This is a genomic window from Micrococcus sp. R8502A1, from assembly GCF_006704135.1.
Taxonomy (GTDB): Bacteria; Actinomycetota; Actinomycetes; order Actinomycetales; family Micrococcaceae; genus Micrococcus; species Micrococcus luteus.
Window position 1 is genome coordinate 1 of sequence record NZ_VIGS01000018.1, and the last position, 41,206, is coordinate 41,206.

At 73.3% G+C, this 41,206-nt stretch carries 38 protein-coding genes and 1 tRNA gene; 22 read left to right on the forward strand and 17 right to left on the reverse strand.

From position 1 onward, the window contains the following. Nucleotides 1–56: 56 nt before the first annotated feature. The 7 genes from FLM69_RS11680 to ilvA all read left to right on the forward strand — a co-directional run bounded on the left by FLM69_RS11680 (nucleotide 57) and on the right by ilvA (nucleotide 8,020). Entirely contained in the window at nucleotides 57–1,685 is a 1,629-nt protein-coding gene (locus tag FLM69_RS11680; RefSeq protein ID WP_305072200.1) for a DUF501 domain-containing protein, read from the forward strand. 53 nt (nucleotides 1,686–1,738) lie between these two features. Beyond that, nucleotides 1,739–3,154 carry an NAD(P)/FAD-dependent oxidoreductase gene (locus FLM69_RS05215; RefSeq protein ID WP_060973857.1) on the forward strand — a complete coding sequence of 472 codons (1,416 nt, stop codon included), beginning with the start codon at nucleotides 1,739–1,741 and terminating at the stop codon, nucleotides 3,152–3,154. A 91-nt stretch (nucleotides 3,155–3,245) separates the two neighbouring features. After that, nucleotides 3,246–3,322 (forward strand) — tRNA-Leu (locus FLM69_RS05220). A 184-nt stretch (nucleotides 3,323–3,506) separates the two neighbouring features. Further along, nucleotides 3,507–4,382, forward strand: coding sequence for a Bax inhibitor-1/YccA family protein (locus tag FLM69_RS05225; protein ID WP_036384970.1), 876 nt, complete (start codon nucleotides 3,507–3,509; stop codon nucleotides 4,380–4,382). A gap of 121 nt (nucleotides 4,383–4,503) precedes the next feature. Continuing rightward, a complete protein-coding gene (locus tag FLM69_RS05230) occupies nucleotides 4,504–5,475 on the forward strand; it encodes an aldose 1-epimerase family protein (protein WP_141843351.1) in 972 nt (323 codons plus the stop codon). Next, nucleotides 5,472–6,689, forward strand: a complete 1,218-nt coding sequence (locus FLM69_RS05235) for an AI-2E family transporter (RefSeq protein ID WP_141843353.1) — start codon at nucleotides 5,472–5,474, stop codon at nucleotides 6,687–6,689. The genes FLM69_RS05230 and FLM69_RS05235 overlap by 4 nt, the downstream gene beginning before the upstream one ends. Continuing rightward, the gene (gene ilvA / locus FLM69_RS05240) at nucleotides 6,689–8,020 is read left to right on the forward strand and encodes a threonine ammonia-lyase (RefSeq protein ID WP_141843355.1); all 1,332 of its coding nucleotides are present in this window, start codon (nucleotides 6,689–6,691) and stop codon (nucleotides 8,018–8,020) included. Before FLM69_RS05235 ends, ilvA begins: the two co-directional genes overlap by 1 nt. 10 nt (nucleotides 8,021–8,030) lie before the next feature. Here ilvA and FLM69_RS05245 read toward each other — a convergent pair whose 3' ends face one another. The 3 genes from FLM69_RS05245 to FLM69_RS05255 form a co-directional block, all read right to left on the reverse strand. Further along, nucleotides 8,031–8,669 carry a GPP34 family phosphoprotein gene (locus tag FLM69_RS05245; protein WP_141843357.1) on the reverse strand — a complete coding sequence of 213 codons (639 nt, stop codon included), beginning with the start codon at nucleotides 8,667–8,669 and terminating at the stop codon, nucleotides 8,031–8,033. 96 nt (nucleotides 8,670–8,765) lie between these two features. Further along, nucleotides 8,766–9,260 (reverse strand): transcription elongation factor GreA, encoded by a 495-nt coding sequence (greA, locus tag FLM69_RS05250; RefSeq protein ID WP_060973861.1) that lies wholly within the window; start codon nucleotides 9,258–9,260, stop codon nucleotides 8,766–8,768. Nucleotides 9,261–9,517: 257 nt separating this feature from the next. Continuing rightward, a complete protein-coding gene (locus tag FLM69_RS05255; protein WP_002856530.1) occupies nucleotides 9,518–9,964 on the reverse strand; it encodes a DUF4307 domain-containing protein in 447 nt (148 codons plus the stop codon). Nucleotides 9,965–10,079: 115 nt separating this feature from the next. Here FLM69_RS05255 and mca point away from each other — a divergent pair, with 115 nt between their 5' ends. After that, nucleotides 10,080–11,072 (forward strand): mycothiol conjugate amidase Mca, encoded by a 993-nt coding sequence (mca, locus tag FLM69_RS05260; RefSeq protein ID WP_141843359.1) that lies wholly within the window; start codon nucleotides 10,080–10,082, stop codon nucleotides 11,070–11,072. A 48-nt stretch (nucleotides 11,073–11,120) separates the two neighbouring features. Continuing rightward, complete coding sequence (locus FLM69_RS05265; protein WP_036384966.1) at nucleotides 11,121–11,525, forward strand: hypothetical protein; 405 nt, start codon at nucleotides 11,121–11,123, stop codon at nucleotides 11,523–11,525. 156 nt (nucleotides 11,526–11,681) lie between these two features. On the opposite strand, the gene FLM69_RS05270 is transcribed toward FLM69_RS05265, so the two are convergent. Then, entirely contained in the window at nucleotides 11,682–12,401 is a 720-nt protein-coding gene (locus FLM69_RS05270) for a hemolysin III family protein (protein ID WP_134416316.1), read from the reverse strand. A gap of 105 nt (nucleotides 12,402–12,506) precedes the next feature. On the opposite strand from FLM69_RS05270, the gene FLM69_RS05275 reads away from it, so the two are divergent. Next, a complete protein-coding gene (locus FLM69_RS05275; RefSeq protein WP_036339992.1) occupies nucleotides 12,507–13,280 on the forward strand; it encodes an isoprenyl transferase in 774 nt (257 codons plus the stop codon). On the opposite strand, the gene FLM69_RS05280 is transcribed toward FLM69_RS05275, so the two are convergent. Next, nucleotides 13,259–13,774 carry a rhomboid family intramembrane serine protease gene (locus FLM69_RS05280; RefSeq protein ID WP_255502728.1) on the reverse strand — a complete coding sequence of 172 codons (516 nt, stop codon included), beginning with the start codon at nucleotides 13,772–13,774 and terminating at the stop codon, nucleotides 13,259–13,261. The two genes, FLM69_RS05275 and FLM69_RS05280, sit on opposite strands and share 22 nt — an antisense overlap. A 342-nt stretch (nucleotides 13,775–14,116) precedes the next feature. On the opposite strand from FLM69_RS05280, the gene FLM69_RS05285 reads away from it, so the two are divergent. Together FLM69_RS05285 and FLM69_RS05290 are read left to right on the forward strand one after the other, a co-directional pair. Continuing rightward, entirely contained in the window at nucleotides 14,117–15,571 is a 1,455-nt protein-coding gene (locus FLM69_RS05285; protein ID WP_141843361.1) for a PhoH family protein, read from the forward strand. A 332-nt stretch (nucleotides 15,572–15,903) separates the two neighbouring features. Next, nucleotides 15,904–16,407, forward strand: coding sequence for an A24 family peptidase (locus FLM69_RS05290; RefSeq protein ID WP_036384962.1), 504 nt, complete (start codon nucleotides 15,904–15,906; stop codon nucleotides 16,405–16,407). A 90-nt stretch (nucleotides 16,408–16,497) separates the two neighbouring features. Here the strand turns inward: FLM69_RS05290 and FLM69_RS05295 are convergent, their stop codons facing one another. From FLM69_RS05295 to FLM69_RS05305, 3 genes are read right to left on the reverse strand one after another with little or no spacing between them, the layout of a single operon-like run. After that, nucleotides 16,498–17,919, reverse strand: a complete 1,422-nt coding sequence (locus FLM69_RS05295; RefSeq protein WP_141843363.1) for a class II fumarate hydratase — start codon at nucleotides 17,917–17,919, stop codon at nucleotides 16,498–16,500. Between the two features lie 55 nt (nucleotides 17,920–17,974). Then, complete coding sequence (locus FLM69_RS05300) at nucleotides 17,975–18,646, reverse strand: carbonic anhydrase (protein WP_036384960.1); 672 nt, start codon at nucleotides 18,644–18,646, stop codon at nucleotides 17,975–17,977. Then, nucleotides 18,643–19,233, reverse strand: coding sequence for a DUF4245 domain-containing protein (locus FLM69_RS05305; RefSeq protein ID WP_036384959.1), 591 nt, complete (start codon nucleotides 19,231–19,233; stop codon nucleotides 18,643–18,645). The genes FLM69_RS05300 and FLM69_RS05305 overlap by 4 nt, the downstream gene beginning before the upstream one ends. 107 nt (nucleotides 19,234–19,340) lie before the next feature. Between FLM69_RS05305 and glpX the strand changes: the two genes are divergently transcribed. Next, nucleotides 19,341–20,363 carry a class II fructose-bisphosphatase gene (gene glpX, locus FLM69_RS05310; protein WP_010079310.1) on the forward strand — a complete coding sequence of 341 codons (1,023 nt, stop codon included), beginning with the start codon at nucleotides 19,341–19,343 and terminating at the stop codon, nucleotides 20,361–20,363. 23 nt (nucleotides 20,364–20,386) lie between these two features. Here glpX and manA read toward each other — a convergent pair whose 3' ends face one another. From manA to FLM69_RS05330, 4 genes are read right to left on the reverse strand one after another with little or no spacing between them, the layout of a single operon-like run. Next, nucleotides 20,387–21,631: a mannose-6-phosphate isomerase, class I gene (gene manA / locus FLM69_RS05315; RefSeq protein WP_036384958.1), complete on the reverse strand. Its 1,245-nt coding sequence runs from the start codon at nucleotides 21,629–21,631 to the stop codon at nucleotides 20,387–20,389. A gap of 41 nt (nucleotides 21,632–21,672) precedes the next feature. Next, the gene (locus tag FLM69_RS05320) at nucleotides 21,673–23,286 is read right to left on the reverse strand and encodes an LCP family protein (protein ID WP_036384957.1); all 1,614 of its coding nucleotides are present in this window, start codon (nucleotides 23,284–23,286) and stop codon (nucleotides 21,673–21,675) included. Then, nucleotides 23,286–23,843, reverse strand: coding sequence for a 5-(carboxyamino)imidazole ribonucleotide mutase (gene purE / locus FLM69_RS05325; protein ID WP_141843365.1), 558 nt, complete (start codon nucleotides 23,841–23,843; stop codon nucleotides 23,286–23,288). Before purE ends, FLM69_RS05320 begins: the two co-directional genes overlap by 1 nt. Continuing rightward, nucleotides 23,840–25,045 carry a 5-(carboxyamino)imidazole ribonucleotide synthase gene (locus tag FLM69_RS05330; protein WP_095695791.1) on the reverse strand — a complete coding sequence of 402 codons (1,206 nt, stop codon included), beginning with the start codon at nucleotides 25,043–25,045 and terminating at the stop codon, nucleotides 23,840–23,842. Before FLM69_RS05330 ends, purE begins: the two co-directional genes overlap by 4 nt. Nucleotides 25,046–25,207: 162 nt before the next feature. Between FLM69_RS05330 and FLM69_RS05335 the strand changes: the two genes are divergently transcribed. After that, nucleotides 25,208–25,768 carry a GtrA family protein gene (locus tag FLM69_RS05335; RefSeq protein WP_002854495.1) on the forward strand — a complete coding sequence of 187 codons (561 nt, stop codon included), beginning with the start codon at nucleotides 25,208–25,210 and terminating at the stop codon, nucleotides 25,766–25,768. Nucleotides 25,769–25,795: 27 nt separating this feature from the next. Here the strand turns inward: FLM69_RS05335 and FLM69_RS05340 are convergent, their stop codons facing one another. After that, on the reverse strand, nucleotides 25,796–26,419 hold the full coding sequence (locus FLM69_RS05340) for a hypothetical protein (protein ID WP_095695405.1): 624 nt from the start codon (nucleotides 26,417–26,419) through the stop codon (nucleotides 25,796–25,798). 170 nt (nucleotides 26,420–26,589) lie between these two features. On the opposite strand from FLM69_RS05340, the gene FLM69_RS05345 reads away from it, so the two are divergent. Then, nucleotides 26,590–27,111, forward strand: a complete 522-nt coding sequence (locus tag FLM69_RS05345; RefSeq protein WP_080696049.1) for a WhiB family transcriptional regulator — start codon at nucleotides 26,590–26,592, stop codon at nucleotides 27,109–27,111. A gap of 55 nt (nucleotides 27,112–27,166) precedes the next feature. Here the strand turns inward: FLM69_RS05345 and FLM69_RS05350 are convergent, their stop codons facing one another. After that, nucleotides 27,167–27,712 carry a hypothetical protein gene (locus tag FLM69_RS05350; protein ID WP_254184041.1) on the reverse strand — a complete coding sequence of 182 codons (546 nt, stop codon included), beginning with the start codon at nucleotides 27,710–27,712 and terminating at the stop codon, nucleotides 27,167–27,169. A gap of 62 nt (nucleotides 27,713–27,774) precedes the next feature. Between FLM69_RS05350 and FLM69_RS05355 the strand changes: the two genes are divergently transcribed. Genes FLM69_RS05355 through FLM69_RS05365 form a run of 3 tightly spaced genes read left to right on the forward strand, consistent with a single transcriptional unit; the run spans nucleotide 27,775 to nucleotide 30,950 of the window. Beyond that, entirely contained in the window at nucleotides 27,775–28,077 is a 303-nt protein-coding gene (locus tag FLM69_RS05355) for a DUF3499 family protein (protein ID WP_020628239.1), read from the forward strand. A 45-nt stretch (nucleotides 28,078–28,122) separates the two neighbouring features. After that, nucleotides 28,123–29,682, forward strand: a complete 1,560-nt coding sequence (gene ahcY, locus FLM69_RS05360) for an adenosylhomocysteinase (protein WP_220478842.1) — start codon at nucleotides 28,123–28,125, stop codon at nucleotides 29,680–29,682. A gap of 47 nt (nucleotides 29,683–29,729) precedes the next feature. After that, entirely contained in the window at nucleotides 29,730–30,950 is a 1,221-nt protein-coding gene (locus tag FLM69_RS05365; protein ID WP_141843367.1) for a TIGR01906 family membrane protein, read from the forward strand. Nucleotides 30,951–31,027: 77 nt separating this feature from the next. On the opposite strand, the gene FLM69_RS05370 is transcribed toward FLM69_RS05365, so the two are convergent. From FLM69_RS05370 to FLM69_RS05380, 3 genes are all read right to left on the reverse strand, one after another. Then, nucleotides 31,028–32,863 (reverse strand): long-chain fatty acid--CoA ligase, encoded by a 1,836-nt coding sequence (locus FLM69_RS05370; protein ID WP_141843369.1) that lies wholly within the window; start codon nucleotides 32,861–32,863, stop codon nucleotides 31,028–31,030. A gap of 68 nt (nucleotides 32,864–32,931) precedes the next feature. Beyond that, nucleotides 32,932–34,545, reverse strand: a complete 1,614-nt coding sequence (locus FLM69_RS05375; RefSeq protein ID WP_141843371.1) for a dolichyl-phosphate-mannose--protein mannosyltransferase — start codon at nucleotides 34,543–34,545, stop codon at nucleotides 32,932–32,934. 55 nt (nucleotides 34,546–34,600) lie between these two features. Next, nucleotides 34,601–35,473: a hypothetical protein gene (locus FLM69_RS05380; protein WP_181743487.1), complete on the reverse strand. Its 873-nt coding sequence runs from the start codon at nucleotides 35,471–35,473 to the stop codon at nucleotides 34,601–34,603. 67 nt (nucleotides 35,474–35,540) lie between these two features. Here FLM69_RS05380 and rsmI point away from each other — a divergent pair, with 67 nt between their 5' ends. The 4 genes from rsmI to FLM69_RS05400 all read left to right on the forward strand — a co-directional run bounded on the left by rsmI (nucleotide 35,541) and on the right by FLM69_RS05400 (nucleotide 41,014). Beyond that, a complete protein-coding gene (rsmI, locus tag FLM69_RS05385) occupies nucleotides 35,541–36,425 on the forward strand; it encodes a 16S rRNA (cytidine(1402)-2'-O)-methyltransferase (RefSeq protein ID WP_141843375.1) in 885 nt (294 codons plus the stop codon). A 183-nt stretch (nucleotides 36,426–36,608) separates the two neighbouring features. Beyond that, entirely contained in the window at nucleotides 36,609–38,096 is a 1,488-nt protein-coding gene (locus FLM69_RS05390; protein WP_036316357.1) for an NAD-dependent succinate-semialdehyde dehydrogenase, read from the forward strand. A 119-nt stretch (nucleotides 38,097–38,215) separates the two neighbouring features. Continuing rightward, nucleotides 38,216–39,169 (forward strand): TatD family hydrolase, encoded by a 954-nt coding sequence (locus tag FLM69_RS05395; protein ID WP_141843377.1) that lies wholly within the window; start codon nucleotides 38,216–38,218, stop codon nucleotides 39,167–39,169. 24 nt (nucleotides 39,170–39,193) lie between these two features. Then, nucleotides 39,194–41,014 (forward strand): ABC transporter ATP-binding protein, encoded by a 1,821-nt coding sequence (locus FLM69_RS05400; RefSeq protein ID WP_255502729.1) that lies wholly within the window; start codon nucleotides 39,194–39,196, stop codon nucleotides 41,012–41,014. Nucleotides 41,015–41,206 lie beyond the last annotated feature (192 nt).

Sequence of the window (41,206 nt, forward strand, 5' to 3'; positions counted from 1 at the left end):
TTGTTTCAGTTACGAGTGTGATATTAGTAGAATCTCGTTGTTAGTTTTTTTTTTAGATGTTTATAAGAGACACCCCCGAGGACACCATGACCGTCAGCCCCCGCCCCGCCCAGGACCGCACCGTCACCGAGCAGGACCTGGACACCCTGTCCCGCCAGCTCGGCCGCCCGGTCCGGGACGTCGTGGAGATCGGTGCCCGCTGCGTGTGCGGCAACCCCCTCGTGGCCACCACCGCGCCGCGGCTCTCCAACGGCATCCCGTTCCCCACGACCTTCTACCTGACGCACCCCGTGCTGACGGCGGCGGTCTCGCGCGTGGAGGCGGACGGGGAGATGGCGCGCATGAACGACCGCCTCGCCCAGGACCCCGCGCTCGCGGCCGCGCACCGCGCGGCGCACGAGGCCTACATCGCCGAGCGGGACCGGGTCGGGGCCGAGGCCGGCACGGGGCCCGTCCCGGAGATCGCCGGGGTCTCGGCCGGCGGCATGCCCGAGCGCGTGAAGTGCCTGCACGCCCTCGTGGGCCACGCGCTCGCGGCCGGGCCGGGGGTGAACCCGCTCGGTGACGAGGCGATCGCCCTGGTGGCCCCGTGGTGGACGCCCGAGGTCTGCGCGTGCGAGGGCGCGTGGGACGAGGCCGCGGCGGTGCCCACGAAGGACCTGTCCCGGCACGTGAGGCACCTCGAACGCGTCGCCGCGCTCAAGGAGGTCACGGTGGCCGGCGTGGACTGCGGCACGAACTCCATCCGCCTGCTGATCTCCCGGCCGGCCGGGACGGATGAGACCACCGGCGCCGTGGCCGACCCGACGGCGCCGCTGGCCGACGTCGTGCGCGAGATGCGCGTGGTGCGCCTGGGCGAGGGCGTGGACGCCACCGGCGCGTTCTCCGACGCCGCGCTGGAGCGCACCTTCGCGGCGGTGGACGAGTACGCCCGCCTGGTCCAGCGCCACCACGCCGGCCGGGTCCGGTTCGTGGCCACCTCCGCCAGCCGGGACGTCTCCAACCGGGCCGCGTTCGTCGACGGCGTCCGGGAGCGGCTCGGCGTCGAGCCGGAGGTCGTCTCGGGCGCCGAGGAGGCCGGCCTGTCCTTCGCGGGCGCCGTCTCCGCCGTCGAGACCGCGGACCTGGGCCCGGAGGACCTCGTGCTCGTCGTGGACCTCGGCGGCGGCTCCACCGAGCTGGTCGTCGGCACGCCCGCGGGCGAGGTCGTGGGCGCGGTCAGCCTGGACATGGGCTGCGTGCGGTTCACCGAGCGTCATCTGCGCTCCGACCCCCCGACGTCGGACGAGGTCGCCGCGGCCCGCGCGGACGCCCGCCGCCTCCTCGACGACGCCGCCGCCCGCCTGCCGCTGGAACGCGTGGCGCGCGTGGTCGGCGTGGCCGGCTCGGTGACCACCGTGACCGCCGAGGCCCTCGGGCTCAGCACGTACGAGCCCGAGGCCATCCACGGTGCGCGCCTGCCGATCGCCGAGTTCCGCGCGGCGGCGGAGGGCCTCGTGGCGGCGACCCGGGCCGAACGCGCCGAGCGGGGGTTCATGCACCCGGGACGGGTGGACGTGATCGGCGCGGGCGCGCTGCTGTGGAGCACCGTCCTGGAGCGGGTGGCCGAGGTCGCGGGCGTCACCGAGGCCTGGGCGAGCGAGCACGACATCCTGGACGGGATCGTGCTCTCGCTGCGGTCCTGACCACGACGGCGGAGAGTGGAGGGGCCGGGCCCGTGCGTGCGTAGACTGGCGGTATGTCTCTCACTCCTGAACTGTCTCCCAAGCCGCGCCTGCTGATCGTCGGCGGCGGCTACGCCGGGTTCCATGTCGCCCGCGAGCTGCAGAAGAAGGTCGCCGAGCGCGGCGGCGTCGTGACCGTCGTCGACCCCCGCCCGTACATGACGTACTACCCGTTCCTGCCCGAGGTCGTGGGCGGCCACATCGAGGGCCGCCACGTGAACGTGGACCTGCAGACGCACCTCAAGGACGCCGAGGTCGTCCGCGGCGCCGTCGTGTCCGTGGACCACGCCGGCCGCACCGCCGTGGTGCGCGGCGAGGGCGGCGACGAGTTCGAGATCCCGTACCAGGACATCGTGATGACCGCGGGCGCCGTGACCCGCGTGTTCCCCATCCCGGGTCTGGGCGAGCAGGGCATCGGTCTGCGCTCGGTCGAGGAGGCCGTCCAGCTGCGCAACCAGATCCTGGAGCGCCTGGACGCCGGTTCCCTGATGACGGACGCCGAGGAGCGCAAGCGTGCCCTGACCTTCGTGGTGGTGGGCGGCGGCTTCGCCGGGATCGAGGCCATCGCGGAGATGGAGAACCTCATCCGCAACGCCGTGGAGCGCAACGAGCGCCTCTCCCAGTCGGAGATCCGGATCGTCCTCGTCGAGGCCATGGGCCGCATCATGCCCGAGGTCTCCGAGGAGCAGGCCCAGGGCGTGGTGGAGCACCTGAAGGACCGCGGCATCGAGGTCCTGCTCAACACCTCGCTGGGCGACGCCACGGACGGCGTCATGAAGCTCGTGGCCATGCCCTCCAAGGAGGAGGCGGAGACCTTCGCGGCGGACACCCTCGTGTGGTGCGCCGGCGTGGTGGCCAACTCCGTGGTCAGGAGCACCGACTTCCCGGTGGACGACCGCGGCCGCGTGGAGGCCACCCCCACCCTGCAGATCAAGGACGGCGAGGCCGGCGCGCTCGAGGGTGCGTGGGCCTGCGGCGACGTCTCCGCCGTGCCGGACCTGACCGGGGCCGGCCCGGGCGGCTTCTGCGTCCCGAACGCCCAGCACGCCATCCGTCAGGCCAAGCGTCTGGCCGCCAACTACATGGCCGTGCGCCACGGCGAGGGCGAGGTGCAGGAGTACGTGCACAAGTCCCTGGGCACCGTGGCGGGGCTGGGCTTCGGCCGCGGCGTGGGCAACCCGCTGGGCACCAAGATCGCCGGCATCCCGGCGTTCCTGGCCCACCGCGGCTACCACGGCTACGCGATGCCCACCCTGGAGCGGAAGTTCCGCATCCTGTCCGGCTGGGTCGCCGAGACCCTGTTCGGCCGTGACTCCACCTCGGTGGCGGGCCTGGACACCCCGTTCAACCCGTTCCGCCGCGCCGCGGGCGTCGAGCTCGAGCCCGGCCGCTTCGAGCGGCAGCGGGCCCTCGAGTCCTCGAAGGGCTGATCCCGCAGCCAGCGGGCCGCCGGCCCCGTCCGAGCGCATCGGGCGGGGCCGGCGTCGTCCGCACCCGGGCCCGCGTCCACGGGCCCGCCACGCCCCCGTGGCCCAACTGGCAGAGGCGGCCGACTTAAAATCGGCGTGTTGCGGGTTCGAGTCCCGCCGGGGGCACCACGCGTCTCCCCGCGCGCCTCGCTTCTGCGCCCACCGTGAACAGCCGGTGAACCGGCGCGGATCCACGCTCCGACCCCGCGCGCGGACACAGACCTCCCGATAGGATCGTGCTGAACCCCGGGGCACGAACGCGGCTCACTGCGGCGGCGTGCGACCGGGCCGACTCGACCCGAAGGAGTGAGCCGTGGCGAATCCGGTCATGAACTCTCAGAACTTCCAGCAGCAGATGCAGGGCGGCGGACAGGCGCAGCCCGGTTGGTACCAGGGCGGGCAGCAGTCCGCGCAGTCCCCGTACGGCCAGCAGCAGAGCCCGTACGGCCAGGCCCAGGCGTTCGGCGCCGGCCAGGCGGCCCAGCAGTACGCGCACCAGCAGTCCATGGAGGACGCCTTCCGCGCGCCCTCCGCCGGCCCGGAGCAGACCGGCCGGATGACCTTCAACGACGTCGTCGGCAAGACCGGCCTGATGCTCGTGCTCGTCGTGGTGGCGGGCGCCGTGGGCTGGTTCTCGCCGGGCCTGATGATCATCGGCGCGATCGCCGGCCTCGTGCTGGGCCTGGTCAACGCGTTCAAGCGCGAGCCCTCGCCCGTGCTGATCATGGCCTACGCCGTGGCGCAGGGCCTGTTCCTGGGCGGCATCTCGGCGTTCTTCGAGGGCGCCTACCCGGGCATCGTGGTGCAGGCCGTGCTCGGCACCTTCTCCGTGTTCGCGGTGATGCTGGCGCTCTACACCTCGGGCAAGTTCCGCCCGACCCCGCGCATGACGAAGATCGTCATGGGCGCCATGATCGGCTACCTCGTCTTCATGCTCGTCAACCTGGTCCTCACCTGGACCGGCATCGGCAACATGCGTGAGGGCGGCCTGGGCCTGATCATCGGCGCGATCGCCGTGCTGCTCGCCGCGTACTCGCTGACCATGGACTTCGAGATGGCCGCCGTGGGCGTGAAGAACGGCGCCCCGCAGAAGTACTCCTGGTCCGTGGCCTTCGGCCTGACCGTGACCCTGATCTGGCTGTACATCGAGATCCTGCGCATCGTCGCCATCCTGCGCGGCAACGACTGACCGGCGCCCCGTCCCCGCACGGAGACCCGCACCGCCGCCCCGGTCCTGCACAGGGCCGGGGCGGTCTGCGTCCGCGAGGGCGTAGATTGAGGGGGTCCCTCGCCGCCACCCAGGAGGTCCCGTGACCGAGACCAGCGACCTGCCCGCCTTCGGGGCCCCGGACGCCACCGGCACCCAGCACCGCCTGCACCGCGGGTCCGCGGAGGCCGTCGTCGTCGGCCTGGCCGGTGCCCTGCGCAGGTACCGCGTGTCCGGCGTGGACCTGACCGAGCCGTACGGCCCGGACGTGGTCCCGCCCGCCGCCAACGGCATCCAGATGAGCCCGTGGCCGAACCGCGTCGCCGGCGCCCGCTGGATCCTGGACGGCGTCGAGCAGCGCCTGGACGTCACCGAGCCCGCGCGCGGCCACGCCAGCCACGGCCTGCTGCGCAACACCCACTTCGTCACCGAGACGTTCTCCGCCCACGCGGTGACCCTGCGCGGTGAGATCCACCCCCAGCACGGCTGGCCCTTCCGGCTCACCCACCGCGTCACCTACGAGCTCGAGGCGGACGGCGGCCTCACCGTCACCGCCGAGGTGCAGAACCACACGGACGCCACCGTGCCCGTGGCGGTCGGCGCCCACCCGTTCCTGCGGATCGGGGACGTCCCGACGGCGGAGCTGAGCCTGCGCGTGCCCGCGGACGCCTGGATCCGCACGGGGGAGGACCTCATCCCCGTGGAGACCCTGCCGGTGGACGGCACGGACCTGGACTTCCGCCGCGGCCGGGCCGTGGGCGAGGCCGCCCTGGATGTGTGCCTCACCGGCCTGACCCCGGACGCCGACGGCCGGCACCGCCAGACCCTGCTCGCCGCGGACGGCCGCGCCGTGACCCTGTGGTCCGACCACGCGTTCGCCTACACCCACGTCTTCGTCACGGACCGGCTGCCCGGCCGTGACACGGCGCTCGCGGTGGAGCCGCTCACCGCTCCCGCGGACGCCCTGAATTCGGAGGAGGGCCTGCACCGGCTCGCCCCGCACGCCCGCTGGAGCGCCCAGTGGGGCCTGACCCCCCATGTCCCCGACCACCCACACGAGGAGGATCGCGCGTGAGCTCGACCCTGGCGGCCCAGACCAAGATCGACAAGGACGTGCCCTACGGGCTGACGGTGGCCGCGGCCTGGTCCTGGCGGCTGGTGGCCGTCGTCATCGGCATCGGCGTCGTGGTGTACCTGCTGGGCTTCGTGAGCCTCGTGGTGATCCCGATCCTCGTGGCCGCGCTGCTGGCCACCCTGCTGGCCCCGGTGTTCCAGGCGATGCGGCGCATCGGGGTGCCGGGCGTCGCGGCCGCCCTGCTGTGCGTGCTGCTGCTGGTCGTCGTCGTGGTGGGCCTCATGGGGCTCGCCGGTCAGCAGATCGTGCAGGGCTTCGCCGAACTGGGCGACCAGCTGGGCCAGGCCGTCGACGACGCGATCGCCTGGCTGGCCGGCGTGGGCGTGGAGATCCCCCGTTCCGGTGCCGGGCTGGAGGGCCTGTGGCAGACGCTGCGGGACAACTCCGCCACGGTCATGAACAGCGCCGTCTCGTTCGGCTCCACGGCCGTCAACATCGGTGCGGGCCTGTTCATCGCCCTGTTCTCCCTGATCTTCTTCCTCTACGACGGCGACCGCATCTGGCGCTTCCTGCTGATCTTCGTGCCGAAGGCGCACCGGGCCACCGTGGGCCGCGCGGGCCGCTCGGGCTGGCAGTCGCTCGGCTCCTACGTGCGGGTCCAGATCTTCGTGGCGTTCATCGACGCCGTCGGCATCGGCATCGGCGCCCTGATCCTGGGCGTGCCGCTGGCCATCCCGTTGGCCGTGCTCGTGTTCCTGGCCTCGTTCATCCCGATGATCGGCGCCACCCTGACCGGCGCGATGGCGGTGCTCCTGGCGCTGATGTCCAACGGCCTGGTCAACGCGCTGCTCATGCTGGGCGTGGTGCTGCTCGTGCAGCAGATCGAGTCGAACGTCCTGCAGCCGCTCGTGATGGGCAAGGCCGTCGCGCTGCATCCGCTGGCCGTGTTCCTGGCCGTCGCCGCCGGCTCCACCGTCCTCGGTCTGGCGGGCGCCGTGTTCGCCGTCCCGGTGCTGGCCTTCGTGAACAGCTTCGTCCGCGCCCTCACCGCCGACACCCCCGAGGAGCTCACGGAGCGGACGGACCACGCCCTCGAACCGGGCGGCGCGGAGGACGAGGCGGCCGGCTCCCACCGGTACCGCCCCTCGGCGCACGACGACGCCGCTCTCGCCTCCGAGGCCGACGCGGGCACCCGGCACGGGGACGACGCCTGATGGGCGCGACGCAGGCCACGGACACCCCGGACCGGGCCGTCCCGACGCCGTCGCCCCGGTGGGTGCGGCCTGCCAGCGGCCCGCCGGCCCCGGCGGCGCTGCCCGTCACGCTCGAGGAGATCGAGCGGGCGCGCGAGACGCTGCGCGGGATCGCCGAGCTCTCCCCGCTGCAGCACTCCCGGGCGCTCTCCCGGGCCGTGGGCACGGACGTGCACCTGAAGTGCGAGAACCTGCAGCGGGCCGGCTCGTTCAAGGTCCGCGGCGCCTACGTGCGGATGGCGCAGCTGAGCGAGGAGGAGCGCGGCCGCGGCGTCGTGGCCGCCTCGGCTGGCAACCACGCCCAGGGCGTCGCCCTCGCGGCCGCCAAGCTCGGCATCCGCGCCCGCATCTTCATGCCGCACGGCGTGGCCCTGCCCAAGCTGCAGGCCACCCGGGACCACGGCGCCGAGGTCGTCCTGCACGGCTCCACCGTGGACGAGTCCCTCGCCGAGGCGCAGCGGTGGGCCACGGAGACCGATGCCGTATTCATCCCGCCGTTCGACGACCCGGCCGTCATCGCGGGCCAGGGCACCGTCGGCCTCGAGATCCTCGACGTGCTGCCGGACGTGGACACCGTGATCATGGGCATCGGCGGCGGGGGGCTCATCGCCGGCACGGCCGTGGCCCTCAAGGAGGCCGCCCGGCGTCGTGGGCGCACGGTGCGCGTCATCGGCGTGCAGGCGGCCACCGCCGCCGCGTTCCCCGGCTCCCTCGAGGAGGGCCGCGTCCAGGTGCTGGAGAGCGTGTCCACCATCGCGGACGGCATCGCCGTCGGCAAGCCCGGGGCCCTGCCGCTGCGGATCGCCGCCGAGCTGGTGGACGCCGTCGTGACCGTCACGGACGACGAGATCGCCGCGGCCCTCGTCCACCTCCTCGAGCGCTCCAAGCTCGTGGTGGAGCCGGCGGGCGCCGTCGGGGTGGCCGCCCTGCTGGCGGGCCGCACGGCGGACCTGGGCTTCGAGCTCGGCACCACCGCCGTGATCCTCTCCGGCGGGAACATCGATCCGATGCTCATGCTGAAGTCCATCCAGGCCGGACTGTCGGCGGCGGGGCGCTACATGACCGTGCGCATCCCGCTGCGGGACCGCCCGGGCGAGCTGGCCACGATCTCACGGATCATCGCGGACACGGACGCCAACGTGGTGCGCGTGGACCACACCCGCGTCGGCCCGGAGCTGTCCATGGGCGGCGTGCACATCACGATCGACATGGAGACCCGCGGCGCCGAGCACTCCGCCCAGGTCCTGGAGGCGCTGCGCGCGGCCGGCTACAGCCCGGCCCCGCTGCCCTGACCGGGCCGGCTCAGGCCGCGGAGCCGGCGGCGGCCGCGGTGACGGTGCCGCAGGTCCCGCCCACCGCGCGGCGCACGGCCTGGACCAGGAGGTCCTCGCGCGTCAGCGCCTCGATGCGGCGGACCATCTCGCGGCGGTCGTAGCGCTCGTGGGCGCCCGGCAGCAGGCGTCGGGCCAGGTTGAGGTGCTGCAGCACGCCGAGCAGGAGCACGTCCTCGTCGGAGGGCTCGGCCTCGTCCAGGACCACGGCGGTCAGGTGCGCGAGCAGCTCGGCGCGTTCGGTGCCCCGGGGGACGTGCCGGGTGGCCAGGAAGGCCTTGCGCTCGGTGAGGCGGCCGGTCTCGGTCAGATGGGCGACGACGGCCTTGCGCAGATCCGGCTTGCCGGCCGCCACGGTGGACACGAGCGGTCGGCCGGCCAGGGCGTCGACCTGTGCGAGGGAGGAGTCCAGGACGGGGTCGCCGGTGGTGCCGGCCGCGGTCACGAGCACGCGGGCCCGGTCCACGGGGACGTCCTCGAGGGTCACGATCCCGGCGGAGCGGTGGTCGGCCAGCGCGGCGGCCGCAAGGGCCACGCGGTGGTGGGATTGGCTCTCGGAGAGCCCGTCCTCGCGGGTGAGCAGCAGGTGCGCCTTCTCGACGGTCAGCATGGGGCCAGAGTAGCAACGGGGGCGCGGTGGGACCCGGGACGGACGACGGCCGCGGCCCCTGGAGGGGACCGCGGCCGTCGTCGGAGCCGGGGTCGGTCAGCCGGAGTAGGGCTGGACGTCCTTGACCTCGACCTTGATGTCCTTGCCGTTCGGGGCGGTGTAGGAGACCTTGTCGCCCTTCTTGGCACCGTTGATGGCCTCGCCGAGCGGGGAGCGCTCGGAGTAGACCTCGAGCGACTCGTCGTCCGCGGCGATCTCGCGGTTGCCGAAGAGGAACGTCATCTCGTCGCCGGCGACGACGGCGGTCACCACGGTGCCCGGGTGCACGGCGCCGTCGTTCTCGGCGGCCTCGCCGACGCGGGCGGTCTCGAGCAGGTGCTTCAGCTCCGCGATGCGGCCCTCGTTCTTGGACTGCTCCTCGCGGGCGGCGTGGTAGCCGCCGTTCTCCTTGAGGTCGCCCTCATCGCGCGCGGCCTCGATGCGCTCGATGATCTCCTGGCGGCCGGGGCCGGAGATGTACTCGAGCTCCTTGGAGAGGCGGTCGTACGCCTCCTGGGTCAGCCACGGGGCGTCGGACTGGCTGGTGGTCATGCTCTGTTCCGCCTTTCTGTCTCGGGTGATGCGGAGTCCGGGGCGCGGCGCACCGCATCCGGTGCGCGATCCGCGTCCGGCGGACGCGCCCGCATGCGAAAGACCCCGCCGATCAGGAGGACGCGCGTGACCCGAGGGCTCCGTGCGACGCCTGCCTGACTCACCGGCGGGGCGGGAATGCTCCGACGAGTCTATCCGGGCGGCGTGCGTCACACCAAAGGCGGCCGCTACGCCGAGGGCGGAGCGGCCGGGAGGGCTCAGACCTTGCGGCAGGTCTCGACAACGCCGGAGTCGCCCCGCACCACGGTGCGCACGTCCACGGTGTAGCGCTGCTGCGCGTCCGAGGGGGAGTCCCGTCGGTCGGCCGGCAGGGTCTCCAGGCGGACGGTGCGGAAGCCGACGGGGGCGGCGTGGGAGTCGGTGACGAGCACATCGCACTCGGCCTGCACGCCCTCCGGGACCGAGGCCTGGAAGGTGACGGTCGCGTGGCCGTCGTCCTCGATGGTGAAGCCGACGTCCTTGTACTCGATGGCGCCCACGGACATGTTCAGGCCGATCCACACGGACAGCAGCACGGCCACGACCAGCCCGAGACCGCCGAGGCCCGCCCACAGCCGACGACGGCCCGGACGCGTGTGGTCCGTGCCGTACCGGTTGGCTAATGTGGGGTCCTGCGCGCGGACCGCGGGGGCGTGGTGAGACATCCCCTCCACCCTAGCCGCTGCCCGCCGCCGGAGGCCGATGACGACGTCGGCCTGGACCCCTCACGCCGCCGCCCCCGCGGCGGCCCTGCCATCCGGACAGGAGTGTGCGATCCCCGTGACCGATCAGACCCCCCAGGCCCAGCCCGCCGCAGGCACCGCCCTGCCGCCCTCCACCGGGCTGCGTCTCATGGCGGTGCACGCCCACCCGGACGACGAGTCCTCGAAGGGGGCCGGCACGATGGCCGCCTACGCGGCGGCCGGGGCCGAGGTCATGGTCGTCACGTGCACCGGCGGCGAGGCCGGCACCCTGCTCAACCCGTCGTTCGGGGACACCACCCGGGCGGACCGGGACATCGCGGCCGTGCGCCGCGAGGAGATGGCCGAGGCCGCGCGCATCCTCGGCGTCCGGCACGCCTGGCTCGGCTTCCTCGACTCGGGCCTGCCCGAGGGGGATCCGCTGCCCGCCCTCCCGGCGAACTGCTTCGCCGAGGTCCCGCTCCAGGATGCGGCGACCCCGCTGATCTCGCTCGTGCGCCGGTTCCGCCCGCACGTGCTCATCTCCTACGACGAGGTCGGCGGCTACCCGCACCCGGACCACCTGCAGGCCCACGCCGTGACGATGGAGGCCTACCGGGCCGCCGGCCTCGCGGACGAGTACCCCGAGGCCGGGCCCGCGTGGGAGGTCTCGAAGGTCTACTACGACTGCGGGTTCAACCCGCGGAAGTTCCGCACGATGGCCGCGGTGGCCGAGGCCGACGGCGAGGACGTGCCGTTCGCCCGACGCCTGATGATGTTCGACGCGATGGACGCGATGCGCGAGGTGCTGCGCCGCCGTGAAGCCGGGGAGGACGTGCCCGACCCGGAGGTCATCCCGCCGTGGGTCACCGCGGACCACGACGTCACCACCCAGGTGGACGTCACCGGCTTCCTCGACGAGCGCGACGCCGCCCTGCGGGCGCACCGCACGCAGATCGACCCCGACGGCATGTTCTTCGACGCCCCCCACGACCTGCAGCGGCGCGCCTGGCCGTGGGAGGATTTCGCGCTGATCGACTCGCGCGTGCCCTCCGAGCTGCCGGAGCACGACCTCTTCGCCGGCCTGCGCTGAGCCGCCCCGGCTCGGGCCGTGCAGCCGGGGCCGGTAGAGTGGGGCGGCGTGACACCCCTGTCTGGCCTTCCCCTCGTCCTCACCGCGCTCGCGGCCGCGAGCCCCGCGCCGGTGCCCGCCGTCCCGGAGCCGACGCTGCGCCCCGGGCTCGAGGAGGCGGAGGTCACCCCCGGCATCGAGGGGTTCCTGTTCACCGCGCTCATGGTGGTCATGGCGATCATCGTCCTCCGCGTCATGGTCCGCTCGGTGCGCCGCGTCCAGCAGCGGTCCCCGGAGGCCGAGGCCATGCTCGTGGAGCGCCATCAGCAGCACCTGCCGGACGAGGTCCGCGCGGGCGGCGAGCACCTGGACGCGGACTCCGAGGACCGGCTGCGCCGCCTGCAGGAGAAGTACCCCGGCTACCTCCAGGAGCCGGCCCCGGAGCCCCAGGCCCCGGACACCGGACGCGACTGACCGTCGTCGGGCCCGTGCACGCCCGAGATTCGGCGCCGGAGACTCCACGCCCGAACCCTTGAGGCCCGCAGACGCGCCGCTACGGCATGGACGTAGCGGCGCGTCTGCGGGCCTCGGCGCTGCCCGGCGGGGCGCAGACCCCCGTCCCTGCCGCGCTCAGGCGACGAGGAGCACCGCCCGGTAGATGGCGACGGCGTGGCACACGAAGCCGGCCACCGTGAAGGCGTGGAACAGCTCGTGGAAGCCGAACCACTCGCGGTGGATCGTGGGGGCCTGCAGCGCGTAGCAGACCGCGCCCGTGATGTACGCGATGCCGCCGGCCACGATCAGCCACCCCGCCGCCGCATCCGCGGCGAAGAAGTCGCCCAGGTACAGCAGCGCCGCCAGCCCGAGCACCACGTACACCGGCGTGTAGAGCCAGCGCGGCGCGTCCGTCCACAGCACCCGGAACGCGACGCCGGCCACGGCCCCCACCCACACCAGGGTGAGCAGCACACGCGCCCGGTCCGGAGGCAGCAGGGCCAGGGAGAGCGGCGTGTAGGTGCCGGCGATGACCAGCATGATGTTCGTGTGGTCCAGCCGCTTGAGGACACGGGAGACCACCTCGTTCCACTGCACCAGGTGGTACGTCGCCGAGACCGCGAACAGCAGCAGGCCCGTCACGGCGTAGACCGCGCTGGCCCACCGCAGCGTCGCGGTCGGCGCGAGCACGATGAGCACGATGCCGGCCGCGAGCGTCAGGGGCGCCATGGCCGCGTGGATCCAGCCGCGCAGTCGGGGCTTGTACAGCGGATGGTCGGGGTCGCGGATGCGCTCGATGCGCCAGCGCAGGCGACGGGCGGCGTCGGTCTCGCGGAGGGGTGTCACAGGGTCCATGCCTCCATTGTCGTCGGTCGACCCGGGGCCGGGGCACGGGATGGTCGCTGTGTGCCGCGCGCGTATCCTGGAGGCTCGCAGGACCGTCCGAGAGGGGAGCGCGCCGTGGGTCGACCCGAGGCCTTCTACCGCCTGTACGAGCGGCGGCTGACGCGCGGCCTGGACCCGGAGCGGCTGCCCCGGCACATCGGCGTGCTGGTGGACGGCAACCGTCGCTGGGCCCGCGCGTTCGGAGCGTCCACGCAGCAGGGCCACCAGGCCGGAGCCGAGCGCATCCTCGACTTCATCGGCTGGTGCGACGAGGCCGGCATCCCCGTGGTCACGCTCTACATGCTCTCCACCGAGAACCTGCGGCGTCCGGCGGAGGAGCTCGCCCCGCTCCTGGAGATCATCCAGACGACGGCGGAGCGCCTCGCCCAGCCGGCCGAGGGCCGCGCCCCCGTCTGCGTGCAGCCGGTCGGCGCGGTGGACCTGCTCCCCGAGCCCATGGCGCGACGGCTCGCCGAGGTGGCCGAACAGACCAAGGACCACGACGGCGTGCACGTGAACGTGGCCGTGGGCTACGGGGGCCGCCAGGAGATCCTCGACGCCGTGCGCGAGCTGCTGCGGGACGAGCACGCCCTGGGCCACAGCGCGGCGGAGGTGGCCGAGTCCGTCACCGTCGAGCAGATCGCGGACCGGCTCTACACGCGCGGCCAGCCGGACCCGGACCTGGTCATCCGCACGTCCGGGGAGCAGCGGCTCTCCGGGTTCCTGCTCTGGCAGTCCGCGTACTCGGAGTTCTACTTCTGCGAGGCCATGTGGCCCGCGTTCCGCAAGGTCGACTTCCTGCGTGCCCTGCGCGACTACGGCAGCCGTCAGCGCCGGTTCGGCACCTGACGGTCGGCGCGGCCCCACCACAGGCCCAGCAGCACCCCGACGACGGCCCCGGCCAGGTGGCCGGTCCACGAGATGCCGGGTGCCGGCAGCAGGCCGATCAGGCTCGAGCCCAGGTGCGTGAGCGCGACGAGCACGGAGACGACGACCGCCCCGATCCGTCGCACCGCGATCCCGTAGACGATCAGGAACGCGATCAGCGCGTACACGATCCCGGAGGCGCCGATGTGCACGCCCGGGGTGCCGATCACCCAGGTCAGCAGGCCCGAGCCCAGCCAGGCGCAGACGAGCAGGGCCACCGGTCGGCGCGAGACCAGGGCGGCCAGCGGACCGAGGACGAGCAGCGCCGTCGTGTTGCCGATCAGGTGGGCCCAGCCGGCGTGCAGCACGGGGGAGAACAGGACCCCGTCGAGACCGTCGAGGCGTCGGGGGATCAGGCCCACGCCGGGGATGATCACCCGGCCGAGGAAGATCAGCACGACCTGCGCGACCCACATGGCCGCGATCAGCACGGCGGTGGGCGCGACGGCGCCCAGCAGGCGGCCGCCGGCGCGCTCGGCCAGGGTCGGGGCGGCCCGGCCGATCGGGCAGGCCGGGGGACGGGCGGTGCATGCTCATGGGCCCTCCTGGGGACGGGGAGCGGGCGGCCGTCGGGACGTCGGCGGCGCGTCTCCAGTGTAGGGAGCGCGGGACGTCGGGGCCGTGGCGGGGCTCGGACGGACCGTCACCGCGACTTCATCCCGGGTTCACCGTGCCGGGACCCGGCGGACGACGCCGCTTCCTAGCGTGGCCCGTGGGCGGACCCCCGCACGCACGGTTCACCGGCACAGGAGGCAGACATGGTGGCAGAGCTCGTGGAGCACGCGCAGACCCGGCAGGAGCCGCCGAGGCCGAACCGGCCGGGCCAGGCGCGTGCCGAGGCGGGGCCGGCGGAGGCGACCGGCCTGCGGACCTACGTGGTGGACACGTCCGTGCTGCTCTCGGACCCGCGCGCCATGCTGCACTTCGCCGAGCACGAGGTGGTCCTGCCGCTCGTGGTGGTCTCGGAGCTCGAGGCCAAGCGCGCCGACCCCGACCTCGGCTACTACGCGCGCACGGCCCTGCGCCTGCTCGACGACCTGCGCGGCCGCCACGGCGCGCTGGACCAGCCCGTGCCGATCACCCCCGAGGGCGGCACGCTGCGGATCGAACTGAACCACGTGTCCGTGGACGTGCTGCCCCTGGGCATCCGCGGCACGGACAACGACTCCCGCATCCTCGCCGTCGCGAAGGCGCTCGCGGACGAGGGCGCCACGGTCACGGTCGTGTCCAAGGACCTGCCGATGCGCGTGAAGGCGGCGGCCATGGGCCTCGCCGCGGACGAGTACCGCCACGAGCTCGTGCGTGACTCGGGCTGGCGCGGCACCGTCTCCCTCAGCGTGGCGCAGGAGCGGCTGGACGCCCTCTACGACGACGGCGAGGTCGACCTGGCCGGCGTCCCGCTGGGGACCCTGACCGGCACGGGCGTCGAGACCGGGCCGGAGGAGGCCCCGGCCGAGGCGGACCGCCTGCCGATCAACACGGGGCTGGTGCTCACCGCGCCCCGGGGCTCCGCTCTGGCCCGGGTCGGCGAGGGCGGCCGAGCCTGCCTGGTGCGCGGGGACCGCGACGTGTTCGGCCTGCACGGCCGCTCCGCCGAGCAGCGGCTGGCCATCGAGCTGCTGACGGATCCGAGCGTGGGCATCGTCTCCCTCGGCGGCCGCGCGGGCACCGGCAAGTCCGCGCTGGCGCTGTGCGCGGGCCTCGACGCCGTGATGGAGCGCCGCGAGCACCGCAGGGTGGTCGTGTTCCGCCCGCTGTACGCCGTCGGCGGCCAGGACCTGGGCTACCTGCCCGGCTCCGAGGGCGACAAGATGGGCCCGTGGGCGCAGGCCGTGTTCGACACCCTGGGCGCGCTCGTCTCCCCGTCCGTGGTGGACGAGGTGGTGGACCGCGGGATGCTGGAGATCCTGCCGCTGACGCACATCCGCGGCCGCTCGCTGCACGATGCGTGGGTGATCGTGGACGAGGCGCAGTCGCTCGAGCGGAACGTGCTGCTCACGGTGCTGAGCCGGATGGGCCGCAACTCGAAGGTGGTGCTGACCCACGACGTCGCCCAGCGGGACAACCTGCGCGTGGGCCGGCACGACGGCATCGCGGCCGTGGTGGAGCGCCTCAAGGGCCACCCGCTGTTCGGGCACGTGACGCTGACCCGTTCCGAGCGCTCGCCGATCGCCGCGCTGGTCACGGACCTGCTGGAGGAGGGCCGAGCCTGAGCCGGGCATGAAAAAGGGGCCGCTGCCGAAGCAGCGGCCCCCGGCGGGGGTGCTCGGCCCCGCGGAGGGGGGATGGGGGACCGAGGAAGCCCGCCACCATGGCCCCTTTGAAACGGGATTGAGGCCATGGGGTCTGTGTGAGCCCCGTACGTCCATCAGACGGCCGGAAGCTCGTGACTTCAGAGTAGACCCGTGCGGGGGGGTCGTCGCAATGGGCGGCTCCGGTTGCGCTGTGGGCAGAACACCGGGTGGCCGGACCGTGAACGCGAGGTGGCCGGATCGCCCTGTGGACGGCGACCCGGCGTGTGCGCCGTCCGGCCTAGGCTGGGCGCATGAGCGGGGTGGGATGGGCGTGGGCGCACGGTGCGCCGGCGACGGCGGTGCTGTGGTCCCTGGGACTGGTGTGGTTCGCGGTGTGCACGGGCGTGCTCGTGCGCACGGACCTGCGCGAGCACCGGCTGCCGAACCGATGGACGCTGCGGCTGGCGCTGGGCGGGTTGACGATGATGACCGGGGGAGCGCTGCTGGCGGGCCGGGGTGACCTGGCCCTCTGCAGCCTGCTGGGCGGTCTCGGCTACACCGTGGCCATGCTCGCGCTGCACGTGCTCAGCCGCGGCGGCCTCGGGATGGGCGACGTGAAGCTGGCCGGCGGGCTGGGCGTGTACACGGGGGCGCTCGGCCCGACGGCGGTGCTCGCCGCCGGGGTGGGCGCGATCCTGCTCGGCGGAGTGGTGGCGGGGCTGCTGGTGCTCGCGGGTCGGGCGACGGGGCAGACGGCGCTGCCGTTCGGACCGGCGATGGTGGCGGCGGCCACCGGAGTGCTGGTGCTGGCGTGAACGTCGGACGGCCGCCCTCCGCACGGGAGGACGGCCGCTCGTCGTCGTGGTCCGGGAGGCGGCGTCGCGCCGCTCACCGAATCCGCAGGATCACTCCGGGTGGGTCATGGACATGGTGTCCAGGGCCTTGTCCAGCTGCTCCTCGGTGACCTCGCCGCGCTCGACGTAGCCGAGGTCCACGACGGCCTCGCGCACGGTCATCTTGTTCGCGACGGCGTGCTTGGCGATCTTGGCGGCGGCCTCGTAGCCGATCACCTTGTTCAGCGGGGTCACGATGGACGGCGAGGCACCGGCGAGGAAGGCGCAGCGCTCCTCGTTGGCCTCGATGCCGTCGATCATCTTGTCCGCCATGACGCGCGTCGTGTTGGCCAGCAGGCGGATCGACTCGAGCAGGTTGGCGGCCATCACCGGGATGCCCACGTTGAGCTCGAACGCGCCGTTGGTGGAGGACAGGGCGACGGTGGTGTCGTTGCCGATCACCTGGGCGCACACCATGATCGCGGCCTCGCAGATCACGGGGTTGACCTTGCCCGGCATGATCGAGGAGCCCGGCTGCAGGTCCGGGAGGGCGATCTCGCCGAGGCCGGTGTTCGGGCCGGAGCCCATCCACCGCAGGTCGTTGTTGATCTTCATGATCGAGTACGCGATGTTCCGCAGCTGACCGGAGGCCTCCACGAGGCCGTCACGGTTGGCCTGGGCCTCGAAGTGGTTGCGGGCCTCGGTCAGCGGCAGGCGGGTCTCCTCGGCGAGCAGCTCGATCACGCGGGCGGAGAAGCCCTGGGGCGTGTTGATGCCGGTGCCCACGGCGGTGCCGCCGAGCGGGACCTCGGCCACGCGGGGCAGCGCGCACTGGATGCGCTCGATGCCGTAGCGGACCTGCGCGGCGTAGCCGCCGAACTCCTGGCCCAGGGTCACCGGGGTGGCGTCCATGAGGTGGGTGCGGCCGGACTTCACGATGCCGGCGAAGTCCTCCGCCTTCTTCTCGAGGGAGACGGCCAGATGGTCCAGCGCCGGGACGAGGTCGTTCACGAGGGCGGCGGTGACGGCCACGTGCACGGAGGTCGGGAACACGTCGTTCGAGGACTGGGAGGCGTTGACGTGGTCGTTGGGGTGCACCTCGTCCTCGGAGCCGGCCTCCTTCAGGGCGCGGGTGGCGAGGGTGGCGAGCACCTCGTTGGTGTTCATGTTCGAGGAGGTGCCGGAGCCGGTCTGGAACACGTCGATCGGGAACTGGTCGTCGTGGTCGCCGGCGATGACCTGGTCCGCGGCGGCGACGATGGCGTCCGCGCGCTCCTGCGAGATGATGCCCAGCTCGGCGTTCGCCTTGGCCGCGGCCTTCTTGACCTGCGCGAGGGCGTGGATGTGGGCGGGCTCGAGGCCCTTGCCGGAGATCGGGAAGTTCTCCACGGCGCGCTGGGTCTGCGCACGGTAGAGGGCGTCCACCGGCACCTTCACCTCGCCCATGGTGTCGTGCTCGATGCGGAACTGCTGATCGGTGTTCTCTGCGGTCATGGTCACATCCTAGGACGGCGCGGGCGCCCGGTGCCGCACCGGACGCCCGACGTCGTCAGACCGCCAGGTCGCCGTGCACGCGGCCCGGTCGCGCGGTGCCCTCGGACAGCGAGTAGGTGAGCCCGACGACGGCGGTGCGCCCCGACTCGACGGCCGCGCGGACGGACTGCGAGGTCTCCAAGAGGTGGTCGCAGGTCTGGTCCACGTGCTCGGCCACGAACTCGTCGACCTCCTCCAGACCGCGGCGGCGCCCCGCCAGCACGGACGGGATGATGCGCTCCACGAGGGGGCGCACGAAGCCGCGCGGCATGGTGCCGGAGATGTAGGACTCGACCGTCGCCGTGACGGCGCCGCACGAATTGTGGCCCAGGACGATGACGAGCGGGATCTCCAGCACGTCCACGCCGTACTCGATGGAGCCCAGCACGGCGTCGTCGATCACGTGGCCGGCCGTGCGCACCACGAACACGTCGCCGAGGCCCAGGTCGAAGATGATCTCGGCCGCCAGGCGCGAGTCGGCGCAGCCGAAGATCACGGCGACCGGGGCCTGACCGGCGGTCAGGTCGCTGCGCCGCTCCGCGTTCTGGTTCGGGTGGCTCGGCTCGCCCGCCACGAAGCGGCGGTTGCCCTCGGCGAGGACCTCCCACGCCTCAGCAGGAGTGAGGCCGGAGGTGGGGACGACGACGTCGGGGGTCGGCGTCGTCTCGGGGCGGGTGTGGGGGGTCATCGGGTCTCCTTCGCGACGCCGTGGGCCAGGTCTTCGAGGACGGCGTGGTCGCCGGTGGTGGTCAGCACCACGGTGCTGCCGTCCACCTCCGCCACGAGCCGTCGCTCCGGCTTCGTCGGATCGGCGTGGAGGTCCCACGCGATCCCGTCGATCTCGATCGTCTCCGACGTCGGGACCTGGTCCACCCGCAGGCTCACCCAGGTGGGGTCGACGTCCTCGGCCTGCTGCAGGCCCGCGAACACCGTGTCCGTGACCACCCAGCCGACGTCCCACGTGGAGACGCCGTCCAGCTTCTGCAGGCGGGCGTAGTTGGCATACCAGGACTCCGGCACCTCGGGCGCCAGGGCCGGCAGGTCGCCGTCGTCGTGGGGGACCGTGGCGGCCTCGGCGGCGACGTCGACGCGGTCCTCACGGGGCCGCTGCGGCGGCTCCGGGTTGAGCAGGAGGACCACGGCCACGATCGCCAGCAGAGCCGCCAGGGAGAGCACCATGGCCATCCACGGCTGCCGGGCCCGCTGCGCCTGCGTGGCGGTCAGGACGGGACGGGGGGCGGGGGCGTGGGGGTCGGCGGAGCTCACGGTCAGCATTGTGCCACCCACGGGAGGCCGCCCCCGTAGGATGAGGACCGGGGCAGAGCCGCCCTCACGCCCCGTCTCGTGCGGACGGAGCGCCGCGAGCAAGGATCGGAGCAGCGATGACCAGCGCGTCCTCGGAGAAGACCGGCTACGAGAATCACGTCCCGGACCGCAACCTGGCCATGGAGTTGGTGCGGGTGACCGAGGCGGCGGCCATCGCCGCGAGCCCCTGGGTGGGCTACGGGGACAAGAACAAGGCGGACGGCGCCGCGGTGGACGCGATGCGCGCGTTCATGGACACCGTGGCCATGGACGGCACCGTGGTGATCGGCGAGGGCGAGAAGGACGAGGCCCCCATGCTGTTCAACGGCGAGCAGGTCGGCGACGGCTCCGGCGCCGCCGTGGACGTGGCCGTGGACCCGATCGACGGCACCCGCCTGACCGCCATGGGCTACAACAACGCGCTCTCCGTCTTCGCGGTGGCCGAGCGCGGCACCATGTTCGACCCGTCGGCCGTGTTCTACATGGACAAGCTCGTGGTGGGCCCCGAGGCCGCCGACTTCGTGGACATGCGCCTGCCGGTGAAGCAGAACGTGAACCTCGTGGCCAAGGCCCTGGACAAGCCCGTTTCCCAGGTGACCGTGTGCGTGCTGGACCGCCCCCGCCACGAGGGCCTGGTCAAGGAGATCCGCCAGGCCGGCGCCCGCGTGAAGTTCATCCTGGACGGCGACGTCGCCGGCGCCATCGCCGCCGCCCGCCCGGGCACCGGCGTGGACATGATGATGGGCATCGGCGGCACCCCGGAGGGCATCGTCACCGCGTGCGCGATCAAGGCCACCGGCGGCATCATCCAGGGCCGCCTGGCCCCCACCGACGACGCCGAGAAGCAGAAGGCCCTCGACGCCGGCCTCGACCTCGACGCGGTGCTGACCACGAACGAGCTGGTCACCTCCGACCACTGCTACTTCGCGGCCACCGGCATCACCGACGGCGACCTGCTGCGCGGTGTGCGCTTCGCCGACGGCCGCGTGCACACGCAGTCCATCGTGATGCGCTCGTCGTCCGGCACGGTCCGCACCGTGGACGCCGAGCACGACGTGAAGAAGTGGTCCAAGTGGCTGGGGGACCGCGACGCCCGCTGAGCCCGCGGGCCGGTCTGCCGGGCTCAGCCCCGCGGCAGGCCGGCCACGTGCACCGTCGCCGGGGCGCCGGCCGCGGCGCGGACGGCCAGCGGGCCGGACGCCGTCTCCGCGGCGGGCAGGAACACGGCCTCGCCCGGGCCCAGCTCGATCTCCTGGCCTGCCAGGGCCAGGCTCGCCGTGCCGCGGGTGACCACCGCGATCCCGGGCCCGTGCACGTCGAGTCCGTGGACGGCGTCGTCCTCGAGCGTGGCCTGGAGCAGCTCGAACTCCTCGAACGGCGGGCGGAAGGCCACCACGGAGTCGGCCACGCGCTCGGGCTCGGTGGAGGGCACCGGCAGCGCCTCGAAGGTGACCACGCGGCGCAGCTCGGGCACGTCCACGTGCTTCGTGGTGAGTCCGCCGCGCAGCACGTTGTCCGAGGCCGCCATGACCTCCACGCCCAGCCCGTGCAGGTACGCGTGCACGTTGCCGGCGGGCAGATGGATGGCCTGACCCGGGGCCAGGTCCACGCGGTTGAGCAGGATGGCCACCACCACGCCGGGGTCGTCCGGGTGGTGCTGGGCGACCTCGAGGGCCGTGGCCAGCGAGGGGTCGCGCTCGGCCAGGTCCGGCGCAGCCCGCAGCACGTCCACGACCTGCGCGACGGCGCCGGGGGCGCCCCACACGGAGTCGGGGTCGAGGATCGAGGTGAACGCGTCCTCGAGGTCCCCGGCGGCGAGGGCCTGGCTGATCCGGGCGGCGGCGACGGCGACGGCGGACGTGTCCCCGTCCGCCCGCTCCGTGAGGGCGCGGGCCAGGGCCTCGAAGCTGTCCGAGGAGACCTCGGGGGAGCGGAAGCCGCACATCGCCGCGAAGGGGGTCAGCGCGAGCAGCATCTCCGGCTTGTGGTTCGCGTCCATGTAGTTGCGCTCCGGGGCGTCGACCGGCACGCCGGCGGCCTCCTCCGCGGCGAAGCCCGCGCGGGCCTGCTCCAGGGTGGGGTGCGCCTGGATGGACAGCGGGGCGCCCGCGGCGAGCAGCTTCATCAGGAAGGGCAGTCGGCCCTCCGGCGCGGCGGGCCCGAGACAGCGCTCCGGGTCCGCGGCCACCACCTCGTCCAGGCCGACGTGGGCGCCGTCCGCCACGACGGCGACGCACGGGGCGCCCGGATGGTCGCCCAGCCACAGCTCGGCCTCGGGGCGGCCGGTGGGCTCGCGTCCCTGCAGGTCGGCGAGGAGCGTGGGGGAGCCCCAGGCGTAGTCACGGATCACGGGCTTCAGGACGTGCATGCGCCCAGCCTAGATCAGCCCGTCGGCCCGCGCGTCGCGCCTCACGGGGCGGGGACGCACAGCCCGTTCGTCGAGGACGCGTGGTTCAGCACGTCCTCCTGGCCCAGGTCCTCGGCCATCATCAGGTCCTCGGCGGTGAAGGGCTTGCCGTCGGAGCGGGTCGGCGGGGCCGGCCACGTGGCCGGGTCATCCTCGTCGACGTCGGGGGTCTGCGTCTCCTGCGCGACGACGGCCAGCGCGGTGAGCAGCGGCGTCGCCGTGACGCCGGTCGGGTCCGACCCGGCGGTTGCGGACTCGTCGGCCAGCATCTCGTCCACGCGGCGGTGGACGAGGTCGTAGTCGGGATAGGTGGTGAAGTGGGTGCCCGTGTCGCCGAAGTCGGGCGGGCCGACGGTCAGCCGCCGCATCTTGTGGCCGCGCGAGCGCTCGGCGAGGTCCACGAACGTGCCCAGCTGGGACTGCGGCAGGTCGGTGGTCACGATCTGCTGGCCCGCCGCGAGGATCCCCTCGAAGCGGGTGAGCACGGTGGCGGGGCTGAACTGCTCCAGCATGGCCGCCTGCATGCACTGCTGCCGGCGGATGCGGGCGTAGTCGGTGGACCATTGCCGGGAGCGGGCGAAGGCGAGCGCGTCGTCGCCGTTGAAGTGGTGGGTGCCCGGCTCCCACCAGATGTTGCCCCAGGCGCCGTCGGGCCGGACGCCGCGGTGGACCACGTAGCCGCCGCTGACGACGTCCACCCCGCCCATGGCGTCGATCAGCTGGGCGAAGCCGCCCATGTCCATGAGGGCGTAGCCGGAGATGTCCAACCCGAGGATGCCGCCGGCGGCGTCCTTCATGGCCTCGGCACCGGGGTGTTCGGCGTCCGGGTAGAGGTCTGCGTGGTGCTCCTCCACGTCCGTGTAGAGGGCGTTGAGGATGCACTCGTCGCCGCAGTCGAAGCCGTTCGGGTACACGTCCCACAGCGGGGAGCCCTCGACGAACGGCGCGTTCTGCAGGTTGCGGGGCAGGGAGAACATCACGATGGCGCCGGTGCGGGCGTCCACGGAGACCACGTGCATGGAGTCCGGGCGCAGCCCCTGGCGGCCCTCGCCGGCGTCCGCGCCCAGGACCAGGATGTTGTAGCGGCCCTCGGCCTCCGGGACGGCCGGCCCCTCCCGGAAGACCTCGCCGAGCGCGCCGCGGCTCGTGTTCGCGGCCCAGCCGCCGTAGAGCAGGGCGCCGCTGGTGAGCACGAGCGCGAGCGCGGTGACCGCCGCCGTGATCTTCCGCGCGCCGGGGGCGAGCAGGTGCAGCCGGATCAGCCGGAACGTGTCCACCCAGAGCACCGCCCAGCCCACCGCCAACGCCGCCAGGACCACCGCGAGCCCCAGCAGCACGCCGTCCCGGGCCATCAGCGAGATCAGGCTCGCGCGGGAGACCAGCCACCACAGCAGCCCGAGGATCAGCACGGCCCACACGGTGACGGTGACCCGCAGCGCCACGCGGCCGAGCCGGCGGCTGCCGGCGACGAGCTGGGCGCCGCCGGGGACCAGCAGGGTCAGGGCGGTGAGGATCAGCGCCCGGCGGGTGCGCTCGGTGGGGGAGGCGACGCGTGGATCTCGGAGCGGGTCGGGCTGCGCGTGACCGGCGGGGACGGATCCGGTGGCGGGCGACATCAGCGGTCGGCGGCCATCTGCTCGCGCAGGCGGGCCCCCTTGGCCCGGGCCTGGGCGTTGAGCTCGTCGGCGTGCTCGGCGAGGGCGGCGCGCAGGCGGTCGCCCTCCGCGGTGTCGGCCGAGGCGAGGATGCGGGTGGCCAGCAGGCCGGCGTTGCGGGCGCCGTCGATGGAGACGGTGGCCACCGGCACGCCGGCGGGCATCTGGACGATCGAGAGCAGGGAGTCCATCCCGTCCAGGCTCTTGAGCTTCACGGGCACGCCGATCACGGGCAGGGGGGTGACGGCGGCGAGCATCCCGGGCAGGTGCGCCGCGCCGCCCGCGCCGGCCACGATCACGCGGATGCCGCGCTCGTGCGCGCGGGCGCCGAACTCCACCATCTCGTGGGGCATGCGGTGCGCGGAGACCACGCCGACCTCGACGGGCACGTCGAGCTCGCGCAGGGCCTCGGCGGCCGCGCTCATCACGGGCCAGTCAGAGTCGGAGCCCATCACGACGGAGACGACCGGGGCGTCGTCCTGCAGGGGCTGGGCGGGGGTCTGGGGCGTGGCGGTCATGGGCGGGCCTCCGTCTCGGTGCCGGTGGTGGGGGCGTCGTCGCGCAGGAGTGCGGCGGCGGACTCGGCGGTCCGCACGGCCTCCTCGAGGCTGAGGCCGTGGTCCGCGACGACGTTGACGTGACCGACCTTGCGGCCCGGGCGCACGTCCTTGCCGTAGAGGTGGACCTTGGCCTGCGGGTGGGCGGCGAGGGCCACGACGCTGCCGGCGTGCAGGTCCTCGCGGGCGCCGCCGAGGACGTTCTTCATCACGACGCCGGCCCCGCGGGGGGCCGTCTCACCCAGCGGCAGGTCGAGCACGGCGCGGACGTGCTGCTCGAACTGGCCGGTGACGGCGCCGTCCATGGACCAGTGGCCGGAGTTGTGGGGGCGCATGGCCAGCTCGTTCACCTGGAAGCCCGGGCCGACCCCCGGCGTCTCGAACAGCTCGACCGCGAGCATGCCGGTGACGTCCAGCTCCTCGGCGAGGCGGACGGCCGCGGCGGTCGCGGCCGCGGCGACGGCCGGGTCGAGGTCCTGGGCCGGGGCGACCACGAGGTCGCACACGCCGGCCACCTGGACCGAGTCGACGATGGGGTAGACGGCCACCTCACCGGAGGGGGTGCGCGCCACCTGCGCGGAGAGCTCACGGGAGAAGGGGACGAGGGCCTCGGCCAGCAGCGGGGCGATGCCGGCGCCGAGCCACGCGGCCAGGGTGCCGTCCGCGGCGGAGGCGCGGGCGTCGTCGGGGTCGTCGAGCTTGAGCACGCCCTTGCCGTCGTAGCCGCCGCGGGCGGTCTTGAGGATCATCGGCCAACCGTGCTCGTCGCCGAAGGCGAGGACGGCCTCGAGGTCGTCGACCGGCGCCCACGCCGGGTTCGGCAGGCCCAGCCGCTCGACGGCGGCGCGCATGACCAGCTTGTCCTGCGCGTGCTGCAGCGCCTCGGGGCCGGGGCGCACGGCGACGCCGGCCTCCTGCAGGGCCCGCAGGTGCTCGGTGGGCACGTGCTCGTGGTCGAAGGTCACCACGTCCACCGTGGCCGCGAACGCCCTCAGGTCCGCGAGGTCCGCGTGGTCGCCGACCACGTGGGGGGCGACCTGGGCCGCTGACGCGTCCGGGGCCTCCGCGAGCACGCGGAAGGGCACGCCGAGCTCCGCGGCCGCGCCCGCCATCATGCGGGCCAGCTGCCCGCCACCGATCACACCGAGTCGAGGGGAAGTCACCCGCACAGGGTAGTCGGACCGGCTGAGAACTCCGTCACGGAGGGGCGGCCGACGCCGGATCCGAGGAGGTCGCGCGCCGGGGGCGCGGCTACAGTGTTCCCCAGCCCTGCGCGGGTCCGGCCCGCGTGCACACCCCCGTCTTGAACCGAGGAGTCCACGCCCATGCTGTCCGATCTCTGGGGCCGCCTGACCGGGATGGCCTCCCTGCTGTGGCGGGAGGTGGCCAAGTTCGGCACCGTCGGTGCGGCCGCGTTCGTGGTGGACTCGCTCGTCTTCTGGTGGATGATGACCGGCCCGCTCGAGGGGTCCAACGTCAAGGCCAAGATCGTGGGCGGCGTCGTCGCCACCCTGTTCAGCTGGGTCGCCAACCGCTACTGGACGTTCCGGGACAAGCGCTCCTCGAACAAGACGCGCGAGCTCGTGATGTTCCTGATCATGAACGCGATCGGGCTGGGCATCCAGGCCGGCTGCGTGGCGATCGCGCAGTACCTGCTGGGCGTGACCGACCCGACCGGCCTGTTCATCGCCGGCAACGTGATCGGCCTGTTCTTCGGCACCGTGTTCCGCTACTTCGCCTACCGGTTCTGGGTGTTCAAGGAGAAGCTGGACGTGGAGCCCGGCTTCGCCAACGACCTCGCGATCATCACCGGCCAGATGCCCGTGCTGCGCGAGGACCAGCTGCGTCCGCGCGGCCGGCACCGTACCCCCGACGCCGGGGTCTGAGCGCCCCGGCCTGACCCCGCCGCCCCGTCAGGGGCGCACGGTCACCGCCCGACCCGCGTCCCACGCCTCCAGCGCGGCCCGCACTCCCGCCCACGTCAGGCGGGGGCGCGGGCCGTCGTCGTCCGGGGCGACGTCGGCCCCGGCCGGGATCGACGCGGGCCGCACGTGATCCACGGGGCCGGGCAGGGCATCCGGCTGGGCGCGGATCTCGGCGGCCACGTCCACGACGGCCGGGTCGGCGGCCGGGCCGTCGAACTCGGGCTCGAGGCCGCGCGGCAGGGCCACGGCGAAGACGGCCACGGACGGGTCCGGCCACGCCTCGGGCCGGTCCGTGAGGACGGCGGCGGGGGAGTCGCCGTCGAGGGCGGGCTCGGCCTCGGCGCAGAGCACGCCGAGGGCGAGGGCGTGGGAGAGCCAGTGGACGGGCAGGTCCAGGGCGACGGCGTCGCCCGCGCCGATGCCCTCGGCGCCGAGCAGGCCCGCGAACTTGGCGGCCCAGTTCACGGTCACACGGCCCGAGAGCTCGATGCGCTGGTCCACCGCGCCGGGCTCGTCCGGGGCCCCCGGCTCCTGGACGAGCGCGGGCCGCGGGGAGGAGGCGAGGCGGAGCACGAGGGGGCCGGTGGACCGGGGCACGGAGAGGGAGACCATGGGCCCAGTGTGGCACCCGCTCGGTTTGACTCGGCATGAATCACACCGATGTAATGAACCCGGGCCAACGGTCCCGCCAGGAGGGGCCCGCCGGATTGCCCGGCACCCGCGCGGACCGCATGGTCACCCGGCCCACACCGCCACGTCGATCCCGGGAAGAGGCGTCACACATGGAGCAAACCCAGCGAGTCGAGGACGCGCACCGCGCCGATCCCGCGCCGGCGCCTCGTCCGCGGAGCGTCCCCAGCGACTGGTTCCTCGACCCCGCCGACCCGCAGGCCAGCGTCTCCAGCGCGAGCCTCGAGGATCAGGCGACCGCCTTCCTCACCGCCCACGACCTCGACGGCGAGACCGGCACCCCGGCCGCCACCGTCACCGCCCTCTTCCCCGGTGACGCGCGTCCGGTCGAGGCCGTGCCCGTCTCCGCCGACTGGGCCGCCATCCCGGGCGTGACCACCGAGCCCGTCGAGGGCGAGCTGGCCTGGCAGGCGGACGCCCTGTGCGCGCAGACGGACCCCGAGGCGTTCTTCCCGGAGAAGGGCGGCTCCACGCGGGACGCCAAGCGCGTGTGCGAGGCCTGCACCGTCAAGGACGCGTGCCTGGAGTACGCCATGGCGAACGACGAGCGCTTCGGCATCTGGGGCGGGCTCTCCGAGCGCGAGCGTCGCCGCCTGCGCCGCGCCCGCGCCTGACGCACCGCGCTCATCCGCCGGGCGCGGTGCCCGGCGCGGACCACCCGGTCCGGGCTCAGCCGCGGCCCCAGCTGGGGTCGAGCACCTGCGGGTCCACGCCCAGCGCGTCGGCGCAACGGCTCAGCGCCACCCCGTAGACGGCCCCCTCGAGGTCGGCCGGGTCGGCCGCGTCCCGCAGCGGCCGCTCAAACAGGGTGATCAGCACCCCGTCCCGGCCCTGCCGCTCGGCCCGCGCGAACAGCGCCTCCTCATCCCGTTCCCGGCCGGCGTGCAGCTCGCGCAGCCGCTCGTCGAGCCGGTCCGGGATGCGCTCCACCCGCGCGGTCACGTGCCGCAGCCCGGGCGCGTCCAGGGAGCCCAGCCGGTCCACCGCCTTCTCGACGGCGGTCAGCAGCGCCTCGCCCCGGCCCCGCTCCGAGCGCGCACCGAACGGGCGCGGATGCCGCAGCCCTCGGCCACGGCGGTCCCGGACGCCGCGCCCCGTGGGGGAGGAGACGCCGGCCTCGGCCGGGCCGCCCTCGACGCCCGGCTCGGCCCCCGCGGCGTCGCCCGCCCGGAACGGCAGGGGGTCGAGGGGATCGGAGGAGGCGGACGCGGTCATGCGCGCCATGGTAGGCCACCGCTCCGGGCCGTCCGCCGAGTAGGGTGGCGGGCGTGGGACCCATGCGACGCTGCAGCAAGACCGGATGCCAGAGCCCTGCCCTGGCCACGCTGACGTACAACTACGCGGACTCGCAGGTGGTCATCGGGCCCCTGTCGCGCCGGGCGGAGCCGCACACGTACGACCTCTGCGGCGAGCACGCTCGGCGCACCACGGCCCCGCGCGGCTGGGAGGTGCTGCGGCTGGAGCTGCCCGAGCACTACGAGGCCGTCGACGCGGACGGCGGCGTGCGCACGGTCCCCACCCGGCCCATGGCCGTCCCGCCGGCCCGCCCCGGGCTGCGCGTGGTGCGTGACGGGGACTGACGCGGCACGTGTCGTGCCGTCCTGGGCCTCGCTAGGCTGGAGGGCATGACTGAGACCTCCGCAGAGTTCCGCACCCCCGACGTCGACCCGGCCTTCGCCAACCGCACCACCGTGCCCGGTGCCTCGTTCGACTTCACGGTCCGGGACCTGTCCCTGGCCGAGGCGGGCCGCCACCAGATCCGCCTGGCCGAGCACGAGATGCCGGGGCTGATGTCCCTGCGCGAGGAGTACGGGGAGGCCCAGCCGCTCAAGGGCGCCCGCATCGCCGGCTCCCTGCACATGACCGTGCAGACCGCCGTGCTCATCGAGACCCTCATCGCCCTCGGCGCCGAGGTCCGGTGGGCCTCCTGCAACATCTTCTCCACGCAGGACGAGGCCGCGGCCGCCGTCGTCGTGGGCTCGGGAACCCCCGAGGACCCGCAGGGCGTGCCGGTGTTCGCCTGGAAGAACGAGTCCCTCGAGGACTACTGGTGGACCGCCTCGCAGATCCTCACCTGGCCGGGCGCGGACGAGGATCCGGAGCGCGGCCCCAACATGATCCTGGACGACGGCGGCGACGCCACCCTGCTGGTGCACAAGGGCGTCGAGTTCGAGGCCGCGGGCGCCGTGCCCAGCGCCACCGAGGACGATCCCGAGGAGTACCGGATCATCCTCGAGACGCTGCGCCGCTCGCTGGCCCGCGACCCGCAGCACTGGACCCGCACCGCCGGCACCCTGCGCGGCGTCTCCGAGGAGACCACCACGGGCGTGCTGCGCCTCTACCAGCTGGCGCAGGAGGGCCGCCTGCTCTTCCCGGCGATCAACGTGAACGACGCCGTGACCAAGTCCAAGTTCGACAACAAGTACGGCATCCGCCACTCCCTGCCGGACGGCATCATGCGCGCCACGGACGTGCTGATCGGTGGCAAGGTCGCCGTGGTCTGCGGCTACGGCGACGTCGGCAAGGGTGCCGCCGAGGCCCTGCGCGGCCAGGGTGCCCGCGTGATCGTCACGGAGATCGACCCGATCTGCGCGCTGCAGGCCGCGATGGACGGCTACCAGGTGGCCCGCCTCGAGGACGTGGTGGGCGAGGGCGACATCTTCGTCACCACCACCGGCGGCAAGGACATCATCATGGCCGAGCACATGGCCGCCATGAAGGACAAGGCCATCGTGGGCAACGTGGGCCACTTCGACAACGAGATCGACATGGCCGGCCTGGCCCGCATCCCCGGCGTCGTGAAGACGGAGATCAAGCCGCAGGTCCACGAGTGGACCCTGGACGGCGGCACGGAGGCCGAGCGCAGCATCATCGTGCTCTCCGAGGGTCGCCTGCTGAACCTCGGCAACGCCACCGGCCACCCCTCGTTCGTGATGAGCGCGTCCTTCACCAACCAGGTGATGGCGCAGATCGAGCTCTTCGGCGGCTCCACGGGCACCGGCGCCCTGACCGGTGAGCACTACGAGAAGCGCGTCTACACGCTGCCCAAGGTGCTGGACGAGAAGGTCGCCCGCCTGCACCTGGACGCCCTCGGCGTCGGGCTGACCGAGCTGACCAAGGTCCAGGCCGAGTACCTCGGCGTGGACGTGGCCGGCCCCTACAAGGCCGACCACTACCGCTACTGATCCCCGGCGCCCGCGGGCGGACGGACCCACTCGAGAGAGGCACGAGCATGGCTTCCCATCAGGCCGGCCGCGGGCGCGACGAGCGCGCCGGGGCGGAGGACTTCGAATCCGGGCTGGACTACGGCGCGTTCGTCGAGGACGACGCCGCCGACGATCCGAACCGCACCCAGGCGCTGCCCGCCATGGGCCGGGACGACGACGGCGGCGCCCAGCACACCTCGGCGCTCAGCCCCGAGGACCTCGCCGCGCTGCGCGGCGGGGACGCGGCGGCCGCGGACCGACGTGACGCCGACCGCCCGGCCGCGGACGCCGACCGCGACATCGTCGCCTCCCGGGCCGTGCCCGAGGGCGACCGGCGTCCGCTGCCCGGCGCCGACGAGCTCGGCCCGCTGAGCGCCGCCGTCGGGGCCCGCGCGGCGGGTTCGAGCGCAGCCGCCCCGGTCGACCGCTACCCCGAGGACGGCACCGCCGCCCCCGTGGCGCAGGCTGCGGCCCTGCAGGGCCCCACGCCGGAGGAGCGCGCGCGCCTGCCCAAGGCGGGTCCGCGCCTGGCGCAGGTGCTGCTGGCGATCCTCGCCCCGCTCGCCCTGCTGCTGGCCGCCGTCCGCCTCGTGGCGAGCCCGGTGTTCCTGTGGCTGGAGTACCACCGGCCCGGGTTCCCCGCGGACCGGTTCGGCTTCACCCTCGCCGACCGCATGCACTACGGCTCCGCCGGGCTGGACTACGTGACCAATCTGGCCGGGCCGCGGTATCTCAGCAGCCTCACGCACCAGGGCGCGCCCCTGTTCACCGAGGTCGAGGTCGACCACATGACGGACGTGAAGACCGTGCTGTGGATCGCCACCGCGGCGCTCGTGGTGCTCGTGGTGGTGTGCGCCCTGCTCATCGCGTCCCTGCTGCGCACCAGCCCCGGCGGGGTGCGCCGCGCCCTGTTCGCCGGCGCCGTGTGGCTGCCGCTCGCGGTGATCGCGCTCGCGGTCCTGGCGGTGCTGGGCTGGGAGACGTTCTTCGCCGGGTTCCACTCGCTGTTCTTCGCGGACGGCACGTGGACGTTCTCCGTGCAGGACGCGCTGATCCGCCTGTACCCGAGCCAGTTCTGGGTGGACGCGGCCGTGGTGGTCGGGCTGGTGACCCTGCTGGCGTCCCTCGTGACGCTCGTGCTCACGTGGCCTACGCGCCGCCGTCGTGAGCTGAGCGCGGACCGCCGCGAGCAGCTGCTGCGGACCCGCCTGCGGTGGGCCCGGGAGGACGACGCCGTGGTGCGCTGACCGCCGCCGGATGGCACCGGGAACGGGCCGGGAGGACGAGGCGTCCTCCCGGCCCGTCGTCGTCCGGGGGCGCGGGGTCAGCGACGGTAGAGGGCCTCGACGTCCTCGGCGTGGTCCTCGATCACCTGGGCCCGCTTGAGCTTCTGGGACTGGGTGACGTGCCCGGAGTCCTCGGTGAACGGGTGGTCCAGGATGCGGAAGCGGCGGATGGACTCGGCGCGGGAGACGCCCCCGTTGACCTGGTCCACCGCCTCCTGGATCGAGGCCAGCACGGTGGGGTCCGTCGCGGCCTCGGCCGGCGTGAGGCTGAGCTCGCGGTCCAGGGCCCACTGGGTGAAGGCCTCGGTGTCCAGGGTGATGAGGGCGCCCACGAACGGGCGGTTCTCCCCGACCACCACCACGTGCTCGATGAGCCGGTGCTGGCGCAGCGCCTCCTCCATGGGCGTGGGGTATACGTTCTTGCCGCCGGCGGTGATGATCACGTCCTTCTTGCGGCCGGTGATCCGCAGGAAGCCGTGCTCGTCCAGCGCGCCGATGTCCCCGGTGCGGAAGAAGTCGTCCTCCATCGCCTCCGCCGACGCCTTCGGCATGCCGTGGTAGCCGTCGAACACCACGGGGCCGCGGATGAGGATCTCGCCGTCCTCGGCGATCTTCACCGTCACCCCGGCCACGGGCAGGCCCACGGTGCCCACCCGGTGCGCGCCGGGGATGTTCACGGTGGCCGGCGCGGTGGTCTCCGTGAGGCCGTAGCCCTCCACGATCGGGATGCCGGCGCCGCGGAAGAAGTGCACCAGCTCCGGGGAGAGGGCGGACGCGCCGGACACGCACGAGATCACCTCGCCGCCGAGGGCCTCCCGGATCTTGCGGTAGACCAGCCGGTCGAACAGCGCGCGCCGGGCGCGCAGCAGGGCCGAAGGCCCGGGGCCGTCCCCGAACTCGGCCTCGTCCACGGCCGTGGACCACTCGATGGCGGTGCGCTTGGCGGCCGCGTAGATCGGCCCGGTGCCGCCCTTCTGGGCCTTGGCCTCGATGCCGGCCTCGACCTTCTCGAACACGCGCGGCACGGCCAGCAACCACGTGGGGTGGAAGGAGGCGAGGTCGCCGAGCAGCGTGGCCGGGGAACCGGAGTGGGCCACCTGGATGCGGGCGTACAGGCAGATGACCTGGACGGCGTGGGCGAGCACGTGGGCCAGCGGGAGGAAGAGCAGGGTGCGCGACGTCGTCGTCGGGGACCACTGGACCACCTCGCGCGCGAAGTGCAGCACGTTGATGGCCGCGCCCACGAAGTTGCCGTGCGTGATCACGGCGCCCTTCGGGCGGCCGGTGGTGCCGGAGGTGTAGACGATCGAGGCGGGGCTGGCGAGGGTCGCCAGGGAGCGGGCGTGCTCGACGGCGTCGTCCGACACGAACGCGCCGGCCTCGGCCAGCTCCGCCAGTCCGGCGTCCGTCAGCGGGAACGTCGCCACGTCCACGCCCGCGTGCCCGGCGGCCTCGGCGACGCGCTCGTCGAGCTCCTCGCTGCCGACGGCGACCACCCGCAGGCCCGAGTCCGTGACGATGTGCTCCACCTGGTGGGCCGAGGAGGTCTCGTAGATCGGCACGGAGACGGCGCCGGCGAACCACACGGCCTGGTCGAGGACGGCCCACGCGTAGGAGGTGGGGGAGAACAGGCCCACCCGGTCCCCGGGCTGGACGCCGCGGGCGATGAGGCCGGCCGCCACGGCGCGCACCTGGGTCAGGAACGCGGTGAAGTGGACGTCCACCCAGCCGCCCGCGCCGTTGCGCACGGCGTACACGGGGGCGTCCGGCCGGTCGGCACAGGAGGCGACGATCAGGTCCGTGATGTTGGAGTCCGCCGGCGGCATGCCGACGAGCTCGGTGGCGGACTCATGGACGGGGCTCTGGTTCTGCACGGTCCGAGCGTATCCATTTCCGGGCGTGCGGCGCGCGGTCGGGCACGCCCGCGCCCGGGACGCGACCGTCAGATCCAGCTGCTGAACCACATCCGCCAGCGCCACTGGTCGTACGGGATGACGTCGCCGATCCAGACGGGCAGGAAGAACAGGGACACGGCGACGGCGATCGTCACGTACGCCAGCACCAGGGCCGAGCCCCAGCGGGGCCCGGGCCGGCGACCCGGCCGCAGCAGCAGCGAGAGCGCCAGGGCGATCATCATCACGAAGAAGGGCTCATAGGCGATCGTGTAGAAGAAGAACATGGTCCGCTCGGGCCACAGGAACCACACCAGCTGCCCGGCCACGTAGGCGCTGAGCAGGGCGCCGGCCCGCCAGTCCCGGTGGCGCACCAGCAGCCACACGCACACGAGGACGGCGGCCAGGCCCGTCCACCACACGAACGGGTTGGCGATGTCCGTGATGGCCGCCGAGCACGCGCCCGCGGCGTCCGCCGGGCAGATCCCCTCGCCGGGCTCTGCACCCTCGTAGTAGTAGCTCACGGGCCGGCCCATGAACGGCCAGGTCCACGGGTTGGCGGCGTAGTCGTGGGGGCTGGTGAGGCCCTGGTGGAAGGTCGTGGACTCCACGTGGTAGTGCCACAGGGAGCGCAGCGGACCGGGGACCAGCCCGGCGAGCAGGCCCTCCGGCGGGTTGTCCCGGTGCCAGTCCCGGTAGTAGCCGCCCTCCGTGACGAACCAGCCGGTCCACGAGGCCAGGTAGGCGACCAGGCCGCCGCCCACCACGGCCACGAACGCGTACAGGCCGTCCTTCTCGACGCCGGCCCACGCCCAGTGCCGCACCCCGGCGGTCCGGCGCGCGGACATGTCCCACAGGACCGTGAGCAGGCCGAAGGCCGCCATGAACGCCAGCCCGGAGAGCTTCACGGCGCAGCCGGCGCCCAGCAGCACGCCCGCCAGCAGTCGCCACGGGCGCCAGCCGAGCCACGGCCCGCTGGCCAGGGCGTCGCGTCCTAACCGGGCGACGTCGTGGGCGAGCCGCGCCGCGAGCAGCCGCCGCCCGTGGACGCGGTCGGCCAGCAGCGCGGCGAAGGCCGCGAGCACGAAGAACGAGAGGAAGATGTCCAGCAGCCCGATGCGGGACATCACCAGGTGGTGGCCCTCCACGGCCAGCAGCAGCCCGGCGACCGCGCCCAGGGACACCGAGCGCAGCAGGTGCTGCGTGGCGAGGGTGACCAGCAGGACGGACAGCGTGCCGGCCACCGCGGCGCTGAACCGCCAGCCCACCCCGTTGTCCGGGCCGAACGCGAGCATGCCCAGGCCGATCAGCCACTTGCCCAGCGGCGGGTGCACCACGTAGGCGGCTCCCTCGAGCGGCTCCGCCTCGCCGCGCGCGAACGCGTCGTTGACGTCCTCGCCCCACCGCCGCTCGTAGCCGGACTCCAGGAGGGAGTAGGCGTCTTTGGGGTAGTAGGTCTCGTCGAAGATCAGCTGGTCCGGGTGGGCCAGGTTCGTGAACCGCAGGACGCCGGCGATCACCGTGACCAGCAGCGGCAGGATCCAGTGCCACCGCGTCAGGGGCGCCGCACTCACCCCGAGGCGGGCGCGCAGGGCGGCGACGCCGAAGGGACCGTCGTCGGCCGCGACGGCGGCGGGGCGGGGGGCGAGGGCGGTGGCGGGCACGGGCTCCATGCTAGGCGGCGGGGTGGAGCAGGCCTCCTCGACGTGCGGCCTGCTCTCAGACGTGGCCGAGCGGCCACCGGCGGCGCACGGCGGGCGGGAGGAACCCTGCGACGCGCTGGATCCGGTCCTTGTGGGGGCGGAGCCGGTACTTGACCGCTGCCAGCGTGTCCACCGAGCGTTCCCGCCAGACACGGCGGGCGCCCCTCAGGGGGCTGCGCACTCTGACGTGATACTTGTCCAGGAGCGGCTCAGGGACGATCTCCTGTCCGATGTCGAAGCGGTCGGCGAAGCGGGCGATGCCGAGTTCCTTGTCCGGATAACCCGTGAAGTGCATGACGAACGCGTCCGTCAGGGAGTCCTCGTAGTAGTGCCCGCGCGAGTTCAGCTCTCGGTGGCCGACGATCCGGACGCGCTCGGCGTGCCCGCCCGTCTGGATGGCCCACCACATCTGGTCCTGGTCGCCGTGGGTGAACAGACCGTCGCGATCGTCGTCCCACCAGGCCCGGACCGTGGCCAGGTCCGCTGTCGAGGTCGACTCCACGATCGTGCGCGCCGTCTCGTCGTTCCGGAGCAGCATGACCCCGGTGTTGATGCGTGACCAGAACCCGTTCGGCTCTGTGGGCCCTTCGGCGATGACCAGGCTGATGTCGTCACGCTCGGCCTCGGAGATCAGGCGTCGGAGGTTGTCCGCCTCGAAGTCGGTGAAGAAGGCATCGTCGTCCATCCACACGAGCCAGTCATAACGTGGGAGCAGCCGGCGGAGGATGGCGACCTTGTAGTCGAACTTGGTGACGATATGCGGGTCGATGCCCGTCTCGAGCCGGTAGTCCAGCCCGTGCTCTCGAGCGTAGATCGCGTGGTTGACGTAGGAGCGCAGGCGGATCTCGTCGCCACCGGACGTGATGCAGATGCGGGGCTCGACGGGCATGGTCCTGACCTTTCGGAGAGGCGTGGGCCCGGGCGGGCTCGGGGCGGTGCCTCTACGATCTTGACATATGACCCCGAGACCGACTGATCTGCCGTCCCCGTCCGGCCGCATCGTCCTGGCCGCCACCCCCATCGGCCACCTCGGGGACGCGTCCGCGCGCCTGCGTGAGCTGCTGGCGGAGGCGGACGTGATCGCCGCCGAGGACACCAGGACCGCGCGGCGCCTGTGCGCCGGGCTGGGTGTCACCCCGGCGGGCCGGGTGGTGGCCCATCACGAGCACAACGAGGCGGCCTCGACCCAGGGGCTGCTGGACCAGGTGCGGGGCGGTGCCACGGTGGCGGTGGTCTCGGACGCGGGCATGCCCACGGTCTCGGACCCGGGGTACCGGCTCGTGGCGGCCGCGGTGTCCGCAGGGCTGCCCGTGACCTGCGCGCCCGGCCCCTCCGCCGTGACCACCGCGCTCGCCCTCTCCGGCCTGCCGACGGACCGGTTCGCCTTCGACGGCTTCGTCCCCCGCAAGGACGGGGAACGACGGCGATGGCTCACCTCCCTGCTGACCGAGGCCCGCACGGTGGTCGCCTTCGAGTCGCCGCAGCGTCTGGCGGACGCGCTGGCCGTCGTCGTGGAGGTCCTCGGTGCGGAGCGGCCGGTGTGCGTGGCCCGCGAGCTCACCAAGCTGCACGAGGAGGTGGTGCGCGGCACCGCGGCCGAGGTGCATGCCTGGGCTGCGGAGCGGCACGCGGGGGAGGGGATCCGCGGGGAGATCGTGCTGGTGATCGGGCCGCCCGCGCCCGGCGCCGAGGGCGAGGCGTCCGAGGCGGACGCCGTCGCCGAGGTGGGGGTGCTGGTGGAGTCCGGCACCCGGCTCAAGGAGGCCGTGGCGGCGGTGGCCGGAGCCCACGGGATGCGGAGCCGGGAGCTCTACCAGGCGGTGCTCGCGGCCCGGGGCTGACACGTCCCCGGCTACACAGATGCTCATGGGCGATGGCGCGGCCCCGGGGCCTGGCTAGGATCAGCCGTGGAGCCGCTGCCGACCGCCGCCGGACGGCGTCGGAATACCCGTGGCCGTCCACCCGTTCCCCTGAGGGACGCGGGGCGTGCCGCCTCCGACCACCGACCCCGAAAGAGGTGCATCATGACCGTGACCGCTGAGCGCGAGAAGGCGCTGCTGGAGTCCGTCCCCACCGGCCTGCTGATCGACGGCGAGTGGCGCGATGCCTCCTCCGGCAAGACCTTCGACGTGAAGGACCCGGCCACCGGCAAGGTCATCGCGAGCCTGCAGGACGCGAACTCCGACGACGCCATGGCCGCCTTCGACGCCGCCTGCGCCGCGCAGGCCGACTGGGCCCGGACCCCGGCCAAGGAGCGCGCCGACATCCTGCGCCGCGCCTACGACCTGATCAACGAGCGCGCCGAGGACTTCGCACTGCTGATGACCCTCGAGATGGGCAAGCCGCTCGCCGAGGCTCGCGGCGAGGTCACGTACGGCAACGGCTTCCTGCGCTGGTTCTCCGAGGAGGCCGGCCGCCACTACGGCCGCACCCTGACCGTGCCGGAGGGCACGCTGCGCATGCAGGTGCACCATCGCCCGGTGGGCCCGTGCCTGCTGATCACCCCGTGGAACTTCCCGCTGGCCATGGCCACCCGCAAGGTGGGCCCCGCCGTCGCCGCCGGCTGCACCATGGTCCTCAAGGCCGCCAAGCTGACCCCGCTGACCACCCAGCTGTTCGCGCAGGTGATGCAGGAGGCCGGCCTGCCCAAGGGCGTGCTCAACGTCGTCGCGGGCTCCTCCGCCTCGTCGATCTCCAGCCCGATCCTGCAGGACCGGCGCCTGCGCAAGGTGTCCTTCACCGGTTCCACCCCGGTCGGTGTGCGCCTCATGAAGGACGCGGCGGACAACGTGCTGCGCACCTCCATGGAGCTCGGCGGCAACGCCCCGCTCATCGTCTTCGAGGACGCGGACCTGGACGCCGCCGTCGAGGGCGCCTTCGCCGCGAAGATGCGCAACATGGGCGAGGCCTGCACCGCCGCCAACCGCTTCCTCGTGCACGAGGACGTGGCCGAGGAGTTCACGCAGAAGTTCGTGGCCAAGCTCGAGGCGCTCAAGCCCCTGCGCGGCACCGACCCGGAGTCCACCCTCGGCCCGATCGTGGACGAGGGCGCGCGCGACGACATCGACCAGCTCGTCCAGGACGCCGTGGCGGCCGGCGGCGAGGTGCTCACCGGCGGCCACAAGATCGAGGGCGACGGCTACTTCTACGCGCCGACCGCGATCAAGGTGGAGAAGGGCAACCCGATCCTCCAGCAGGAGATCTTCGGCCCCGTGGCCCCGATCGTGACCTTCTCCTCCGAGGAGGAGGCCATCGAGATGGCCAACGACACCGAGTACGGCCTCGCCTCCTACGTGTTCACCAAGGATCAGGCCCGGATGTACCGCGTGGCCGAGAGCATCGAGTTCGGCCTCATGGGCTACAACGTGGGCGTCATCTCCAACCCGGCCGCGCCGTTCGGCGGCGTGAAGCAGTCGGGCCTGGGCCGCGAGGGCGGCGCCGAGGGCATCGAGGAGTACACCTCGGTGCAGTACATCGGCATCGCCGACCCGTGGGCGGCCACGAAGGCCTGACCCTCGCGCCGAGCCGTGTCCTCCGGGGGCGGTATCGGGTGGTATCCGACGTGGATACCACCCGATGCCGCCCCCGAGGCATGTCGGGGGCCCGGGTTCGGCTCCCTAGAGTGGGGTGCATGGCCCACGCATCCGAGACCCCCCTCGCCTACCGTGCCCCCGCCCCGCAGCCGGACGACGACGGCGGCCCGCGCCGGGACGCGCGGGAGGAGAAGTCGGGACGTCGGCGGCGCCTCGAGTACCCGCCCGCACCGGAGCCGCTGCCGGTGCCCGTCGTGGACAACCACACGCACCTGGACTTCCGCGACGGCCTGGTCCGCGTGGACGTCCACCAGGCGATGGACGCGGCGGAGGCCGTGGGCGTGGTCGGCGCGGTCCAGGTGGGCTGCGACGTCGCCTCGGCCCGGTTCACGATCGCGGCGATCGAGGCCGAGCCCCGCCTGCTCGGGGCCGTGGCGCTGCACCCCAACGACGCGGCCCGGCTGGCCGAGCGCGGCGAGTTCGAGGAGGCGTTCGCGCAGATCGCGGAGCTCGCCCGCCACCCCCGCGTGCGCGCGGTGGGTGAGACGGGCCTCGACTACTTCCGGACGCAGGACGAGGCCGGCCACGCCGCGCAGCAGGAGTCCTTCCGCCGGCACATCCGACTCGCCCGCGAACTCGGCACGGCCCTGCAGATCCACGACCGGGACGCGCACGACGACGTCGTCCGAATCCTGCTCGAGGAGGCGGCCGACGGCGGGCTGCCCCCGCACGTGGTGTTCCACTGCTTCTCGGGCGGCCCCGATCTGGCCCGCACGTGCGCCGAGCACGGCTGGCACATGTCCTTCGCCGGTCCCGTCACCTTCAAGGCCAACGACGAGCTGCGCGAGGCGCTGCGGATCGCCCCGGCCGAGCTGCTGCTCGTGGAGACGGACGCGCCCTTCCTCACACCGCATCCGCATCGGGGCCGCCCCAACGCGCCCTACCTGATCCCGCTGACGCTGCGGGGCATGGCGGAGACGCGCGGAGACGACGTGGCGGCCCTCGCCCGCGCGGTGAGCGAGAACACCGCCCGGGTGTACGGGGCGTTCTAAGCGGATCCAGACCCGGCCCCTAGGATGGGCGACGTGCTGACCCGACTCCTCAAAGCCCGGCTGCCCGAGGGAACGCAGTACCTGGTGGACCGCCCCATGCGGATCCGCCTCGTGTTCGTGGTCCTCGGGTCCGTCCTCGTGGCCGGCCTCGAGATGGTGGCGCTCGCCTCGATCCTCCCGCTCGTCAGCCTGCTGACCTCGGGGGAGCTGGGCTCGCCGGCGCTCGAGGGGCTGCTGGCCCGATTCGGGGCCGTGACGGTGCCGGAGCAGACGGTGGCCTTCGCCGTCGTGATCGTGCTGGCCTTCCTGCTCAAGGCGATCCTGGTGCTCGCGTTCCGCTGGTGGACCATGGGGTTCACCAACCAGAACCTCATCCGCACGTCCGCCACGCTGCTGCGCTACTACCTCCGGGCCGACTACGGCCTGCACCTGACGCGCACGGTCGGCACCCTGGTCAACAACGTGACCGGCACCTCCAGCATGGCGTACACGGGGGTGGTGAACGCGTCCGTCACGTTCCTCACGGAGGCCGTGACGCTCGTCGCGGTGGCGGTCGTGGTGGGCGTCGCCATGCCGCTGACGGGGCTCGGGATGGCCCTGTACTTCCTCGCCGTCGCCTGGGTGATCAAGACCGTGATCCGCCGCCCGGCCTCCCGCCTGGGCTGGACCCTGGTGACCGCGGGGGAGCGGGCCAACACGGCGGCGCTGCAGGGCCTGGAGAACTACAAGGACGTGAAGATCCGCGGCAACGACTCGGCCTTCATGGAGGAGTACCGCGCGGCCCGCATGGAGAGCGCCGAAGCCACGCGGCTCAAGATGATCCTCACGATGATGCCGCGCTACGTGCTCGAGGTCGCCTTCGTGGCCGCCATCGCGGCGCTCGTGGCCGTGGCCTTCATCCAGGGCCGCGGCGAGGAGGCGTTCGGCTCGCTCGCCCTGCTCGCGATGGCCGGCTTCCGTGTGCTGCCGTCCATGGCCGCTCTCATGGCCACCACCAACGAGATCCGCACCTCCTGGCCGGCCTTCGAGCGCACGACGGCGGAGCTCGCCGCCGCGCAGCCGGTCCTGCACGCGGCGGACCGGCCCTACGAACGCATCACGTTCGAGGAGTCCATCGAGGTGCGGGACGCGTCCTTCACCTACCCCGGCAAGGCCGAGCCGGTCCTGCGCGACATCGACCTGCGCATCCCCTTCGGCTCCTCGTACGCCTTCGTGGGCGGCAGCGGTGCCGGCAAGACCACCCTGGTGGACCTGGTCATCGGCTTCCACCACGCCCAGCGCGGCGGGGTCTACGTGGACGGGGTGGAGCTCGAGGCCAACCCGCGCGGCTGGTGGGACAACGTGGCGTTCGTCCCGCAGTCCGTCACCGTGGTCAACGGGACGGTGCTGCACAACGTGCTCCTGGACGTCGAGGCCGCCCAGACGGCGGACCGGGCCGAGGTGGAGCGCGTGCTGCGTGAAGCCCAGCTGGGGCAGTGGCTGGACGAGCTCCCCGACGGGCTGGACACCGTGATCGGCGAAGGGGCCGTGGGCGTCTCCGGCGGCCAGCGCCAGCGCCTGGGCATCGCGCGCGCGCTCTTCCGGCGGCCCCGCCTCCTCGTGCTCGACGAGGCGACGTCGGCCCTCGACAACCTCACGGAACGCCGGGTCACCGAGGTGATCGAGTCGCTGCGCGGACGGATCACGGTCATCGTGGTCGCCCACCGTCTCTCCACGGTCAAGCGCTGCGATCAGATCGTGCTGATGGACCAGGGGCGGATCATCGGCCAGGGCACGTTCGCCGGGCTGCAGGAGACGAGCCCCGAGTTCCGCGAGCTCGTCCGGCTCGGTGACCTCTCCACCTGAGCGGACCCCGCGCCGCTGCGTCCCGGCTACCCCGTCCGGCGCCCCGATAGACTCGCGGGCATGGTCCAGCCCCTGTCTCTTATACACATTCTCCGAGCCCACGAGACGGTGCTACATCTCGTCTGCGGCCTTCTGCTTGAAAGATAAAAATTTTGAATCTCTTAGATTAAGGGATTTATTTTGTGGGTATGT

Bases quoted from the DNA above. Each gene is read 5' to 3' on its own strand.
- FLM69_RS05395 (WP_141843377.1), top strand. From the start codon at position 38,216: ATGGCCCACGCATCCGAGACCCCCCTCGCCTACCGTGCCCCCGCCCCG.
- FLM69_RS05340 (WP_095695405.1), bottom strand. From the start codon at position 26,419: ATGGTCTCCCTCTCCGTGCCCCGGTCCACCGGCCCCCTCGTGCTCCGC.
- glpX (WP_010079310.1), top strand. From the start codon at position 19,341: ATGACCAGCGCGTCCTCGGAGAAGACCGGCTACGAGAATCACGTCCCG.
- FLM69_RS05380 (WP_181743487.1), bottom strand. From the start codon at position 35,473: ATGCCCGTCGAGCCCCGCATCTGCATCACGTCCGGTGGCGACGAGATC.
- FLM69_RS05300 (WP_036384960.1), bottom strand. From the start codon at position 18,646: ATGACCCCCCACACCCGCCCCGAGACGACGCCGACCCCCGACGTCGTC.
- FLM69_RS05280 (WP_255502728.1), bottom strand. From the start codon at position 13,774: ATGTGGGTCGCGCAGGTCGTGCTGATCTTCCTCGGCCGGGTGATCATC.
- FLM69_RS05345 (WP_080696049.1), top strand. From the start codon at position 26,590: ATGGAGCAAACCCAGCGAGTCGAGGACGCGCACCGCGCCGATCCCGCG.
- FLM69_RS05390 (WP_036316357.1), top strand. From the start codon at position 36,609: ATGACCGTGACCGCTGAGCGCGAGAAGGCGCTGCTGGAGTCCGTCCCC.
- FLM69_RS05365 (WP_141843367.1), top strand. From the start codon at position 29,730: ATGGCTTCCCATCAGGCCGGCCGCGGGCGCGACGAGCGCGCCGGGGCG.
- FLM69_RS05320 (WP_036384957.1), bottom strand. From the start codon at position 23,286: ATGTCGCCCGCCACCGGATCCGTCCCCGCCGGTCACGCGCAGCCCGAC.
- rsmI (WP_141843375.1), top strand. From the start codon at position 35,541: ATGACCCCGAGACCGACTGATCTGCCGTCCCCGTCCGGCCGCATCGTC.
- FLM69_RS05270 (WP_134416316.1), bottom strand. From the start codon at position 12,401: ATGGACCCTGTGACACCCCTCCGCGAGACCGACGCCGCCCGTCGCCTG.
- ahcY (WP_220478842.1), top strand. From the start codon at position 28,123: ATGACTGAGACCTCCGCAGAGTTCCGCACCCCCGACGTCGACCCGGCC.
- FLM69_RS05285 (WP_141843361.1), top strand. From the start codon at position 14,117: ATGGTGGCAGAGCTCGTGGAGCACGCGCAGACCCGGCAGGAGCCGCCG.
- ilvA (WP_141843355.1), top strand. From the start codon at position 6,689: ATGGGCGCGACGCAGGCCACGGACACCCCGGACCGGGCCGTCCCGACG.
- FLM69_RS05305 (WP_036384959.1), bottom strand. From the start codon at position 19,233: ATGCTGACCGTGAGCTCCGCCGACCCCCACGCCCCCGCCCCCCGTCCC.
- FLM69_RS11680 (WP_305072200.1), top strand. From the start codon at position 57: ATGTTTATAAGAGACACCCCCGAGGACACCATGACCGTCAGCCCCCGC.
- FLM69_RS05295 (WP_141843363.1), bottom strand. From the start codon at position 17,919: ATGACCGCAGAGAACACCGATCAGCAGTTCCGCATCGAGCACGACACC.
- FLM69_RS05290 (WP_036384962.1), top strand. From the start codon at position 15,904: ATGAGCGGGGTGGGATGGGCGTGGGCGCACGGTGCGCCGGCGACGGCG.
- FLM69_RS05350 (WP_254184041.1), bottom strand. From the start codon at position 27,712: ATGACCGCGTCCGCCTCCTCCGATCCCCTCGACCCCCTGCCGTTCCGG.
- greA (WP_060973861.1), bottom strand. From the start codon at position 9,260: ATGACCACCAGCCAGTCCGACGCCCCGTGGCTGACCCAGGAGGCGTAC.
- FLM69_RS05335 (WP_002854495.1), top strand. From the start codon at position 25,208: ATGCTGTCCGATCTCTGGGGCCGCCTGACCGGGATGGCCTCCCTGCTG.
- FLM69_RS05255 (WP_002856530.1), bottom strand. From the start codon at position 9,964: ATGTCTCACCACGCCCCCGCGGTCCGCGCGCAGGACCCCACATTAGCC.
- FLM69_RS05215 (WP_060973857.1), top strand. From the start codon at position 1,739: ATGTCTCTCACTCCTGAACTGTCTCCCAAGCCGCGCCTGCTGATCGTC.
- purE (WP_141843365.1), bottom strand. From the start codon at position 23,843: ATGACCGCCACGCCCCAGACCCCCGCCCAGCCCCTGCAGGACGACGCC.
- FLM69_RS05355 (WP_020628239.1), top strand. From the start codon at position 27,775: ATGCGACGCTGCAGCAAGACCGGATGCCAGAGCCCTGCCCTGGCCACG.
- FLM69_RS05245 (WP_141843357.1), bottom strand. From the start codon at position 8,669: ATGCTGACCGTCGAGAAGGCGCACCTGCTGCTCACCCGCGAGGACGGG.
- FLM69_RS05400 (WP_255502729.1), top strand. From the start codon at position 39,194: ATGGGCGACGTGCTGACCCGACTCCTCAAAGCCCGGCTGCCCGAGGGA.
- manA (WP_036384958.1), bottom strand. From the start codon at position 21,631: ATGCACGTCCTGAAGCCCGTGATCCGTGACTACGCCTGGGGCTCCCCC.